This window comes from Pseudoalteromonas sp. S408 (assembly GCF_005886645.1).
Taxonomy (GTDB): Bacteria; Pseudomonadota; Gammaproteobacteria; order Enterobacterales; family Alteromonadaceae; genus Pseudoalteromonas.
The window spans coordinates 1-57,671 of the sequence record NZ_PNDY01000009.1 but is presented as its reverse complement, the minus strand read 5'-3'; the positions used below and the strand labels follow the sequence as shown (position 1 = coordinate 57,671).

General features: G+C 38.8%; 44 protein-coding genes (1 of these 44 running past the window's edge). 15 read left to right on the top strand and 29 right to left on the bottom strand.

Annotation, left to right across the window (positions count from 1 at the left end):
* The 4 genes from CWB62_RS08900 to CWB62_RS08885 all read right to left on the bottom strand — a co-directional run.
* Positions 1 to 1,217 carry the 5' portion of a S9 family peptidase gene (locus CWB62_RS08900; RefSeq protein ID WP_138529832.1) on the bottom strand. It extends 832 nt beyond the left edge of the window, so 1,217 of the gene's 2,049 nt are visible here — the first part of the coding sequence; the start codon lies at positions 1,215 to 1,217; the stop codon falls past the left edge of the window.
* Between the two features lie 146 nt (positions 1,218 to 1,363).
* The gene (locus CWB62_RS08895) at positions 1,364 to 2,590 is read right to left on the bottom strand and encodes a threonine/serine exporter family protein (protein WP_138529834.1); all 1,227 of its coding nucleotides are present in this window, start codon (positions 2,588 to 2,590) and stop codon (positions 1,364 to 1,366) included.
* 268 nt (positions 2,591 to 2,858) lie between these two features.
* Positions 2,859 to 4,088: a glycosyltransferase gene (locus CWB62_RS08890; RefSeq protein WP_138529836.1), complete on the bottom strand. Its 1,230-nt coding sequence runs from the start codon at positions 4,086 to 4,088 to the stop codon at positions 2,859 to 2,861.
* On the bottom strand, positions 4,085 to 5,089 hold the full coding sequence (locus tag CWB62_RS08885) for a LacI family DNA-binding transcriptional regulator (RefSeq protein ID WP_138529838.1): 1,005 nt from the start codon (positions 5,087 to 5,089) through the stop codon (positions 4,085 to 4,087). The genes CWB62_RS08890 and CWB62_RS08885 overlap by 4 nt, the downstream gene beginning before the upstream one ends.
* Before the next feature lie 164 nt (positions 5,090 to 5,253).
* On the opposite strand from CWB62_RS08885, the gene CWB62_RS08880 reads away from it, so the two are divergent.
* Together CWB62_RS08880 and CWB62_RS08875 are read left to right on the top strand one after the other, a co-directional pair.
* Entirely contained in the window at positions 5,254 to 7,716 is a 2,463-nt protein-coding gene (locus CWB62_RS08880; RefSeq protein WP_138529840.1) for an alpha/beta hydrolase family protein, read from the top strand.
* 71 nt (positions 7,717 to 7,787) lie between these two features.
* Positions 7,788 to 8,405 (top strand): LysE family translocator, encoded by a 618-nt coding sequence (locus CWB62_RS08875; protein WP_138529842.1) that lies wholly within the window; start codon positions 7,788 to 7,790, stop codon positions 8,403 to 8,405.
* 50 nt (positions 8,406 to 8,455) lie between these two features.
* Here the strand turns inward: CWB62_RS08875 and uvrA are convergent, their stop codons facing one another.
* Entirely contained in the window at positions 8,456 to 11,038 is a 2,583-nt protein-coding gene (uvrA, locus tag CWB62_RS08870; protein WP_138529844.1) for an excinuclease ABC subunit UvrA, read from the bottom strand.
* A 202-nt stretch (positions 11,039 to 11,240) separates the two neighbouring features.
* Here uvrA and CWB62_RS08865 point away from each other — a divergent pair, with 202 nt between their 5' ends.
* Complete coding sequence (locus CWB62_RS08865; RefSeq protein WP_138529846.1) at positions 11,241 to 11,645, top strand: hypothetical protein; 405 nt, start codon at positions 11,241 to 11,243, stop codon at positions 11,643 to 11,645.
* Between the two features lie 16 nt (positions 11,646 to 11,661).
* On the opposite strand, the gene CWB62_RS08860 is transcribed toward CWB62_RS08865, so the two are convergent.
* The 3 genes from CWB62_RS08860 to CWB62_RS08850 all read right to left on the bottom strand — a co-directional run bounded on the left by CWB62_RS08860 (position 11,662) and on the right by CWB62_RS08850 (position 15,367).
* Entirely contained in the window at positions 11,662 to 12,450 is a 789-nt protein-coding gene (locus tag CWB62_RS08860; protein ID WP_138529848.1) for a LytR/AlgR family response regulator transcription factor, read from the bottom strand.
* A complete protein-coding gene (locus tag CWB62_RS08855) occupies positions 12,447 to 13,430 on the bottom strand; it encodes a sensor histidine kinase (RefSeq protein ID WP_138529850.1) in 984 nt (327 codons plus the stop codon). Before CWB62_RS08855 ends, CWB62_RS08860 begins: the two co-directional genes overlap by 4 nt.
* A gap of 83 nt (positions 13,431 to 13,513) precedes the next feature.
* Positions 13,514 to 15,367: a CIA30 family protein gene (locus CWB62_RS08850; protein ID WP_138529852.1), complete on the bottom strand. Its 1,854-nt coding sequence runs from the start codon at positions 15,365 to 15,367 to the stop codon at positions 13,514 to 13,516.
* Positions 15,368 to 16,140: 773 nt separating this feature from the next.
* On the opposite strand from CWB62_RS08850, the gene CWB62_RS08845 reads away from it, so the two are divergent.
* The 4 genes from CWB62_RS08845 to gltS all read left to right on the top strand — a co-directional run bounded on the left by CWB62_RS08845 (position 16,141) and on the right by gltS (position 19,368).
* Positions 16,141 to 16,680 (top strand): hypothetical protein, encoded by a 540-nt coding sequence (locus tag CWB62_RS08845; protein ID WP_138529854.1) that lies wholly within the window; start codon positions 16,141 to 16,143, stop codon positions 16,678 to 16,680.
* Between the two features lie 78 nt (positions 16,681 to 16,758).
* On the top strand, positions 16,759 to 17,130 hold the full coding sequence (locus tag CWB62_RS08840; RefSeq protein ID WP_138529856.1) for a hypothetical protein: 372 nt from the start codon (positions 16,759 to 16,761) through the stop codon (positions 17,128 to 17,130).
* A 607-nt stretch (positions 17,131 to 17,737) separates the two neighbouring features.
* A complete protein-coding gene (locus tag CWB62_RS08835; RefSeq protein ID WP_058403184.1) occupies positions 17,738 to 18,172 on the top strand; it encodes a potassium channel family protein in 435 nt (144 codons plus the stop codon).
* A complete protein-coding gene (gene gltS, locus CWB62_RS08830) occupies positions 18,169 to 19,368 on the top strand; it encodes a sodium/glutamate symporter (protein ID WP_138529858.1) in 1,200 nt (399 codons plus the stop codon). Before CWB62_RS08835 ends, gltS begins: the two co-directional genes overlap by 4 nt.
* 17 nt (positions 19,369 to 19,385) lie before the next feature.
* Here the strand turns inward: gltS and CWB62_RS08825 are convergent, their stop codons facing one another.
* From CWB62_RS08825 to CWB62_RS08800, 6 genes are all read right to left on the bottom strand, one after another.
* Positions 19,386 to 20,036: a DUF3313 family protein gene (locus CWB62_RS08825; RefSeq protein WP_058403186.1), complete on the bottom strand. Its 651-nt coding sequence runs from the start codon at positions 20,034 to 20,036 to the stop codon at positions 19,386 to 19,388.
* A gap of 44 nt (positions 20,037 to 20,080) precedes the next feature.
* Positions 20,081 to 23,158 (bottom strand): efflux RND transporter permease subunit, encoded by a 3,078-nt coding sequence (locus CWB62_RS08820; RefSeq protein ID WP_138529860.1) that lies wholly within the window; start codon positions 23,156 to 23,158, stop codon positions 20,081 to 20,083.
* Between the two features lie 7 nt (positions 23,159 to 23,165).
* Positions 23,166 to 24,245: an efflux RND transporter periplasmic adaptor subunit gene (locus CWB62_RS08815; protein WP_138529862.1), complete on the bottom strand. Its 1,080-nt coding sequence runs from the start codon at positions 24,243 to 24,245 to the stop codon at positions 23,166 to 23,168.
* A gap of 29 nt (positions 24,246 to 24,274) precedes the next feature.
* Positions 24,275 to 25,246, bottom strand: coding sequence for a phospholipase A (locus CWB62_RS08810; RefSeq protein WP_081824571.1), 972 nt, complete (start codon positions 25,244 to 25,246; stop codon positions 24,275 to 24,277).
* Positions 25,247 to 25,535: 289 nt separating this feature from the next.
* Positions 25,536 to 27,134 carry a tetratricopeptide repeat-containing sulfotransferase family protein gene (locus CWB62_RS08805; RefSeq protein WP_138529864.1) on the bottom strand — a complete coding sequence of 533 codons (1,599 nt, stop codon included), beginning with the start codon at positions 27,132 to 27,134 and terminating at the stop codon, positions 25,536 to 25,538.
* 92 nt (positions 27,135 to 27,226) lie between these two features.
* Positions 27,227 to 29,641: a TonB-dependent receptor gene (locus CWB62_RS08800; RefSeq protein WP_138529866.1), complete on the bottom strand. Its 2,415-nt coding sequence runs from the start codon at positions 29,639 to 29,641 to the stop codon at positions 27,227 to 27,229.
* Positions 29,642 to 30,107: 466 nt separating this feature from the next.
* Here CWB62_RS08800 and CWB62_RS08795 point away from each other — a divergent pair, with 466 nt between their 5' ends.
* Together CWB62_RS08795 and CWB62_RS08790 are read left to right on the top strand one after the other, a co-directional pair.
* Positions 30,108 to 31,202 carry an NADH:flavin oxidoreductase/NADH oxidase gene (locus CWB62_RS08795; protein ID WP_138529868.1) on the top strand — a complete coding sequence of 365 codons (1,095 nt, stop codon included), beginning with the start codon at positions 30,108 to 30,110 and terminating at the stop codon, positions 31,200 to 31,202.
* 55 nt (positions 31,203 to 31,257) lie between these two features.
* A complete protein-coding gene (locus CWB62_RS08790; RefSeq protein WP_138529870.1) occupies positions 31,258 to 32,460 on the top strand; it encodes an MFS transporter in 1,203 nt (400 codons plus the stop codon).
* 38 nt (positions 32,461 to 32,498) lie between these two features.
* On the opposite strand, the gene CWB62_RS08785 is transcribed toward CWB62_RS08790, so the two are convergent.
* The 4 genes from CWB62_RS08785 to CWB62_RS08770 form a co-directional block, all read right to left on the bottom strand.
* The gene (locus tag CWB62_RS08785; RefSeq protein ID WP_058404588.1) at positions 32,499 to 33,356 is read right to left on the bottom strand and encodes an EamA family transporter; all 858 of its coding nucleotides are present in this window, start codon (positions 33,354 to 33,356) and stop codon (positions 32,499 to 32,501) included.
* Between the two features lie 206 nt (positions 33,357 to 33,562).
* Complete coding sequence (locus CWB62_RS08780; protein WP_058404589.1) at positions 33,563 to 34,306, bottom strand: FadR/GntR family transcriptional regulator; 744 nt, start codon at positions 34,304 to 34,306, stop codon at positions 33,563 to 33,565.
* Positions 34,307 to 34,776: 470 nt separating this feature from the next.
* A complete protein-coding gene (locus CWB62_RS08775) occupies positions 34,777 to 35,772 on the bottom strand; it encodes a Gfo/Idh/MocA family protein (protein WP_138529872.1) in 996 nt (331 codons plus the stop codon).
* A 2-nt stretch (positions 35,773 to 35,774) separates the two neighbouring features.
* Positions 35,775 to 36,806, bottom strand: a complete 1,032-nt coding sequence (locus CWB62_RS08770) for an AraC family transcriptional regulator (protein ID WP_138529874.1) — start codon at positions 36,804 to 36,806, stop codon at positions 35,775 to 35,777.
* A 96-nt stretch (positions 36,807 to 36,902) separates the two neighbouring features.
* On the opposite strand from CWB62_RS08770, the gene CWB62_RS08765 reads away from it, so the two are divergent.
* Complete coding sequence (locus CWB62_RS08765) at positions 36,903 to 38,507, top strand: GMC family oxidoreductase (protein ID WP_138529876.1); 1,605 nt, start codon at positions 36,903 to 36,905, stop codon at positions 38,505 to 38,507.
* Here CWB62_RS08765 and CWB62_RS08760 read toward each other — a convergent pair.
* The 3 genes from CWB62_RS08760 to CWB62_RS08750 all read right to left on the bottom strand — a co-directional run bounded on the left by CWB62_RS08760 (position 38,504) and on the right by CWB62_RS08750 (position 40,193).
* On the bottom strand, positions 38,504 to 39,316 hold the full coding sequence (locus tag CWB62_RS08760; protein WP_138529878.1) for a class I SAM-dependent methyltransferase: 813 nt from the start codon (positions 39,314 to 39,316) through the stop codon (positions 38,504 to 38,506). The genes CWB62_RS08765 and CWB62_RS08760 overlap by 4 nt on opposite strands.
* Positions 39,317 to 39,322: 6 nt before the next feature.
* A complete protein-coding gene (locus CWB62_RS08755; protein ID WP_138529880.1) occupies positions 39,323 to 39,706 on the bottom strand; it encodes a hypothetical protein in 384 nt (127 codons plus the stop codon).
* A gap of 67 nt (positions 39,707 to 39,773) precedes the next feature.
* Entirely contained in the window at positions 39,774 to 40,193 is a 420-nt protein-coding gene (locus tag CWB62_RS08750; RefSeq protein ID WP_138529882.1) for a DUF3429 domain-containing protein, read from the bottom strand.
* Positions 40,194 to 40,456: 263 nt separating this feature from the next.
* On the opposite strand from CWB62_RS08750, the gene ahpC reads away from it, so the two are divergent.
* Both ahpC and ahpF read left to right on the top strand, forming a co-directional pair.
* The gene (ahpC, locus tag CWB62_RS08745) at positions 40,457 to 41,026 is read left to right on the top strand and encodes an alkyl hydroperoxide reductase subunit C (protein ID WP_058404596.1); all 570 of its coding nucleotides are present in this window, start codon (positions 40,457 to 40,459) and stop codon (positions 41,024 to 41,026) included.
* Positions 41,027 to 41,180: 154 nt separating this feature from the next.
* Positions 41,181 to 42,764, top strand: a complete 1,584-nt coding sequence (ahpF, locus tag CWB62_RS08740; RefSeq protein ID WP_138529884.1) for an alkyl hydroperoxide reductase subunit F — start codon at positions 41,181 to 41,183, stop codon at positions 42,762 to 42,764.
* 117 nt (positions 42,765 to 42,881) lie between these two features.
* Here ahpF and CWB62_RS08735 read toward each other — a convergent pair whose 3' ends face one another.
* The 4 genes from CWB62_RS08735 to CWB62_RS08720 all read right to left on the bottom strand — a co-directional run bounded on the left by CWB62_RS08735 (position 42,882) and on the right by CWB62_RS08720 (position 46,483).
* Positions 42,882 to 43,115, bottom strand: a complete 234-nt coding sequence (locus CWB62_RS08735) for a hypothetical protein (protein ID WP_058404597.1) — start codon at positions 43,113 to 43,115, stop codon at positions 42,882 to 42,884.
* Between the two features lie 31 nt (positions 43,116 to 43,146).
* Positions 43,147 to 45,183: a hybrid sensor histidine kinase/response regulator gene (locus CWB62_RS08730; RefSeq protein WP_058404598.1), complete on the bottom strand. Its 2,037-nt coding sequence runs from the start codon at positions 45,181 to 45,183 to the stop codon at positions 43,147 to 43,149.
* Between the two features lie 157 nt (positions 45,184 to 45,340).
* A complete protein-coding gene (locus CWB62_RS08725) occupies positions 45,341 to 45,562 on the bottom strand; it encodes a hypothetical protein (protein WP_058553029.1) in 222 nt (73 codons plus the stop codon).
* Between the two features lie 81 nt (positions 45,563 to 45,643).
* Positions 45,644 to 46,483 (bottom strand): patatin-like phospholipase family protein, encoded by an 840-nt coding sequence (locus CWB62_RS08720; RefSeq protein WP_058404600.1) that lies wholly within the window; start codon positions 46,481 to 46,483, stop codon positions 45,644 to 45,646.
* A gap of 473 nt (positions 46,484 to 46,956) precedes the next feature.
* On the opposite strand from CWB62_RS08720, the gene CWB62_RS08715 reads away from it, so the two are divergent.
* The gene (locus CWB62_RS08715) at positions 46,957 to 47,829 is read left to right on the top strand and encodes an SMP-30/gluconolactonase/LRE family protein (protein ID WP_138529886.1); all 873 of its coding nucleotides are present in this window, start codon (positions 46,957 to 46,959) and stop codon (positions 47,827 to 47,829) included.
* Between the two features lie 15 nt (positions 47,830 to 47,844).
* On the opposite strand, the gene CWB62_RS08710 is transcribed toward CWB62_RS08715, so the two are convergent.
* From CWB62_RS08710 to CWB62_RS08700, 3 genes are all read right to left on the bottom strand, one after another.
* Entirely contained in the window at positions 47,845 to 48,300 is a 456-nt protein-coding gene (locus CWB62_RS08710) for an NfeD family protein (RefSeq protein ID WP_058404602.1), read from the bottom strand.
* A gap of 17 nt (positions 48,301 to 48,317) precedes the next feature.
* Positions 48,318 to 49,271, bottom strand: coding sequence for an SPFH domain-containing protein (locus CWB62_RS08705; protein ID WP_058404603.1), 954 nt, complete (start codon positions 49,269 to 49,271; stop codon positions 48,318 to 48,320).
* 118 nt (positions 49,272 to 49,389) lie between these two features.
* A complete protein-coding gene (locus CWB62_RS08700; protein ID WP_138529888.1) occupies positions 49,390 to 50,832 on the bottom strand; it encodes a sensor domain-containing diguanylate cyclase in 1,443 nt (480 codons plus the stop codon).
* Positions 50,833 to 51,049: 217 nt separating this feature from the next.
* On the opposite strand from CWB62_RS08700, the gene CWB62_RS08695 reads away from it, so the two are divergent.
* Entirely contained in the window at positions 51,050 to 51,943 is an 894-nt protein-coding gene (locus tag CWB62_RS08695) for a cation diffusion facilitator family transporter (RefSeq protein WP_058404605.1), read from the top strand.
* Positions 51,944 to 52,298: 355 nt separating this feature from the next.
* On the opposite strand, the gene CWB62_RS08690 is transcribed toward CWB62_RS08695, so the two are convergent.
* Positions 52,299 to 56,768: an EAL domain-containing protein gene (locus CWB62_RS08690; protein ID WP_171034615.1), complete on the bottom strand. Its 4,470-nt coding sequence runs from the start codon at positions 56,766 to 56,768 to the stop codon at positions 52,299 to 52,301.
* A 202-nt stretch (positions 56,769 to 56,970) separates the two neighbouring features.
* Here CWB62_RS08690 and CWB62_RS08685 point away from each other — a divergent pair, with 202 nt between their 5' ends.
* Entirely contained in the window at positions 56,971 to 57,522 is a 552-nt protein-coding gene (locus CWB62_RS08685; RefSeq protein ID WP_138529890.1) for an isochorismatase family protein, read from the top strand.
* Positions 57,523 to 57,671: the final 149 nt, after the last annotated feature.

The window sequence follows — 57,671 nt, the reverse complement described above, 5'->3', positions numbered from 1 at the left end:
GCTTTAAGCTTGATGGTTTCTTGTTTTGCAAAACGCTTATCGTTTAACCAGTTGTTAGAATCGGTTAAACGCTTTGCTTTTTTACTACGCACAATAAACACTTCGTTAGGATGTTTAGCGCTGTTACCACGAAGAGCTAATGTTTTATCTGAATGAGAAACACTAAGCTGCGTTGCAATGAATTGGCCTTCATCAATTAGCTTTTTGTACTTATTAGAGCCTGCTTTAATACTGGCAACAAAGCTTTGTGTACCTACATTGGCAATAAAGTTGAGTGTGCTGCGCTTATGCGACCATTCAAAATCAACTACGTGGCCCATAAAGTTAGGCAACCACTCAGTGATTTTTGCGGTTTCAGTGTCGGCAATAAATAAGCGTCCAGTAGCAGGATCATGCTGATCCTCTGCGCCCAAAATAGCCACATACTTACCATCATGCGATAGCTCTGCGTCGCCTAGTTTACCTTGTGTTTTAAACGATAAAGTTACTTTTTCGTTAGCAATATCATAAAGGTGCCACATTGATTTGGTATAGCGATCGTCAATAAGTGCAGTAGGTTGGGTTTTAACGAGTAGTTTTTCACTGTCTGCAGACCAATTTACATCACTTACGTAGCTATCTATGTTTATGGCTGTTGGCGACAATGGTTTGTCAGCTTTAGCTAAATCAACAATAAAGAGTTGTTTGTTTTTTAAACCTAGTTCGTATACTTCTGCTTTAAAACCAAGTTTTTTTAATTCTTTATCTGATTTGTCAGCAGCTGGCATGGCTAATAACGCAAGCTGTTTGTTATCAGGGCTTAGTTGATAGCTTGAAATAGAAGTCCCTTTTAACGACATAACAGCTTGTGCTTGTCCGCCATCAACTGGGATCTGGTATAGAGAAGTAAATTTGTCGTCTTTTAATTTCGCTAAAAAGTATATTGTTTTACTGTCGTTTGACCATTGAATGCTTTTTATATTAACCGAGCCGGTAATAAATGGGCGTTCAATACCTTCATCGTCTACAACATAAAGTTCGCTGTAATTACTGCCATTTTCGTCAACGTAAAGCGTGCGTGGTAACGAACGTGTAAATGCAACGCTTTCGCCATCAGGGCTTACACTTGTTTGTATTACCGATTTTACTTTTGGTATATCTTCAACTGTTATTGCTGATTGCGCAAATGCAAGTGAGCTTGAAAGCCCGATTGCCAGCGCTAAGCTAGTTTTTAGCATTGTTATATCCTTTATTTTTAAAATCCAGATTAGTATAACAAGCTAAGGTCAATAAACTAAAAAATGCGATTAATGCTCAAAAGAGGGCGTTAAATGAGGGTGATAAAATAAATGATGAGTAGCGCGGAATGACCCCGCGCTGTCTTTTATAAACTTTTTTTAGGTGGCAGGGCCACGTTTGCAAATATAAGCCCTGCTACAAGCGACATAAATATTAAAAACGTTTGCTGGCCTATGTGCTCTGCATATACAAAGTCTTGCCCTTCAATAAGCGAGTTTAAGCCAATGTAGGTTTTGCTACCTGGTACTAATACAATTAAGCCTTGCATTGCAACAATGGAAGCCGGCGCATTAGCAACACGGTTAAATAAGTTACTAAAAATACCAACCGATAACGCGCCTACAAAGGTACCCAACGTGTAGTCAAGGTACATGGCAGAACCAATACTGGTACCATAGGCTATAAAACCTGATGCAATAGACCAACCCGCATGTTTTAGCTTGGTTCTAAATATGACTATTAAGCTGCTACATAATAAAAATATAGCAAGCCAAGGCGTCCAGCTTGGTAAAGGCTCTGGTTGAACAAAGTCTGCTTGGCCAAATAGTGCAAAGCCAATGCCTATACCTATAAAACCACCAAAATATAGCTTAAACAGCAGCATAAATGAGTCCATAACGCGTGCTGTGCCCGACACTAAATGCCGCGCTGCAAGCTCAGCCAGTCCAAGTGCAAGCGCAAGGCCCGGTATAAATACAATAATGGCCGAAAGTACCACCAAGCGTATGTTTACTTCAGGGGTAATATAAACACTTACAGCGCATGCCAATATTGCTGAAGCAATAGCAACAAGAGGCTCAAGCATGTGCGCTACACGTTTAGAGCGCATAGACCACAAAACAAATAAATACACTACAAGGGTGAGCAACGCCGACCAAATTACATCGGTCCAACTGGTTCCCATAAGCATTGCAAAAGCACCCCCCGAGGTTGCAAACGCAATGCCTGTGGTCAGTTTATTATATGGGTTTGGTGCATCAAAAATGATGTCGAGCTGTTGGTCTACTTCTTGAAGTGTAAGATCACCGTTGAGCATTTTATTTACTAGGTCGTCGGTGTCGGCAAGTGAGCCTAAGTCATGATCGCCAGGATCTACTCGTGCCACATGTGTGTATTCATCTTCATGGCCGTCGGTCCAAATAACAAAAGTAACTGAAGTAGGCGACATAACAAATGACGATTTAAGGTCTAGGTATGTGGCTACTTCCATTAGATGAGCTTCTAGGCGGTAAGCAGGCGTACCGTACTTGTGAAGCATTTTACCTAATTTAACGATAAATTTGCGTTTTTCTGTAAAGGTTGCAGTTTTCAAATCTTATTTAGGCCAGTGTGTAGAACCAATCCGCAATAATACTTAATCATTTTGCGGGGCTAAACGTGTCGCTACTTGCGTTAAAAAATTCTCATTTAGAACAACTAAACGACAAATTTTTTGCCTTGCTATCAACATGTTTTTCCACCCTCAAAATAGATCACTTAATTAAGCGAGTTGGTATAAAAATTAGCTAAGAGTATAGGCTAAAACGCCCATGTGTAATGGGCGCGATTTTAAAGACTAATTGGTGAGTGTCTAGTCATTTTTAATCTAATTTTTTATTTTTTTCTGCTATCCATTGCGCCATGTATTGTGTGCTGCGCATTGTATGATGTTTGAGCATTTGTCCGGTGAAGTTTTTTTCGCGATGCGCGCTTAAATCATTGCTTATTACATCTATTTTATTAATGAGCGCCGCGCTTAATTTTACTTTGTCGTAAACTCTATTTAGTAGCGCATTACCAGCTTGTTGAGCGTGTTTAAAATCGGTTTGACTGTTGTAAAGCTCAACGGCTGCATTTGCAAAGTCTTCGGTATTATTAGCAACTTTACCTGGCCATGGTAAATCGTTGTGCATGCCCTCTGCGCCAATGTTAGTGGTAACGCTGGGAGTTTGCATTATCATGGCTTCAAGTAACTTACCTTTTATACCTGCACCAAAACGAAGAGGCGCTAAACAAACACGTGCGCTTTGCATAACATCATAGGCGTTATCGGCCCAACCTTTTATTAAAAACCCCGTTTTAGGGTTATTAAGTGCGGTGGCTTTTGGTGGCGGGTAAGAGCCATAAATGTGTAGCTCGGCTTTTGGCAGTTGCTTACGAATTAATGGCCATATTTTTTGTAAGTACAGCACTGCATCCCAGTTTGGGGCGTGTCTAAAGTTACCTATGGTCATAAAGTGCGCGCGTTCATCAAAGCTTTTTGTGGTTTTGGGCAATGCGCTTAAATCGACCATAAACGGTAAGTGGTGTAATAAGCTTGGCTCTACTTTAAACACACTGTTTAGTAAGCTCATCTCAAAGCTTGAAATAATTAAGCTTAAGTCGCAGCGCAAAATAGCCGCTATTTCGCGCTTTGCTATGTCTGAATGTAAGTCGCTGGTGGTAAATTCGCGCTCGCCTTTGTGCGCTTCGTGGCGTGCATTACGTAGGCATTGTAAATCTTCGGTATCGAGAATTTTAATAGCATTGGGACAGTGTTTATCTATGCGCCAACCAAATTGCTCTTCCATCATAAAGCGATCAAACATGACTATGTCTGGGCTGAACGCTTTAACGTATTCGTCAAAGCTTTCGCAGTTAAGGGCAATGCTTTGGCTCGTTATGCCAAAGTCATCAAGGTTTACCATATGATCTGTGCGTTGAGCAGGGGTGGCAAACTCTACTTGCCAGTTTTGTGCTTTAAATGCATTTAATAACGACATCATGTGCGTACCCGCAGCAGACGAATTGGGTTCTGGCCATACGTAGCCAATTACCAGCACTTTTTTCATTGGCTAGACTCTTTAATTTGTAAGTTCACATTTACCAGTGTTTTAACCGGTGGAGCTGTATTTTGTAGTAGTTCTTGAAGTACTAAAAGGCAACGCTTTGCAATGTCATGCGTGCTGATTGCAACACTCGTTAATGTATCGTCAAGTAAGGTGTTATTTTTTATTTGTTGGCAGCTCACTACTTTAATGCGTTGTTCAGCTGTTAAGGGCAATGTTTTTATGGCTGCTAGCACACCGTGGGCAATAATGTCATTTGCACATACAATGGCGTTAATAGCAGGGTTGTTTTTATAGGCCTGTGTAAAAGCGTTTTTGGCACTATGTGCGGTGTTTTCATCACATTCGATTGCGTTTAGTGGCAAAATGCTGTGTTGTGCACATGCGGTATTAAAGCCGTTTTGAAGTGTTAAGCAGCTACTTAATTGTAAATTGCTGCCTATAAACGCAATGTTTGTAACCCCTTGAGAAAGCAAGTGCATGCTAACTATGTGGCTTGCTTTTTTGTAGTCGGGTAACACGCAAGGGGCGTTACTAAATGTAAGCTCTTGCATTAACGTAACAACGCTATGCTGAGTATGTAATGTGTCTAACCATTGTGTGCATGTATTAGGTACGGGGCAAATTATAAACCCGGCGGCGTTGTATTCTTTTAGTTTATTAATTGCCCGTGTTTGCTGCTCAACATTGTTATTACTGCTAACAATAACGGCCTGAAAACCCTCGCCATTTAATATTTGTTCAAGCTCGGTGGCCAATTGTGCCATAACAGGATTAGTTAAATCGTTTATCACTATAGCTATTAAATTAGAGCGCTTTGAGCGCATAGCGGCTGCATCGCGGTTATAAACATAACCTAACTCGTCAATTGCTTTTAATACCTGTTGTTTGCTTTTATCACTTACTTTTTTACTTTGGGTAAGCACCAAGGACACGGTTGACTTGGAAACACCAGCAAGGTCGGCAACATCAAATATTGTGACAGATTTAGCTTTATTACGCATAGTTGTGTTTGCCGCAGTGATAAATTAAAAACGCGTTAGTGTAGCTTAAACAGGGCTGTTAAGTCATCTTTTGCATTGGTTTAAGCCACCTTAATGCTTTATGAACAAAGCAAAACGTGTTTATATACACATAATTGTGTAAAAAATAACAAAAGGATAAAAACATGAACGCTTTTAGGCTGTTAGTTGCCTTTATTTGTTGTGTTGTATTACTGCCATTTAGTCATGCAGAGCAGGGCTACCAAACTCCATCACCTGATTTGGCGGCAGTGGTAGATGCTAAATTGGCGCCCACAAGTTACTTATCAAGTGATGGTCAGTGGCTTGCGTTATTTGAACGCAGGCGTGTTGTATCGCTTGATGAGCTTGCAATTGAAGAGTTAAAACTTGCGGGTATTAAACTAAACCCGGCTAACTTTTCACGCACACGCGTTCGCGCAAATTTTAGTGCAGTAGAACTTAAGCATGTGCAAAGTGGTACCGTTATTAATATTAATAACTTACCTAATGGTATTATTCGTTCGCCTAAGTGGTCTTCAAATAGCAAATACCTAGCGTTTATTGTTGAACAAACAAACGAAGCAAATTTGTGGCTTTATAGTGTTGAAAGCAAACAAGCAAAAATGCTTTCAAGTGCAGCGTTAAACTCGGTTTTAACGGCATCGCCATACCAATGGTTACCAGACAGCACGGCCATTATTGCAAACCTAGCTGTAAATGTGGGTAAACCACGACTTGAAAACAACAGTCAAAATGTGGTGCCAGTTATTCAGCAAAGCACTGGCGAAAAAGCCCCCGCACGGACGTATCAAAATTTATTAACGAGCCCGTTCGACGAAGCACAATTTAAGTTTTTTGGCCAAGGTCAGTTGGCTTACATTACCTTTGATGGCAAGGCCCAAGCTATTGGTAGCCCAGCGTTATTTAAATCGTTTTCGGTATCGCCTGACTCAACCAATATTTTAGTGGCGGGAATTAACGAACCGTTTTCGTATCAAGTCCCTTACAGCCGTTTTGCAACAACATGGCAAATATGGGGTATGCGCGGTTTTGCATTAGCAGAGCTTGCTAAGCAATCACTTGCCGATAACATTCCACAAGGCTACGACAGCGTTCGTACAGGAAGACGTAATTTTGAATGGCGAGCAGATCAGGGGGCTGAAGTTATTTGGGCTGAAGCGCAAGATGGCGGCGACATGAAAACTGATGTACCGCACCACGATTACATTTACAGCTTACGTGCGCCATTTAAACGCGAGCCAAAGTTATTTGCAAAAGTAGAACGTCGTTATGCGGGTATGGAGTGGGCTAACAACGACATTGCTATGCTAAGCGATTGGCGCTTTAGCGACCGTCAATTACGTACGTATGTTATTCAACCACGTAATGCCGATAGCAACCGAGTGCTGTTTTCAGAGCGTAGTTATAACGATGCTTATAAAGATCCAGGTAATGCTATTTACGAGCGTAACGATTTAGGCGCTAATGTAATTAAAGTCGTTGGTGGGCGTTATATTTATCTGCGCGGCAATGGCGCATCAGAGCAAGGTAATATTCCGTTTTTAGACAGGTACGATGTAAAAACGAATAGCAGCAAGCGTTTATGGCAATCAGAAGCGCCTTATTACGAGCGCGTACGAGCTCTACTTGATGAGGAAGGCGAGCGCTTTATTACTATTCGTGAGTCTAAAACTGAGCAGCCTAACTTTTTCATTCGTGATTTAGATAACGATTCGCTAACCCAACTAACGCAATTTGAACACCCATACCCTGCTTTTAAAGGGGTAACAAAAGAACAAGTGCGTTACACGCGCGACGACGGTGTTGAGCTTTCTGGCACGTTATATTTACCACCAGGGTACGACAAAACACAAGGAACTTTGCCTGTGCTTATGTGGGCTTACCCACTTGAATACAAAGACAAAGCCGTAGCGTCGCAAGTTCGCGAGTCGCCTTACGAGTTTACGTATATTGGTTACTGGGGCCCAATGCCGTACCTTGCCAAAGGTATTGCCGTGTTTGACGACCCTAAAATGCCCATTGTTGGTATTGATGGCAGCGAGCCAAACGATAACTTTAGAACACAACTTGTAGCAAGCGCGCAAGCTGCGGTAGATGTGTTAGTTAATAAAGGGATTGCTGATAAAGACAAAATAGCCATAGCAGGGCATTCATATGGTGCATTTATGGTTGCTAACTTATTAGCGCATAGTGATTTATTTAAAACAGGTATTGCTCGCAGTGGTGCGTACAACAGAACGTTAACGCCGTTTGGTTTTCAGGGCGAAGAACGTGATTTTTGGCAAGCACAAAGTGTATACGCTAATATGTCGCCGTTTTTTCACGCTGAAAAAATAAACGAACCCATGCTAATGATACACGGTAAAGAGGACCCTAATTCGGGCACTTTCCCAATGCAAAGTGAGCGCATGTATGCCGCGCTTAAAGGCTTAGGAAAAGATGCCCGTTTAGTTATGCTGCCTTACGAAGCTCATGGCTACCGCGCACGTAAAAGCTTGTTACATGTATTGTGGGAGCAAGAGCAGTGGCTAGATAAGTATTTATTAAATGATACACCACAGCCTGTAGAGGTCGTTAGCGAACCTGCTGTTAATACCCAGCAATAACAATACACATAGGTCAGCAACAGCGCGGCTACTTATAGCCGCGTTTTTGTTTTGAATACGAGAGTAAATTAATGATTGATGTAGCAGCACTGGCAGTTTTTATTCCTACCTTCTTTTTTGTGTCGATAACGCCCGGTATGTGCATGACGCTTGCCATGACACTCGGCATGAGCATAGGTGTGCGCCGAACCTTATGGATGATGATAGGTGAGCTATTAGGGGTGGCGAGTGTTGCCGTTGCTGCGGTACTCGGTGTTGCAAGTGTAATGCTAAATTACCCAGAGGCCTTTGCTATTTTAAAATGGGTAGGCGGCGGGTATTTAATTTATATTGGCGTAAATATGTGGCGCGCCAAAGGAAAAATGTCGGTTGATACTTCAAAACCAAGTGACGTAAGTCGCCAGTCGCTTTTTACGCAAGGCTTTGTAACTGCCATTGCAAACCCTAAAGGGTGGGCGTTTATGATCTCATTACTCCCACCGTTTATTAATGTTGACCAGGCTGTTGCGCCACAGTTATTTATTTTACTTAGCGTAATTATGATAACCGAATTTGTAAGTATGTTAGCGTATGCAACAGGTGGTAAAAGCCTGCGCCTGTTTTTAAGCCGAGGCGATAATATTAAATGGATGAACCGAATTGCAGGCAGTTTAATGATGCTTGTAGGTGTTTGGTTAGCCTTAGACTAATAAAAAGAGCCTGGGGCTCTTTTTATTTTGTGCATACTGCTTTTAACCCTTTAATCAGAGCATACGTGATTTAACTGCGCTTTTAAAAATGGTGCCGTTTTACTTTTTTGAGATTCAGCGACGCTTTCAGGTTTACCTTGTGCAACTATTACCCCGCCTTCGTCGCCAGCTCCTGGGCCAATATCAATAACCCAATCACTGTTACTGGCTACTTGCATATCGTGCTCAACCATAATGACGGTATTGCCCGCATCAACTAAGCCATTTAACTGCGCCATTAGCATGGCTACATCTTTAGGGTGCAGGCCTGTGGTTGGTTCATCTAAAATATAAAGCGTATCGCCGCGCTGAGTACGCTGTAGTTCAGTGGCAAGTTTAATGCGCTGGGCTTCACCGCCCGAAAGCTCAGTAGCAGGTTGCCCTAAACGTAAATAGCCAAGGCCCACTTGTAGCAGCGCATTTAACGCACGTAAAATAGCGGGTTCATCAGCAAAAAATGTATGCGCAGACTCAACGGTTAAATTAAGTACATCGGCAATGGTTTTATCTTTATAGGTAATGTCCAGTGTTTTTTGGTTGTAGCGCTTGGCGTTACATACAGGGCAAGGCGAATACACGCTAGGTAAAAATAACAGCTCCACGCTTACAAAGCCTACGCCCTCGCAATTTTCGCAGCGACCCTTTTTAACGTTAAACGAAAAGCGACCGGCGTCGTACTTACGTGCTTTTGCCTCTTTAGTATTGGCAAACAGTTTGCGTACGTGATCAAATAAGCCCGTGTAAGTTGCAAGGTTTGAGCGAGGTGTGCGGCCAATGGCTTTTTGATCAACCGTTATTAGGCGCTTTATGTGCTCAATGCCCCCAGTTATTTGCCCGCCGGTTGTTATATCGAGCTCTTGCTCAAGTAGCTCGGCTTCATCTGTAGGTATTTGTGGCTGCGATTTTTGCCCCAGTGCATCGTAAACCAAGTCAACAAGCGCTTGGCTTACTAAGCTTGATTTACCTGAGCCAGATACCCCCGTAACACTTGTAATAACCCCAAGCGGAAATTCTACATTAAGCTTTTGTAAGTTGTTACGCTCAACATTTTTAAGCGTAAGCCATGCTTTTGCTTGGCGTTGTTTGTTTTGTACTTGAGCTTGCTGAGATTCGTTATTTTTAAATAAGTACTGGCTCGTGTGTGAGCTGCTAATTTGCTTTAAGCCCTCAACAGGGCCGCTATAAACAATATTACCGCCACGGGAGCCCGCTTTTGGCCCTACATCAACCACCCAATCGGCATGGCGAATAACACTTACGTCGTGTTCAACCACAAACACTGAGTTACCAGCGGCTATTAGCTCATCTAGTGCGGCTAATAAAGCTTGTGTGTCGGCAGGGTGTAAACCTGCAGAAGGCTCATCTAACACATACACTACGCCAAATAATTTTGAGCGAATTTGCGTTGCAAGCCTTAAGCGTTGTAATTCACCGGGCGATAACGATGGGGTGGTGCGTTCAAGCGACAAATACCCTAAACCAAGTTTGGTGAGTGCTTCAACGCGTTTAAGAATGTCGCCTGCTATACGCTTTGCAACTATGGCTTTTTCGGGATTTGCAGCGTTACTTTTAGCGGGGTTACTAGCGGCAAACTTTAACTTATCTGCCAGCTCATTGAGCGTTAATTGCGAAATTTCACCTATATCAAGGCCTGCTACTTTAACCGATAACGACTCTTTTTTAAGCTTTTTACCTTCGCACTGCGGGCACTGTGATATTTGCATATACTGCGACACGCGTTTTTTAGTGCGTGGGCTTTGAGTGCTCGCAAACGATTGTAAAACAAAGCGTTTAGCACTTGTAAATGTACCCATATAGCTAGGGCTTTCTTCATTTTTAATAGCTGCTTGTGTTTGCTCAAGTGTGTACTCAGGAAACACCGGCACCGTAGGTGTTTCGTCGGTAAATAAAATCCAATCACGGGCTTTTTTAGGCAGGGTATTCCACGGTTTATTAATATCGTAGCCTAGCGAGGTGAGAATACGGCTTAGGTTTTTACCTTGCCAAGCCGGCGGCCATGCTGCAATGGCGCGCTCTTTAATTGATTTAGTGGGATCGGGCACTAGCAGCTCTTCGGTTACGTTAAATACACGGCCAATACCGTGGCACTCTGGGCAGGCGCCTTGTGGTGTATTGGGCGAAAACGCATCGGCGTAAAGTATGCCTTGGCCTTTTGGGTATTCGCCTGCGCGTGAGTAAAGCATTCGCAGCGCGTTAGAAATAGTGGTTACACTGCCCACCGATGAGCGTACCGAGGGTGCACCACGCTGTTGCTGTAATGCTAACGCTGGTGGCAGTCCTTCAATTGAATCTACATCGGGCTCGTCTACTTGATCAATTAACCGGCGTGCATAAGGGGATACCGAATCAAGATAACGATGCTGCGATTCGGCAAATAATGTTCCAAAAGCGAGCGATGATTTACCCGAGCCCGATATACCGGTAAATACTACAAGTGAATTACGAGGCAGGTTTACATCCACATCTTTTAAGTTATGAACACGCGCGCCTCTTACTTGAATGCTGTGCTCTGGGTTTAATAAAGCCGACTGTGTTTTACTAACCTCATGTGACTTTTTAGGTGTGGTTGCCATGTAATATATACTCCTGTGTAATAACCCTGTATTAATTAGCCTATTTAGTAGACGAACTGCAAAGCCTTAATATTACAATTACCACTGTGAATGAGAGCTTATTATAGTAATAAAGTTTTTGTATGTTTACAAAATAGGTAAATACTGAGAATGTATTTTGCGCTTGCATACACAAATCGCATGTTAAATGGAGAACACAAATATGGCTAAAATATGGACTTTAATGTTGGTTATGCTTTCGTTTTCGGCATTGGCAAATAGTGAAAAAGTAATAAACGTAGACAGAGCAATACCCAATAGCTTGCATTTAGCATTTCCAAACGATGCTAATATCACACCCAAGAAAGGCGACTTTGAGGTGTTAAATTACATATTAATGAGTAATAACGAAGGCGAACGTTGGGCAGTTATCACATTAACTAATGTATCATCGGGAAATAGAGAGCTTAACGAAGATCACTTACTCGCTTTATTTGCAGATGGTACACGATTAGCTCCATTGGCGTTTACACTCAGTTTTAAGGGTAACGAAACGCAATCAGTTACCGTTTCGTTTGCGGAATATAAGTTTCCTATTTTAAGTGTGTATTCGAGCAATGATCTGTAACACATTTTTAGATAAGTTAAATGTGTAGTAATTGCTTTAGTTTATCGGCACCGGCTCTGCTGGTGCTTAGTTCAGATTTAATATCATCATTTACAATCACCATCAACTTGCCATTAAACCAACGCTGTATTTCTTTAATGTGGTCAACGTTAACCAAATAACTTCGATGAATTCGTACAAAGTTTTTTGCTACTAAGGCATGCTCAAGCTGATCGAGCGTATCGCTTAAATGATGAAATGTGTCGCCATTCCACGCCAAACTATTACCTTGTTCCGATTTAATAAATTTAATGTCAGCCGGGGAGAGTAAAAATATACGCTCACCGTTTTTACTAATTAGCTTATTTAATGTGTTTTCGGTTAATGCAAAGGTTTGCTCGTGTTCTGGGCTGTTAACTTGGCAGTGGGCACGCTGTTGCTCAAGTTGCTGCTGCGCTTTAGCGAGTGCTTTTTTTAATCGAGCAATAGGAAAAGGTTTAAGTAAATAATCAGTTGAGGCGTTCTCGAATGCTTCAATCGCAAATTGGTCGTACGCGGTTGTGTAAATAATAATGGGCTGGTAGTTAAGTAAATCAATAAGTTCTAAGCCGTTAATTTCAGGCATTTGTATATCAAGTAATACCACATCAGGTTTTAGCTCATTAATTAATGAAATGGCCTCTTTGCCATTTGTGGCCATACCCACTACATCAACATGCTCCATTAAGCTCAGTTGGTGGCTTAATTTTTCGCGGGCGGGAGGCTCGTCATCGGCAAATAATACGCGCATTTTAGCGGCTGTATTTGGCTGGTTTTTATTGTTCATATCGTTAGCTCCATCGTAACCACTGCACCATTATTGTTGCTCAGTAGTACCTTACTTTTGCCAAGTTGATTAACGCGTAGCATGATGTTTTTCATCCCTATACCACTGCCATGCCCGTGTTTTATAACATCGCTCGAAAACCCTTTACCATTATCGCTAATTTGTATTTTAACGCCGTTTGGTAGTTCACTCAGCGTTATATTAAGTATTAACGATGTTTGTTTAGCGTTATGTTTAATGGCGTTTTCAATTATGGGCTGAATAAGTAGCGGAGGTAGCGATATATTTTTAAGGGTATTGGGAATGTGGTAATTAACCTGTAGCTTATCGCCAAAGCGTGCTTTTTCAATATTTAGGTACTTTTCTATTATTGTAAGCTCTTGCTGTAAAGGTATTTGCTGTTGCTCGGCAGTATCAAGCGAGTACCTTAAAATATCAGCAAGTTCATGCAGTACTTCATCGGCTAAATCGGGGTTTGTATGAATATAAGCCGAAATTGTATTTAAGCTATTAAACATAAAATGTGGGTTTAGCTGGTAGCGTAATGTAGCAAGTTGGGCTTGTTTAAGAGCGTGTTTTTCGGCTGTTGCGCGTTTTTTGTTTTCAATAAAAATACTGGTAAAGTAAATACACGAGCCCCAAAGTAAGCCGTTAAATACAACAAAAATCCCCATTGATTTATGCCCATCAAAAAGCAGTGTCAGTAATACATCGGTAAGCACATTACCGAGTGCCATAAATACAACGGCAATTAACCATTCAAATGCTATTTTATTAATATGCTTATTGCGTAGGTAAAAAATAACCGCTGCCGCACTCCATACCGGCACCCAGTAAAAAGTAACAAACCATACGGTAGCAGCAAGTGCACTGCCGCCTGTTAAGGGCGCAGAGTTAGCAATTATGAGCCCAAGGGCATAAGCAATATCTACAATAAGTAGAATAAAAAAACTGTATTTATAAAAAGGATGTATGAGCATAGTAGGTGCTTCTTTTGTAAGTGATTAAACCATAACAAAAAACAGTCAAAACCCAAAGATTTTGTGTTTTGACTGTAACTTATTTAAAAGTAAGTTAGCTCCTTGATTTGTAATGTGTTTTTTAATGGCTCGTTGCTTGCGCCTGGCATTTTACGCCACATTAAGTTAACCCCTGTTAATTCAGTGGCCGACCACGTAACCGGGCTACCAAAGCCAAATTGTTTAAAAGTGGAAAAAGGAATATCAAGCGTTGTCCACTCATCGCGCGGTTTTAAAAGTACACTAAAGTGATCCCAATCTTTTACATCACTATGATAAACAGACATAGCAAAAGGTGTAGTTGAGCCTTTATAGGTTAACCGAATGCCTTTAAATGCTGAGGCATCAGCCGGCGATGTAAATTTAATTTCAGCGCCTGCCCACGCGCCAAAACTTGTTGGCTTTGTAATGGTTGTATCTATGGTTAAGCTATTTTTATTTGTGGTAAGCGCTGCAACAGATTGACCACCCATTACCGAGTCGCTTAAGGCTTGCCATGGTGTATCACCGGTAAAATCATCAATAACATGCTGCGCTTGGCTACTTGTTATTATTTCATTACAAGCGGGACCTTGTGGCTTTATAGCTTTGTTTTGAGCAATAAGCGCTGGGCGGTCTACTTGCGTACCTGATTTGTAAACCTCTGAGATAGTGTGAATATGGCTTATATCATCAAGCGGGTTTTGCTTTAGCAGCACAAAGCTTGCTTCAAAGCCTTTAGCAAGCTTGCCAATACTATTGGCTTTATTAATAGCCTTTGCACCGTTAACAGTGGCCGCATTAATTATTTCACCATTTGTTAAGCCCGCTTTTTTAAGTGCATCTAACTCGTTGTGCAACCCAGTACCGTGCAGCGTGTAAGGGTTGCCGGCATCAGAGCCTGTGCCAATAGTGACATTAGATTTATGTAGCTTTTGTATATTTGCATAAGCGGTTTTACGCTCATCCCACGCGTGCTCTTTCCATTTTGAAGGTGCAGGCACGTTTTCAAACAAACACCCTTGAAGCTTTTCAGGAATGGTTTTTAGCAACTCGCTTTGTGAGCTAATAGTATGGTTATGCTTTTCATCGCTATGATTGTGGTACACCGCAAGGGTAGGAATGTAGGTTACATTATGCTTTTTCATTAGCGTAATAAACTCATCGTCAATCGCTTCGCTATTAATACCGTGAGCTAAAGCAGTTGCACCGGCCTTAATAGCGCGCTTCCCGTCATTTAGTGTAGAAACATGCACAAAATACGGTAAATTAGCGGCCTTAGAGCGTTTACCTAACTCGCTTAATTGGCTATCAGTTAACGATTTACCCACACCACCAAAAGTTTCAATAACCGCTTTAGTTACATGTGAATTAGTGCTTATATGTTTTTGCCATAGCGCTTCTATGTCTTCATCTTTTGCAATTTCATAAGCTTGGCCGCCAAACTGCGTGCCATGTCCGCCAGGATTGGTAAACAAAGTACCTGCATAAAAAAGGTTAGGGGTGACTTGTGTTGCTTTTAATTGCGCGGCTTCGTTTAGGGTTTGCTCAAACGAAAACAAATCAACAATATTAGTTACGCCTAAATACAAATTAGAATTAAAGTGCGACTTAACCGGCAAATACTGAAACTCAGTAAAGTTACTGCCCGATGAGCCCAAATGAACATGTAAATCAATTAAACCGGGTATTGCATACTGGTTGTTGGCATTTACAGTATTGTCAGCGTTTTGTTGTGGGTCGGTCGCTTTAGTAATACTTACAATTTTACCCTCATCAATATAAAGCGAACTCGGCGCAGAAAAGCTTTGCGAACTACTTTGGTATAAACGAATGTTGTCGACTCGCAAGTCAATGGCGTGAGCACTAAAGTGGCTTGCTAAACTCAGTGCTATAACTGTTTTTGTAATAATGTTCATGACTGTATTCCTTATCAAAAAAATAGGTGTTTGGCGTTTTGTTGGTAAGAAATTTAGCGAGTTTTTTAACCTACATCATTAATGTTTATCTGAATCGACATTATTGGCAGTTGAACCGACATAAAAGTAAATAAGCGTTGTGGTGGGGCGGTTCAGGTTGACTAAATTAAGTGCTTTGAATGAGCAATAGGTTCCATCGACAGGGGGGCCTATTTTAAGGCAAAGCTTTAAAATTTGATCATGTTAGAATGGTTATCAAGGGCAGCTATGAGAGAGAAATAGTTAGTCAAAAGTCTTAATGTCTGAAGTCAAGGTTTGACCCTCATTGGCTTTTTATTTTAAGGCAAAGCTTTAAAATTTGATCATGTTTGAATGGTTATTAAGGACAGTGATGAGCGAGAAATAGTTAGTCAAAAATTTTAATGTCTGAAGTCAAGATTTGACCCTCGACTTAGACCCTCGACTTATTTAAAGTATTGAGCTGCAAATTACATGTAGCTATTAGTCAGCTTAGAGCGAGAAACAGCCGTTGAGATTGGCTAAATATCGTAGATAATTGATTGGTCAAACTGCGCTTTGCGCATCCATTCATGAAAATGAGCGACGCGCGCATATTGGTTAATTTAACTTTACCTAAAATAGTTAGAAAACTTAGTGATAGTAATACCTTAGGTAATTTGTTAAAACTATATAATGTAGAAAAATGAACGTAGCGTCGGCAGAAATATGCGCGATGAGCGCACTATTAAAATGTTAGTTTTCAAAGGGAGTTTATGCACGCTGAATTTATGAGAGACAAATCAAAACTGATGCCGAAGATAGAGTCGCCTGTTTTAATAAATTCTATGCGGATATGGCATTGCAACTATTCATCACTTGAACAACTAAATGCTTGCAGCAATCTAGACTCGCTAGTCATCGCTTCGTTACCCGAAGAGAATTTTAACTTTATAAGCCAATGCAAGAATTTGAGATATTTGTCCGTTTGTCACTTGCCAAAAATGCATGATCTTTCATCCTTAGCAAACTTAAGACAATTAGAAGTTTTGTCTCTCGAAACTTTACCTAGCTGGGATGGATCTGGGAAAGTGCAATTAGTGGATTCTTTAAGACCAATTGCGCTTCTTCCAAAACTGAAATATGTCGAGCTTTTTGGGGTCAGAACTGATTCAAAATCTCCAAGTGAATTAATTGAAAGTAATTCAATTATTAGCGTAAGGTTCTCTAAGTATCTAAAGAAAGAGGTCACAAAGTTCTACAAAGAGAGCGGATGTAACGACGATTTTGCGCCGGAGGTTGAATTTGAAAACTAACAAAAACATCAACCGGAAATTGGCAAGAACGGCCAACGCTGGTTATGTAAAGTGTTATACACCTAAGGAAAGTTAGGCATGAAGCTAATTGTTATTTCACTAATCATATTGTTTTTACTTGGTTGCGCTGCTGCAGGAGTTCCTTATACAAATGACCCTATGACTAAGTTAAACTATGCTTACAAATTAATGGGTACTCAAGGTAGAGGATTGGCATCTGAAAAACTTGGATTAGAGGCTCTTTCCGATTTTGAAAAATCAAAAAATATTTATGGTGTAGCAGAAGCTCATACTTTCCTTGGTTTATTTTATAAAAATAAAAGTTACCGCGAACACAAAGATTTTTATATAAAACACAATGAATATGACCCTACAGCTTCAAAATCAATTAACCACTTTAAGTTAGCAGCTGAAGCATTTGAGAAAAAAGTGAATGGGGTCAAAAAGTGAATGGGGTCAAATCTTGACTTCAGACATTAAAAAAAAGTGAATGGGGTCAAATCTTGACTTCAGACATTAAAAACCTTCGATGTCTGCTTATGGCACTTTGCAGATTAAACCTAATCTATCGAGTTAAATGAAAAAAGTGAATGGGGTCAAATCTTGACTTCAGACATTAAAAACCTCGATGTCTGCTTATGGCGCTTTGCAGATTAAACCTAATCTATCGAGTTAAATGAAAATTTAACGAAATATGAGTCAGGTGAGTTAAAGTAAGTACAGGCATAACTGTCTGTAGTTTTCTTAAATCGATGATTTACGCCAAACATTTTTTATTATTGCTTTCCCGATGATTACTTAGCGGTTTTGTGATATTTGCGTGTACTGCATTCCTTTTGGTTTTAAGTGTTTATTTCTGTTTTTATTTAGCTAAATATTGTCTTGCTTAGGTTTTGGCTGAGTTTTAGTACGTTGTTAATAGCAGTAATTAGCAGTAATAAACGGTTAAATAACGGTATTGAAAATACTTTATTATAGTTATTACAGGTGCCTACCTTGTTGTTAATTTTATGTATAATGTTATTTAAAATATTAAGATTTATACAGTGGGATTAAAATGCTCATACAGCTAATTATAGGAACGTTTGTTATCTGTGGCACGGTGCTTATACAAGCAATGTTTATTGGTGTTTTATCTAAAGTGTTGGCCAATATTAGCGACTGGTTATTAAAGGACTCTAAAACCTTAAAAATGATTTTTGTGGTAACGGCGATGGTAATTTGGCTCGTTGGAGGCTTAACGGCAAGTGCGTGGTTATGGGCTGCTATATTTTTAATTTTTGAGGTGTTTAGTGAGTTAGAGCCAGCACTTTACTTTTCGGTTGTTACCTTTACAACGCTTGGTTACGGCGATGTTGTATTGGGAACTCAATGGCGACTGCTTGGCAGTTTAACAGCTGTAAATGGGTTAATAATAGTGGGCCTAAATACCGCATTTCTCATTGAAGCTATTTCCCAGATCAGAAAAGCACAATCAAAGGACTTAAAGTGAATATTGTTAATGTAGATAGTTTTTTAACTTACACTATTGCTATTTTAATCTTTTTTGTGGGTATATATTTAACAAAAAAAATTCCCTTTTTAAGGCATTTTAATATACCTGAGCCGGTGACTGGTGGTTTGATCGCTGCGATAGCCATTACTTTTGCGTATTTTTTCTTAGAAAGTGAAATAAACTTTGATTTATCAACCCGCGATAGGTTGTTAGTTTACTTCTTTACAGCCATAGGCTTAAATGCTCGGGTGTCTGACTTAGTTAAAGGGGGTAAACCCTTATTTATATTACTTACCCTCACCTTAACATTTATTGTATTACAAAATGTAGTAGGTGTTGCTGGTGCTTATAGCCTTAATATATCAAAAGAAATAGGTATATTAGCAGGGTCGTCGTCTCTTATTGGAGGACATGGAACAGCTATAGCTTGGTCGCCCGTAATTGCAGAAAGAGGGATTGAAAGTGCGCTTGAGATTGGTATAGCATCAGCCACATTAGGTTTAGTTATTGCTAGTTTAATTGGCGGACCTATTGCTAAATATCTGATAAATAAATATAAATTATCCAGTGAGTCATCGCCTTTATCGGTAGGAATTGAATACACTAAATCTGATTCTGAAAATTTTTCTCACTTAAATTTTATGGCCGTTATTTTAGTTATTCATATCTGCATTATTGCAGGTTATATAATTAATGAATATTTGGTCAGCTTTGGTGTTAAGTTACCTTTATTTGTTTCTTGCTTAATAGTTGGGATGTTTTTATCGAATACGGTTCCTTATTTGATCCCAAAGTTAAATTGGCCTGCAAGAACAAAGTCATTAGCTATTGTATCTGATTTTTCTCTTAGCCTGTTTTTAACTATGTCGTTAATGAGTATGCAATTATGGGTAATTGCAGATTTAGCGAGTGATTTACTGCTTATTTTAGTATTTCAAACGTTAACTGCGGTGATATTTATTTTGTTTATTGTTTTTCCTTTAATGGGAAAAAATTATGAATCAGCAGTTTTAAGTGCAGGTTTTGGTGGGTTTGTACTGGGAGCGACACCAACGGCAATCGCAAACATGACGGCAGTGACAAAATCTCATGGGCCTGCACCAGTTGCGTTTATAATATTACCATTGGTTGCGGCATTTTTTGTAGATATTAGTAATTCGTTTATAATTAAATTTGCGCTGACTTTGTTTTAAGTCAGCGCATTATCGTGTTACTTAGCGTTATGGGCTGAATTAACTGCTTTAGTAAAGCCAATAGCCCAGCGGTCAAACGCTGCCTCTATGTCACTAAATGTACTCCATGGTTTATCTTTAAATAGGTAACTTCCTTGGCTACCTTCGTACACGACGGCGTTAACTTTTCTGCTTATAGAGTCTCTAAAAACTCCCTCAATAGATACTTCACCGACACTGAGTGTTACGCCTGGTACTACTAACAGTGTCGCATTCATTAGCGATGACGGAGCTTTTAAGTTAGATAAAGTAAACGAAATTCTTAAAACGTTTTTGTCTGGTTGTGTCACAACTTGATAGCCTGAATTATTCAGTTCAGTGGTCATCGCTGATAAAAAATAACTTTGCAAAGATTGGATATCCTCGGTAGATATATTTTTTATATCTGGATCTGAATAATCGATTTTGATTGGATCAAACATAAACTTTTTATAATCTGCGAGTGTGGGCGCATCAGGCCTGATGTAAACTAACGCAGGTTTCATTGACTCATCTTGAATTAAGCCCGCTAAGTCAGCATTTATATCTTCTTTTACTACATTCTTACTTATTCCTGTACAAGCACTTATAAACAGAGTGGTAGATATAATAGATCCAGAAATTAACTTTTTAATTTGTGATTGTTTCACTGAGAAAAACCTTAATTAATTTGGGGCTCAAAGAGCCCTGAGATTTATAGTTGCGAACTATTTGCTGTTTCGTTTGATGAAACTTGCAAAAATGTTGCATAAAGCACCGGTACAACAAGTAATGTGAGTAGTGTGGCAAAACTGAGACCAAATACTATAACCACAGCCATTGACTGAAAAAATGCATCAAAAAATAGCGGGATAACACCTAGCGCAGTAGTGAAAGATCCTAATAATACTGGTCTTACACGGCTAGACGCCGAGTCAACAATTGCATCAAAACGAGGTTTGCCTTCTTCTATTTCAGTGTCCATTCTGTCGACTAAAATTATACCGTTTTGGATTAACAATCCTGAAAGCGAAAGCAACCCTAAAATACCCATAAACTCTAGTGGTACACCGGTCACAACTAAACCAAACACAACACCAATTAAAGCCAATGGTACAACAGACCATATGACTAACGGCTGCTTAATTTTGCCAAATGATACAATTACAACAAGCACCATAGCTAAAAAGCCAAGGGGTATTGTTGACATTAAATCACCATTTGATTCGCTCGAATCGCCAAACTCACCACCCCACGTTAAGTTATATCCAGAGGGCAATGCAATATTTTCGATTTGTGGTTTTATTCTGGCAAGTAATTCACTCGAAAGTTCGCCAGCTATAGGATCAGACTGTGCCTTGATCATAAATATACGGTCTTCCGCTTTTATTTTACTGTCGCGCCATTTGGTCTCAAATCCATCAGTTACTTGTAAAATAGGAACAGATTTACCCGTTACCGAGCTTATAACCTGTATACTTTTTAAGTTGTCTAGCGTAGCTGAACGAGTTGTTGGTGTTTGAGATATTATAGGTATTAAATCGTTACCTTCTCTGAAAGTACCAATTTTTTCGCCGTTGTAAAAGTGAGCGATTGCTTGGGATAAATCTTTACGAGATACGCCCGAAAGCCTTGCTTTATCTTCTGAATAAATAGGCTCAATAACGGCTATTTTTTGTCGCCAGTCGTCTTTAACAGATACAGACTTACGATCAGAGGACATTATTTTTTTAGCTTGTTCAGCCAAGGAGCGAAGGACAACAGGGTCGGGGCCGCTGAACTCGGCTTCAATAGCTGAGCCGCCACCAGGCCCTAAAATAAAACGCCAAGCTTTTGATTCTGCTTCTGGGAAATTCTCCTCAACGTATTGTTGAATAACAGGAGTCATGGCATCAATTTTTTTATAGTCGTCGACTTTTACAAGAAGTTGGCCGTATGCTGTGTTAGCTGACTGTGGTGAATAGGTCAGCATGTAACGAATTGCACCGCCGCCAATCAGAGTTTGCACACTGTTAACGTTATCTAAAGATTGAACGAATGATTCTAGTTTGATCATTTCGCGCTCAGTTTTTTTGATGTTTGTTCCTTCAGGTAGCCAAAAGTCAACCACCATTTGAGGTGACGTAGAGCGAGGGAAAAAACCTTGCGTCATAAATTGCGCACCCCAAATTGAGATAGCAAACAAAACCATTACGCTTGAAATAACTAATGCACGCGACCTTAAACACCAGCGCATAAGCGCTTTATATTTTAAGAAAAAAGCACTTTCTTTTTCTGTTTTTGAATCGTCTGAATTTTTTGCGTCACTTTGCGGGAAAAGCCAGTAACAGGTCAATGGGGTAATGGTTAATGCTAATACCCAGCTGAAAAGTAATGAGATCATAACAACCCAGAAAAGTGAGCCGGTATACTCAGCTGTTTGTCCTGGTGCAAAGCCAATTGGAGCAAAAGCAATTACGCCGACTAGTGTTCCGGCTAAAAGAGGCCATTTTGTCTGCATGACAATTTCTTTTGCTATATCTAGCTTACGTCGTCCCTGTTTAACACCTACTAAAATAGCTTCTGTTATTACTACTGCGTTATCAACCATCATTCCGAGTGATATTATAAGAGCACCCAATGATATGCGGTGAAGTGGAATGCCCATAAGTTGCATAGTCGTCAGCGTTGCGCCAACAGTAACAAGCAAAATAAATGAGATAACAGCCGCTGAGCGTACCCCCATAGTGAACAATAAAGAGCACACTACAATTACCAATGCCGATATTACATTGACTAAAAAATTAGTAACTGATGCTTCAACTACTTTACCTTGGTTATAGTATTCGCTTACTTCAATACCGAATGGGCGACGGCTATCAGATTCTTTTATTTTTTCATCAACAGCTTTGCCTATTTCAACAACATTACCACCAGAGGTATTAGATACCCCCATGGCTATGGCTTTTTGACCATTAAAACGGATTAGCTTTTGCGCTGGTTGTTCGTAACCTCTGTATACATTAGCAATGTCTTTTAGATAAATTACACGGCCTTCTGTTGAGTCGGTAACAAGTAAATTTTTTATTGAATCAATGGAATTTAAGCTACCTGATGGACTAAAGCTTAAACGTAAATCGCCAACGTCAACACTACCTGAAAAAGTAATACTATTTTGTTGTTTGAGTATGTCATAAATTTTGTTAATTGAAACACCCAGACTTGCAGCGTTCTCTTGCGAAATCTCTACAAAAATAGCTTCTTGTTGGCTGCCTGCTAATTGAACTTTAGCGACGCCATTAACTTGTAAAATATCTTTTTGTAATTGCTTTGCGTAATTTTGTAATTCAGCGTAGCTATAATCATTACCTGTAATCAAATAAGAGAGGCCATATAAATCGCCAAAATCGTCATTAACAATAGGTGTTAATGCATCTGGAGGCAAAGTGCTTTTTGCATCACTAATTTTATTTCGTAACTTGGTCCATATGACTTGTAAGTCTTCCTTAGACTTTGAAAATTCATACTTTATTTCAACATTAATCTCCGAGACACCTGCGGATGAAGTAGAGCTAATAGACTTAACTTCTTGGAGTTGTTGTAAGGCGGTTTCAAGAGGATCAGTTACTTCTCTTGCTACTTCATTAGGGCTTGCTCCAGGATATTGAGTGTAAATAAGCGCATTTCTTATGGTGAACTCTGGGTCTTCAAATCTTGGCATTGTGGTGTAAGCATTGATACCGCCAACGAATACTAAAATTATTGCAATTACACACAGTAATTGATTTTTAATGGAAAATTCAGCTAAGTTCATATGTCACCTATTGCTTTTCAGACCATGCATGAACTTGTATACCTTCATATAAGCTCGCTATACCTGCTGTTACTATTACATCGCCCGAAACTAAGCCTTCTTTAATAATCGCATTTTTTGTTGCTGACTTTTCAAGTGTCACAAATTGTTTAGACACGGTGCCAGTATCGGGTGTGACTTTCCAAACGTAGGTTTTTTCGTTATCGATGCCAATAGCACTGAGAGGAACTTGGACTAGACCTTTATCGTTGAGTGTACTTGTTGGGTCTTTAAACCAAACAGTTGCGTTCATTCCTGGCAGTATGTTTAAATTTTCAGGTGATTTAAATGCAAATTTTACTTGGTAGGTTTGTGAAGTCGCATCAGCGTTTAGGTTAGCCTCTTGAAAAACTGCGGGTAATTTATTTGAAGGGTCAAATACAAAAGTAACAAACGCGGCGGTATTACTTGCACTTTGCGGTTTTGCTGTTGCAATAACACTTGCCGGTAGATTAATAGTTGCTTCCATTAACCCATCGGCAATGATATTAACGGCGGTACTACCGGCTTGAACAACTTGTTTTTCTTTAAGGTTAAGCTCAGCAATTAAACATGAAAATGGGGCTTTTAGGGTTGTATCTTCAAGCGCTTTTTTTGCGGTTTTAAGTTTTGTCTCTGCAACTTCTTTATCAGAACGACGTTTGTCTAATTCATTTTTAGCAATCGCATTTGTGCCCATTAATTTTAACATACGCTGATATTCTTTATCTGCGATGTTAAATTGCGATAGCGCTGCATTATAACTTTCTTTAATGTCTCTTGAGTCTAAAATTGCAATTACATCACCTGCGTTTACACGTTGTGATTCAGTAACAAGCACTTCTTTAACAATGCCTGATACTTCAAAGCTTAAGTCTGAGGATTTTTGGGGTTTAACGGTTGCTGGATAGCGAAGAAACTGTTCTAGGTTGCTTTCTTTTATTGTAAGTAGTTTAGCGGGCTTACTTGCAGCAAGTGTTGATTCGTTTTGGTTGTTGTTGTCACTACAGCCATTTAAAAAATAAACGCTTAATATGAATACAGTGAGCTTTAAATAATTGAAGATCATAAATAATTCCTAACTTTTAATTTTTAACTTTAAAGCCAATCTGTAAGCTTTACACCAATGCTTAAACGAGATGAGTGTTGGTTATAATAAATAAGCCCATCGCCATAGCCATTAAAGTATTCTACATAGCCTCTTAAGCGGTAAGTGAGAGGGAAAGACCAACCAAGTTGAAAGGTACTTCGGTTGTTACTTTTTAGATTATTGCGAAACATCAAATCTAAGTTATGGTCATTGTTAACTTGCCACAACACACCTAATTCACCATATCCGTAATAGTTTTCTATATTTGGGTTATCGTCGCCATCACTTAAAAAAGATGATTCTTTGTCATCTTCAGGGAGTCGCCACCAAGCTTTAAGATTCCAAACTAGGTCATCATCAACAATAGTGACAGCTCCAATTACTCTATTCCAACTGCGAGATAAAGTACCTGCTTGGCCATTAGACTGGTGATTAAACGATAAGGAGGTGTTGCTAATATCAACACCTAAAAATTGCCACGGACGACTATAGTTGAATATTAATTCTGGTTCGTAGTTAGTTTCTCTGAATGGCGCTGAAATATCGCTATTATATGATTGCCACCAGCTAACCGCTGTAAACGCTGCATAAATGTCTAAGTCGTCAAAATACGCATTTTCCATAGCTAAATATTTTAATGAAACCTGAAACTTGGTTTCGACATCATCAAGTGATTCGCCTTCTAAACGTTCTTGATAAGGCACTGAGCTTACATTGGAATAGCTAACAGGCAAAACGTAGTTGGGTTTGTGAGGTAAAATAGAAAACGGATTAGGAGATGCTTGGTTTTCTAATACCCTCCTTTTTTCGATAGAGTTTGTAAGTATATCGGAGCACTGTTTTTTTAGTTCGCCAATAGTTACATTATCATCGGCATTTATACTTTTTTCAGCTATACAGGCTGATAAATCAGCGGTTTGCGACAAGGTTGAAAAAGGTATTAATACACAAAGGGCAAATGGCAGCTTATATTTAGACATTATGTTTACCAAGGCTTTCTTGTAATTATACATGTTGTTTACTCTTTTGTAACACAGCTTTATTGCAAATTATTGAAATTATATACTAAAAGTGCATGATTCAATTTTTAATAAATACAATTGAATTAGTTTTTAGGTAGGAGTCGCTAAATAATACATTAACAGTTATGAAAAGCTGTGACCTAAATCAACTAAAACCATTTTTTGGATAGATTTAATTTGCGTGCCGTGTTCACTTTTTAATTTTATCAGAGAAGTAAACCTGATACTGAGTATATTGAAGTAAAAATTATGGCGAAGGTTCCTTTAAAAAAGGGATCCCTTGCTCTAAAAGGTATTTTTGAGCCTCATCAGTATGGGGCTTAAATGCCTTCCAACGGCCAATTGCTTTGTTGTTAAGTGGTTGGCGTACCTGCATTTTACTGGCAGTAGACACCGGTGCGGTGTTTAGGTGAAAGTCTATACACTGCTCTTGCCACTCTAAATCACAAAAGCTGACTAACTCTTTTATTTGCTGTTCGGGCTGTGCGACTAGTTCTTCGTATTTTACAATTTTAATATTGCTGTGCACGGTGCTGAAGTGCTGCATAAGTGAGTAAAAGCGGCTATAAAATTTAGCGGTGTCGAGTAAATCGAGTGAATACGCGTAGTAAGGGTTGTTAATAGTAAATAGCTGGCGGTAGTTACCAATACAGGTGTCCATTGGATCGCGCAGCATACAAATAATTTTAGCGTTTGGCAGTGCTTTAGTGATTAAGTCGATATAAAAAAAGTTAAATGGAAGTTTATCTATAAAATGTGTATGGCTGCCAGTAGTTACGCGTGTGGCGTTTAAATACGTTGAGCCAAGCTCATTAAAATCAAGCTCATACGCTTTAGTTAATGTTTGTATGTCGATCACGTTAGGTGTGGGTGTGTTGCTTAATCTTTTTACGCTTAGGCCGAAGTCTTGTAATTCACCGGCTGACTGCACGTCACTGTGGCTCGATAATATTCTTTCAACTAACGTGGTACCAGAGCGGGGCATACCTAATACAAAAATAGGCTCAGCGGTGGGGTTGCCGTTTACTTGTTGGTTTTTGTGTTCAGCACTGAGTTGTTTTATGTGTTCGAACAATGCGTTTGACGATGCGTTATCAAACGGGGTAAGCGCATGCTTTGCTGCTTTCCCTTGTTTTAACGCGGTAAAGGCGTCAGAAAATGCCCCAATGTCTTGGTATTCTTTTGCCAGTGCATGACCTATGTGTAATTTAGCATCAGGGTGTGAAACCTGCTCAAATACCTGTTTTAACCTTGTAATATTGTTTTTTTGCTTTGTTACTTTAGTTAAATCACTGAGTGCAAAGTGGCTTTGATGATGAAGCGGATTAATAGCAATGGCATGTTCAAACGCGGTGTGTGCTTTTTCAAATAAGCCCAAAAACTTGGCGCTAACGGCAAAGTTATAATAAAACTGGGGCTGTGGTTGCTGTTTGGCACTGGCTAAAGTCAGTGCGCAGTCAAAATAATTGAGTGCATGTTCGTGAAGGCCTGCTTGCGTAAGTGCAACGCCTAAGGTGTCGGCGTCGAGTGCTTTTTTTATTTTTGCTATCGGTACCGATAGCGCTACAGTTTTTGCTTTTTTTAACTCACCCGTAAGTGCATAACATTTTGCCAGTTGTGCGGTATATTCAATACTTGAGCCCAGCGTTAAGGCTTTTTCGATTAGCTTTATGGCTTTATAAATTTGCCCAACTTGCAAGTTAACCATTGCCAGTAAAAAATAGCCGTCGGCAAAGTCAGGTTTTTGCGAAACCAGTTCTACTAAGTTTTTGTGGGCAAGCTGTACTTTGCCTTCGTTTAAAAATTTAATGGCGCTTTGATGGAGTTGTTTTAAATTTGGCTGCATTTTTTAATTTGTATTGTTTGGTTACGCGTTAATAAAGAAAAAAGGCTCAAATAAATTTGAGCCTTTTGATTGTACTTAAACTTAGCGGTTAATTATATTTCAAACTTATAATTAAATTTAATACCTACCGTTAATGGGCGGTTGATAAAGTAACCATAGTTACGTTGTATGTCAGTTCTATTTGCTGAGGTAATATCAGCGTCTGAACGGCGAACAGACGTAACGGCGTATTTATTAAATACGTTGTCTACGTAAACGGTCGCAGACCACTCATCGGCCGTTAGTTTAGCCGATATGTTGCTTAAGCTATAACCCGGTAAAGTTTCACCATTATCGCGTAAGCCAACACGAGAAATCACATCGCTTTGAGCGGTAATACCGTAGTTAATATCAAGCGTTTTGTCGTTAAACACGTCGGTTTGATAGTTTACACCCATTGAAAACTGGTGCTCAGACGAGCCAGGTAAACGGTCGCCATCTTCTGCGCCATCTGTGCCATCTGAATTAAATAAGAACGGTGCGTCTGATGTTAACTCTGCTTTTGTGTATGCATATGTAGAATACACAGAGAATGAGTCAGATAAAATTGCACGCGATGATATCTCTATACCTTTTGCATTGGCTGAACCGGCATTAGATAAGTACGGTAGTTGGCCTACCTCGGTTGCACCGGCAACTTGTGCGTCGTCCCAATCTATATTAAATAATGCGGCGTTAAAGTGTAAACGGCTTCTTAACCATGTGCTTTTAAAACCAAGCTCGTAGTTAGTTGTTGTATCTGCATCGTAAAGCATTTCACTTGGGTTACCACAACCCGCTTGGTTAGCTGGTAGTGGATCAGGACAAGGTGCTAAGCCATTTGAACCACCAATTCTGAAGCCTTCACTTATTGTTGCATAACCCATTACAGAGTTAGTGAATTGATACTTGGCATTAAATTTAAATAGGCTGCCGTTGTCGCTTGCTTCATTTTGTTCAAAGTTAAGTGTTACGTCGTCTGGGCCTGCGCCGCCAAATAAGGTATTAAATAATGGAAAGTCGACCGCTGACTCAGACTCAACATCGTACTTGTAAAAACGAGCGCCTACAGTAATATCGAGTTTGTCGGTAACTTGGTAACCAATTTCACCAAATAAAGCTGACTCTGTTATTTCAACGCGATCAACTGAGTAGTATTCAAGTTGGTCTGGACGAGATTGATCTGCGCCAAAATTTTCTACTGCAAAGTCACCAAAGCCTGGTGTGTACTCTTGACTAGACGCATCGCTTTCAATTTTGTTGTAAAAGCCACCTACAATCCAGTTAATGTCACTGTCGTTTTGTGATACTAAACGTATTTCTTGTGTGAACGTGTCTTGCTCTTCAAGCTCACGTGTGAACGATGAAAACGCAGGAAATTCTTCGTAGCCGTAATCAAGACGAATAAGTAAATCGGTTTGGTCACGTTGGCCGTCGGCATCAAAGTTTGAAATACCAGTTGCCGATACTAATTCAGCAAAACCTAGGTCTGCTTTTAGCTCTAAACTTAGTAATTGGTTTTCTTTTTCACGCGATTCTTCGTAGCGGTACGCTGATTCGTATTTACCAATGATGTTGCTAAGGCCGTTATCAGCACTTAATGTGTTGTAATGAACAATTGAACGACCTTCGCTGTCTTGGTTTTGGTAAAAGTAGTTAAGTGTGCCTTCAAGTGTTTCGCTTGGTTTAAAGCGAACAGAAATACGCCCTGTTGTGGTGGTTTCACCGTTAGCGTCTTCTACATTTTTAAGGTTGTTGTTAATTGCTGCGCTGTCGGTCCAATCTGGATCGGGTAACGATACGCCTGGCTCACGTACTACGTAGCCGTAGTCAATAAACCCTGGGTCTTCGTAAACGTTTAAGCTCGCACGAACGGCAAGTTTATCTTCAATTAATGGTAGGTTGAAGATGAATCCACCTTCGCCGCCAATAGAGTCGCTTTCTTGTGTTTGCGATACATTGCCAAATACTTCAAGTGATGTGAAATCAAGTTCAGGCTCTTTAAGCATGTAACGAATGGCACCTCCTAATGTGCCCGCACCATAAAGTGTACCTTGTGGCCCAATAAGGACCTCTACGCGCTCAACGTCGACTAGGCGCATATCAATAGCAACTGGGATTTCATTAATATAAGTAGCTACTGTGCCACCGTCTGACGATGGGCCAGATGAGTTTGTGTTTAAACCACGTACAATAATAGGTGATCCAGAGCGACCACCTTGATCGGTAATTGTTAAACCAGGTACCCAACGTGCTACGTCGGCAAGCTCGCTGATGTTTTGATCTTTCATTATGTCGGCATCAAGCGCTGTAATGTTAAGCGGTGCGTTTTGCACTGAGCCGCTACGTCGTGTTGCAGTTACTTCAATAACTTCAAGTGATTTGTCTTTTGCGGTTTCTTGCTCTTGAGCAAGTGCTGTATTTGGAAGTAAAAAAGCGCTAGTAAGCGCGCCCGACATAGCCAAGGTCAACAGGCTTGGTTTAAACATAAAAATGATCCCCAGTTCAAAGATTTAACATAAGTAAAGTACATGGAATATATTATCAGTCACAATTAGATCTGGGAATGAATAAATTGAATTAAAATTCAGTTTTTTAGAATAAAAAAGGGTTAAAGTTGTGTTTTTTAGTTAATGAGTGATGATTTAAGCTCTTTCCTCATAATGCATACCTACTACAGGTACGTTTTTTGAACTGTTTTACTTGTATTGAGTGTGTGAATAGCTATTCATGCTTGTTAGATTTGCGTGTTTTTAATGATGTTAATTTTTTTGTTTTTTTTGGTTTTTTAAGTTGTGAATCTTAATTTTTGTGTGTTTTGGTTATTTAAAAATTATTGTTACTCCCCATAATCTACTTTTAAACAAAGGTTTTTATTGAGTTTAATGGGCGAATAGGGGGGCTTGTTCGTACATTCAATTTGATTTTTTACTGTGCATCCATCAAGGACTTGTTATGAGCCAACTTTTTTCACCGTTAACTATTGGTGAACTTACCCTCCCTAATCGCATTATTATTGCGCCTATGTGTCAATATTCAGCAATTAATGGAGAAGCCACAGATTGGCATACTATTCATTTAGGGCAAATGAGTTTAAGTGGTGCAGGGCTACTAATTTTAGAGGCGACCGCTGTTAGCCCCGAGGGGCGAATAAGTTATGGCGATTTAGGGCTTTGGAACACAGATACTCAGTGTGCACTTGGCAAAAGTTTAAACGCGGTTAGGCAATACAGCGATATGCCCATAGGAATACAGCTGGCTCATGCCGGACGCAAAGCGTCAACCGGTAAACCGTGGGACGACGTAGGTGCTATTTCACCTAGCGATAAAAATGGGTGGCAAACTATTGCGCCATCTGCATTGGCTTACGATGAGCATTCGTTTGAACCTGTTGCAATGAGTAAAGCGGATATAGCCCAATTAATTGCTGATTTTGCAAGTGCAGCCAAACGCGCCGACGAGCTAGGCCTAGATCTAATTGAATTACATGGTGCACATGGGTATTTGCTACACCAGTTTTTGTCGCCAATTACAAATAAGCGTGACGATGAATATGGCGGTAGCCTCGCCAATAGAATGCGAATTGTAATGGAGGTATTTAACGCCGTGCGCACTGAGTTTAACCCTAGTAAACCAGTCGGTATTCGCATCTCAGCGACTGATTGGGTTGAGGGTGGTTGGGATCTACAGCAAAGTATTACACTTGCTCAAGCGTTAGATGACGCAGGGTGCGATTTTATTCATGTAAGCACCGCAGGTTTAAGCCCTTTACAGCAAATTCCTGTTGAGCCTGGCTTTCAAATTCCTTTTGGTACGGCAATAAAAAAAGCGGTTAGTATGCCGGTTATTGCGGTGGGTTTAATTACCGAAGCGCAACAGGCAGAAAATATTTTAAAAGAGCAACAAGCCGATGCAGTCGCATTAGCGAGAGGTATTTTATACAACCCACACTGGCCATGGCATGCTGCCGCTGAACTTGGTGCCACAGTAAGTGCGCCTAAACAATATTTACGCTCAAGCCCATATGGAAAGCCGTCGCCCATAAAGTGACTTAATAGCCAACCTCAGTTGCTTGAGGTTTTATTTCATTTATTTTGAGAATGCCATGTCTAAATTAAGCGCCGAGCCTGTGCAAATAAGCAGAGCTCTTGTGAGCGTTGTTGCGCTGTGTTGTGGGTTAATTGTTGCCAATATTTACTATGCGCAGCCTATTATAGAATTGTTAGCCCCCGATGTTGGATTAAGTGCACACAGTGCTAGTTTTATTGTGTCATTAACCCAAATTGGCTATGCCATTGGATTATTTTTTTTAGTGCCGCTAGCTGACTTAGTTGAAAATAAACGGTTAATGTTGATTACCCTGTCTGTTACATTTTTTAGCTTAATTGGAGTGGGGGTTGTTCAAACACCAAACGCCATGTTGGTTTTGTGTTTGCTGGTGGGGGCAAGCTCGGTATCGGTGCAGGTACTTATTCCGTTAGCGGCACATTTATCGTCAGATGAAAAGCGTGGGCAAGTTTTGGGCAATATTATGGCGGGGCTTTTGCTAGGTATATTGCTAGCAAGACCTGTGGCCAGCCTAATTGCTGATCATTTTGGCTGGCGTGCCGTGTTCTTTTTTGCTGCGGGGTGTATGGTGTTTATCTCCTTGGTTATCTACTTTGTTATACCCACAAGGTTGCCAACGCATAAAACAAGCTACTTTGCGTTATTGAGGTCACTGAAGTCGTTGTTATTGAGCCAACCTGTGCTTCGTCAACGCGCGTTTTATCAAGGGTTAATGTTTGCGTCGTTTAGCGTGTTTTGGACCACAGTGCCCGTTGTACTAGCCCGAGAATATGGTTTTTCGCAAACGCAAATAGCATTGTTTGCTTTAGTTGGTGCCGCGGGGGCCGTTGCAGCGCCTATTGTTGGGCGCTTAGCTGACAAAGGCTATACCTACGAAATGTCGTTATTAGCTAAAGTTATCGCGGTGGTGTGCTTTTTACCTAGCTTATTTGATTTACCAAACGGCATTATTATATTGGCGCTAACGGGTGTATTTATTGATTTTGCAGTGCAAGCTAATATGGTACTTGGTCAACGGGTAATATACTCACTTGAACCACAAAGCCGCGCTCGGCTAAACGCCATTTATATGACCAGTATATTTTTGGGCGGGGCTATTGGTTCGTTAATTGCTAGCCCATTATATGAATTTGGTGGGTGGGAAAGTATTGCCTTATTTGCAGCTGCTATGCCGCTTATTGCGTTATTAGGTTTTATTTTTTCTGCTAAAAGGGCAAAACAAAAAGCACATTTAGTTTAACAAAAAAGCCATCTTAGTTGATGGCTTTTCGGCTTAGGCTACTTTTTTGACTCGCCAGAGAAGGAGCTTCCTGCTGAGGCAATAATAACTAATAAAATTGCTAACCACTGCCATATTGTTAGTAGCTCGCCCAAAATAACAAAGGCAGCGAGTGATGCAATGGCAGGTTCAAGGCTCATCATGATGCTAAAGCCTTGTGAAGGCATATTACGAAGTGCAACCATTTCTAACGTGTAGGGTAACGCGCTAGATAAAACTGCAATACCAATTCCCAGTGGAATAATTTCCCATGTGAATGCGCTTGCTTGCATCATGCCTCCGTAGGGCACAAGTACTATGGCTGCGACTGTCATACCTAGGGCAACCGTTGCACCACCTGAGCTTTGCATTCCGGTTTTTTTTCCAAACAATATATAGCCTGCCCAACAGGCACCCGCTGCTAAGGCTAAAATAACACCAACAGGATCTAGGCTGTCTTTACCGCTCATATCGGGTAGTAAAAGTAAAATACCGGCAATGGCACACGCAACCCAAAATAAATCGCGTTTACGGCGTGAAGAAAACAAGGCAACGGCGAGGGGGCCTGTGAATTCTAGTGCGACACCAATGCCTAAGGGGATACGCTCAATTGCGTAGTAAAATAAAATGTTCATTCCACCTAAGCTTAAACCATAAACCACAATAGCTAAGCGGTTTCCTCTGGCGGGTATATGTTTCCATGGTTTAAACACTAAACATAATATAAGTGCAGAAAAACCAAGCCTAAGCGCGGTTGTCCCTTCGGGTCCAACAATAGGGAATAGTTGCTTTGCAAACGACGCACCCGATTGAATGGTCATCATGGCAATTAATAAGCAAACAATTGCTAATATGAAATCTTTGGTACTTGATTGCATTGTCGTCCCTAATGTAAAGCACTGTTAATAGGGATTAGTAAACTTACCCTGTTTGAGATGCTATAGCTGTATTTTGTGGCGGGATAATATCTGCTTTTAGTCCGATTGGTAAGTGTTTGCGATTAAAAAATAAGTGTGGCTGTTTAGAGTAGGATTTAATGAAAGGCAACATACTAGCAAACAGGCATTTGCTAGTATGTTTAAACTTAATGAGCGTTTTTGTTAACTAAGCCGTCTAACGAGTACAGGCCGCGTTTTTCGTCATTTTTACGCTTTATTTCTTCAAGTGCGCGGGCTTCTACTGCATCAAATAATGCATTAATTAAGCGGTTAAAGTGTTTATGCATGGCAGTACGAGCGGCACTGGCGTCATGCGCTTTTAGTGCAGTATAAATCGCGGTGTGCTCATCCATTACACATTCGTTATTGTTAGTACAAACGCTGCTGTAATCGGCAACAATTTGCGGGTTTTTTAATCGTAAATCCCACAAGTTAGAAACAGCAAACTCAAGTGCTTTATTACGTGTTGCTTTGGCGATAATCTCATGAAATTCGCGGTCAGCCTGTTCTACGTAGAGGCCTTTTTCCATTGCTATTAGCGTTTGATTTAGCTGCTCGAGTTCTTCTTCTGTAATGCTTTGAGCCGCCAGTGCTGCAATTTCGCCTTCAATAAGTGCACGGGCTTGTGTTAGTTCAAATGCGCTGATCTCTTTTGATTTTATAGAGGCATTTTTTTGCTCAACAACATACACACCTGAACCGGTTTTAACCTCAACCCGGCCACGTACTTCTAATGCAATAATTGCTTCTCGAATTGTTGGGCGACTTACGTCAAACATTTCTGCAAGTTCACGCTCAGGGGGTAAACGACTCCCAGCAGTAAATTCGCCTTGATTTATTAAAGACTCTATTTTATCAACAATGCGCCAAAATAAGCGACGATTACCCATATTGTACCTTCATACCCTAAGGAATATTGACCATTTAGGTCTAAAAATTTATAACATTTGTTAACCAACAAGGTTACCCCAAACCCCACTAATTTGTCAAAATTCTAGCACCATCATTTGGTTATAAAACAACATTGTCGGTTGGTTTAATTTGTGTAATACCAATTTAGTTTAAAATTACACAATTGGCCAGCTTGATTGGTTATGTTTTTTTATGTTAGTTTAGATTTATGCTGTTAAGATTGTAATGGCTGTTTTCTGATTAGGATTAAGTAGTCGATCTATTATCAGTTAGGAATTGGTAAATACTTTAGGTCATTATATCAAATTGATTGCCCACGGATGGGGATCGTTACTTAAATGTGCGTAGGTAACAAGTGTGCAGTTGGTATAGTGATTTGCATTTCCCCATGGGCGTTAACTGTCGTTGGTTAACGCCCATATACAACTTCTCCCAGTCGAGGTCTAAATTAATCTGTTTTATCGTTAGGGTAAATCACGCCTAACTGTTTGCGAGCTTCGTCAAGTACATTCATAACATCTAGTGACAGCGCGAATGTGTTTACATTAGACTCCCACTGATTTTTTGCTACTAACTGCATAAAATGAGCAACTTCAAATTTCATGAAATGCTCATCAAATTCTTCCGATAAGGTTTCTGATTCGCCATAGTTAGCAATAAACTCTACTTTTTTGAGTTGCGATACGGCTTCAATACGAATTCTGCCCAGTTCACCCTGTATTTCGGTTATGTTGTCACCTTGCGAAATTTTTGAGTAGCTAATAACAGCTTGCTTGTCTGAATAATTAAGCAGCACATCGCCAGCCCCGTCAACCCCAGTATCGAGTAACACGCCACTGGCATTTACATTTTGCGGTGCGCCCCAAAGCGCTATTAATAAGTAAAGCGGGTATATGCCTAAATCGACCAAGGCACCGTTAGCAAATTCAGGTAAAAAGGTGTTTGGGCGTTCGCCATTTTTATATTTATCGTAGCGCGAAGAGTACTGGCTATATTGCCCTATAAATTTTCTGGGAGTGCCTATTTTAGAAAGTGCATTTTTTAATAATGTAAAGTTAGGCAAGTGCGTGGTCATCATGGCTTCCATGTACAAGCACTGGTTTAGCTTAGCGGCGGCGATGATATTTTTTAGTTCTTGGCTATTAGCTGCGGATGGCTTTTCACCAAGTACATGTTTACCAGCGTTTAAGCACATAACCGCATATTGTTTGTGTAAGCTATTGGGGGCGGCTATGTAAACTGCATCAACCTGTTCGTCTTGGCAAACTTGTTCAATATGGGTAAATATTTTTGCTTGGCTACTTTTTGGGTGTTTTGCTAAAAAAGCTTCACCGCTTGAAAGCGCGCGTGAACAAACGCCATATAAATTAAAATCGGCTAGGGTATTTGCGGCGTCAAGTAATGTGTCGCTTATAAAATTAGTACCTACAATTACAAAGTTCATACTCACTCCTTAGAATAATGTTTATTTAAGTTTATCATTTTTTTAGCTCTGTATGCTCGCGGAGAATACCCAAACCAACGTTTTACACTGGCGCTAAGAGTCGCTTGTTCTTGATAGCCTAATAGCTCTGAGATGGTTGAAATACTGTAATGGTTTTGCGCCAAATAGTGCGCAGCTAATGAACGTCGGGTTGAGTCTTTTAGTTTTACAAAGCTTGTATTGTGTTTACTCAGTTCTCTGTGCAATGTTCTAGGGTGCATACCCAGCGCTTTAGCTATGGTCTCGTTGGTGCATTGGTATATTGGCAGCATAGGCCTAATTAAGGCGCTTACTTGGGTGGGAAGGGATTGATTATGCTGTTTACTTTGAGCTAAAAATTGCAGTGCGGCAGGTACTTTATCGTATTGATGTTGTGCAACCGTTAACGCTAAATCGGTTTTTAGAATAACAATACCGGCACTATTTCTATTTTGTGTGACTTTGCAACCAAAGTAAGTGTTATATGCGCGGGTATTAGTGGGCTGTTTTTGGGGCAAGAATACGGCTTGTGGTTTACAGGCGTTATTACTTAATTTTTTTATTACGCCCATGGCAAGGCCGATAGTTAGTTCGAGCACTTGAGTTGTTTTAGGTAATGGGTTTAAGCTTATTTGAAACGATAAAAAGAGCGTTTTATCAGCTTCTAACGGATGAATAGTTAAACTTAAAGCTGGGGTGTGTAGGTGCAAATATTTAATAACCCAGTTAAGGGCATCACCTAAATTAGTGCTACTTTTTGCTGCAATAGCAATAGGGCCAAGTATTTCAAAGCTTTGCTTATTGGCCAGTTGCAGCCCAAAGCTTGGGCAGTTGAGCGTATGTGCACAATGCTCAAGTAGTTCGGCGTAAGTGCTATAGGGCAAGTATTGTTGCTCTAAGTTATTAAAGCAAATGTTAAGGCCAAACTGCGTCATTATTTGTGTTATGTCACCGCCTAGGTGCGTAACAAGTGAGTCCATTCCTTGTAGTGATGTGGCCTTAATAAAATTATTCATGTAATGCTCCAATAACTTGGTTGTCTAAAAATATCAAGTTTTGGTGTGTTTTTCTATGCAGTATTAATAAGGTATTAATTTTTCATAAGAGCTCACATGCAGAGCACAACATTTGATTACATTGTTATAGGGGCTGGTAGTGCTGGGTGTGTTATTGCTTCGCGTTTATCTGAAGATAAAAATGTGAGTGTATGTTTAATTGAATCTGGCGGAAGCGATAAAAGCGCTTTTGTTCAAATGCCAGCTGGAATTGCTGCGAGCGTTCCTTATGGTATTAACAGTTGGCATTACAATACGGTACCTCAGAAAGCACTTAATAATCGGTGTGGTTTTGTGCCAAGAGGCAAAGTACTGGGTGGCTCAAGTTCAATCAATGCAATGGTTTACATTCGTGGTAATAAATACGACTACGACCAATGGGAGAGTTTGGGCAACACGGGTTGGGGTTTTAAAAATATGCTGCCTTACTTTATAAAAGCTGAAAACAACAAAGCATTTAATAATCACCCATTGCATGGTGATGATGGGCCGCTTCATGTGCAAGACCTCAATGCGCCAAGTTTTGTTAATCAATATTTTTTAAATGCCTGTGTAGAACAAGGAGTATCATTAAGCAATGATATTAACGCAGAAGAGCAAAGTGGCGCACGTTTGTCGCAGGTTACGCAGCATAATGGAGAACGCTGTAGTGCCGCAAAAGCGTATTTAACACCTAATTTAAATAGGCATAATTTAACAGTACTCACACATTGCCATGTTAATAAAATAAAGATAAAAAATAAAACCGCGCAAGGGGTGCAAATAGAGCAGAATAAAAAGCAAATAGAGTTAACAGCTAAAAAAGAGGTGATTTTAAGTGCGGGCGCAATTAATTCGCCTCAGATATTAATGCTTTCGGGAGTTGGCCCAACAGACCACTTAAAATTACATAACATTGATGTAAAGGTTGCGTTAGAGGGAGTCGGCCAAAACTTACAAGACCACCTTACAGTTGTTCCACTTTTTAAAGCTAATAATAGCGCGGGCACCTTTGGTATTAGCCCAAAAGGTGCCCTTAAAGTTGCCAAAGGGGTTGTAGATTGGTTTAGTAATCGAAACGGGTGTTTAACAAGTAACTTTGCGGAGTCTCATGCGTTTATTAAGTTATTTAAAGATTCACCTGCGCCCGATGTTCAACTCGAATTTGTAATTGGTTTGGTAGACGATCATAGCCGCAAGTTACATTATGGCCATGGGTACAGTATTCATAGCAGTATTATGCGACCTAAAAGTAGAGGGACTATTAAGCTTGCAAACAATGACCCACACGCAGCACCGCTTATTGATCCTAATTATTTGAGCCATCCGGATGACTTAAATATAATGTTGTTAGGTTTGAAAAAAACACTCGCAATAATGAATAGCCCAGCCTTTGATGAAATACGTGCAGATATGGTTTATCCACTGGATATAAATAATGATCAGCAGTTAATAGAGTTTATTCGTGAAACAGCTGACACTGAATATCATCCCGTTGGGACGTGTAAAATGGGTAATGATGCTATGTCGGTTGTCGATAGCACATTGAAAGTGCATGGCGTTAATAATTTACGCGTTGTTGACGCGTCAATAATGCCCACAATTGTCACAGGTAACACTAATGCACCCGTTATAGCGATTGCAGAAAAAGCGGCTGACTTAATAAAGGCAGCCAATAGTTAGCTATAAAAAGTGTTTAGCCAATGCTGCCAATCAGATTCTAGGCGTAACATTTGCAGGTGCTTTTTAGCTTTAAAATGTTTGATTTGGTCTTCGTCAGCTATAAAAGGCCCTACTCGGCAAAGGGGGCAATGGTTTGGTGATAAGTAGCTTGGCTTAACTAATTGTTTGGCTAATTGTGGCTCTATAAAGCTACTTTTTGGGCTAAATACATACGTGATCCCGCTGGTGTCTTTAACGTGTTTGTCGCGGTCAACATTACGAATTTTATAACCCGAAAAACGTGATATATCAAATGGCATTTGGCCGCAGTACTCGCTGCTCAAACGTTCGTTTAAACTGCCTTCTATGTTCCATTCACGATAAGGTTTTACATCTTTAGAGGTAATAAAGCACAGCATTGGGCCATTTGGATTTAGTGCAAACTCAGTGGCGTATTTAATAAATTGATGTAATAAGGCTCTATTTAAAACATTCATACTTGATTGACGAGTATTAGCTTCATATTCCTTTTTACCTACAAATGCAGGAATAAGTGGAAACTGAAAAATAACAACGTCAAAGCATTGATTATTACTTTTTAACGCTTGCCAACACGCTTTGTTTGTCACATCAAAACGATTAAGAACTTCAACACTGCATTCACGCAATTTATTTAAAGCGTTATCAGGGTACTTTTGTTCTAAGGTTTGCGCGCTATCGTAAGTTGAGGCTACCAACGTGTTTGGTTTTACGTGCTCATAAATTGCATGAGAAAACGATAAGTCGCCATCGCCAACGGTAAGTATTCGCCAATTAGAGTTTAAATACATACTGTGCTAAGTGTCTTGCTTATGAACGTTTTGAGATTGTTTATTCGCCGCATTTAAACGTTCAAAGGCAAGTCTTGTTTTTAGGCCTTCGATGGCTATTTGTTTAATAAGTAGGTTAAAGGTGATCACAATTGCAAACGCAAAGTGCAATGGGCCGTCTGTAAATCCGCCCTCTGCTTTATATAGCGTTACGCCAAATAATATGAGTAACACAACTAAAAATATCTCAATAAGTTGGTTTGAATAAAAGTTGAGGCGATTTTCATTTTTGTGATCTTTTTTTATGCTAATAGCGCAAAAAAATGGAATGACCTTTATTTTAAAAGCGGCATTTTTTTCTACGTAATTTTCGCCAAGTTCGTTAAGCTGCTGGCGTAATTGGTCAATCATGGTGAGTCCTCAAATAGCTGTGCGCGGATGGTACATTATTACCGCGCAATATTTAAGGTAATAGCTGCTATTTTGGGTAAATACTCATACCAATAATAAATATGTGGCACACAAACACGACCGACGTGAGCACAAAGCGCATTTTTTGATAGTCTTTATGGTAGGTTTGCCACTGTGGTGTAGATTTTTCAAAAAGTAAAACCAGCCAGAAACTCAGCGATAACCATCCTAAAACCCATTCAATAGGTAAAAATGCTAAAAAGGGTACTGGAATAACAGGTAGTACCGCTTTTATTGCATCTGCATAGCTTTGCACCCCGGCATGCCAAAGGTTACCAGCCATAAAGGCAAGTATAGCAATGCTATAAAAGGTAAAAAACTCTAAGTTTACACTGTTACTACCGAGCATTAGCGGCCAAGCTAAACAGGCTAAAAACGGGATTAGGCCAAGGTAGCCTAATTGAATGTGATTGATAAAATTGTTCATAACAGTGTGCCCTGAATATTTTAATAGTAAGCGAGGCAATTGTATCAGCCTTGCGTGTGCAAACCGATATGTTGCAATAAATTAAATACGAATCTATCTATAATTTAGTTTCATCTTAAAAATCGATTGTTTTAATCTAAACAATCAATTTTATTTAGTTTATCAATAGGCTTATTGTATTAATCAAGCCAGCAAGGTTAGCCAACAAATCTAGCCTTGCTTGGTAACTTAAATTAATACATTAAATACAAATGAGGAATACTATGAGCACTTCATTAATCAACACAAAAATTCAACCTTTCAACGCAACTGCATACCACAATGGTGATTTTGTAGAAGTATCTGAAAAAGATGTACTTGGTAAGTGGTCAATCTTCTTCTTTTACCCAGCAGATTTCACATTTGTATGTCCTACAGAGCTAGGCGACCTTGCAGATTACTACGCACAGCTTCAAGAAATGGGCGTAGAAGTTTACTCAGTATCAACTGATACTCATTTCACTCATAAAGCATGGCACGATACGTCAGACACAATCGGTAAAATTACTTACCCAATGATTGGCGACCCAACTGGCCGTATTACTCGTAGCTTCGGTGTAATGATTGAAGAAGAAGGTCTAGCACTTCGTGGTACTTTTGTAATGAACCCTGAGGGCGAAATCAAAGTAATCGAAACTCACGATTTAGGTATTGGTCGTAGCGCTAAAGAGTTAGTACGTAAAGTACAAGCTGCACAATACATTGCAACTCACGACGGTGAAGTTTGTCCTGCATCTTGGCAGCCAGGTGAAGACACACTTGCTCCTTCACTAGACCTAGTTGGTAAAATCTAAGTATAGATTTATCCCTACTATAAGGGCAGGCAACTGCCCTTAAACCAATAAATATTCGTTTATTGGTGCCTCCTATCTCAATTTGATAATTAAGCACATGCGTTTATTGGCATGGGAGGCTTGCTGTTTAAATTTTCCTAAAAAGGGTTAAGCCATGTTAGATAACAACATTAAAAATCAATTAAAAAGCCATTTTGAATCGCTTACTCAACCTGTTGAGCTGCTTATTGCCTTGGATGACAGCAAAAAATCAGCAGAAGTTGAAAGCTTAGCAAACGACTTAGCATCATTAAGCGATAAGTTTACGGTAGTTACCAACCCTGATACCAGCGCACGACGCCCGTCTATGGTTGTACATTCACCGGTTAAAAACACCCACATTACGTTTGCAGGCGTACCGATGGGACACGAATTTACAAGTTTAGTGTTGGCGCTTTTACATACTGGCGGACATGCAAGTAAAGCAAAAAGCGAAGACATTGAACAAATACAATCACTTGATCAAGAACTTAATTTTGAAATCTATATTAGCTTGAGTTGCCAAACGTGCCCACAAGTAGTGCAGGCGCTAAACACAATGGCTGCGACTAATAGCAAAATTAAAGCAACAATGATTGACGGCGCACTATTTCAAGAGGAAGTAGAAGAGCGCAACATTTTAGCAGTACCGGCTGTTTATTTAAATGGCGAACCATTTAGCCAAGGTGCATTAAGCCTAACTGACATATTAAACAAAGTAGATAGTAAAGGTGCAGCACGCCAAGCTGCGGCACTTAGCGAAAAAGACGAATTTGACGTATTAGTAGTAGGTGGCGGACCTGCCGGTGCATCAGCTGCTATTTATTCTGCACGTAAAGGGCTAAATACCGGTATTGTTGCAGAGCGATTTGGTGGGCAAGTTGCTGACACATTAGCTATTGAAAACTTTATTTCGGTTAAAGCCACTGAAGGCCCTAAGCTTGTTGCACAGCTTGAAGAGCATGTGAAAGAGTACGATGTTGACGTAATGCATAACCAACGTGCAGCAGGGCTTGAACGCGTTAATAACAAGTACGAAATCACGCTTGAAAACGGGGCTACTTTAAAAGCTAAATCGCTAGTTTTAGCAACCGGTGCACGCTGGCGCGAAATGAACGTTCCCGGTGAGCAAGAGTACCGCGGACACGGTGTAGCATACTGCCCGCATTGTGACGGTCCTTTATTTAAAGGCAAGCCCGTAGCTGTAATTGGTGGTGGTAACTCTGGTATTGAAGCCGCAATCGATTTAGCAAACATTGTTGAGCATGTAACAGTACTTGAGTTTGCAGATTCATTACGTGCCGATGAAGTACTTATTCGCAAAGCAAACAGCTTAAGTAATATTACTATTATTAAAAATGCCCAAACTACAGAAGTACTTGGCGATGGTAAAAAGGTGACAGGACTTACTTACACAGACCGAGTAACAGGTGATAGTAAGGCACTTACTTTAGCGGGTATTTTTGTTCAAATAGGCTTAATCCCTAACACTGAGTGGTTAAAAATTAGTGACTTAGAGCTAAGTAAATTTGGTGAAATATTAATTGATGCAAAAGGTGCTACGTCATTACCAGGTGTTTATGGCGCAGGTGATGCAACAAATACCCCATTTAAACAAATTATTATTGCGATGGGCAGCGGCGCAACAGCAAGTTTAGGTGCTTTTGATTACTTAATTCGCAACAGCGAAGAAAGCGAGCAAGACAAAACAGCTGCTTAAACTGTAAAACCCTCTCTTGATATAACAGCAAGGTACACCCAAAGCTGTTTGTTAACCCAAGCCGCCCTCTCCAAAGGCGGCTTTTTTATGATGCAAATAACCTTTTTAAAAAATAGGCTAATCGCCACCACAGCTAGAATCTGAGCCGCTGCAACTATTATTAGAGTAACTTGCGCCGCCACTGTAGCCTGTTGTGCCGCTATTTGACTTTGAAGTTATGAAACTGAGCAATAGTAAAAAGCCGCTGATAATCAACACAACCATGACTGATTGCCAATCATCTGATGAGTAACCGGCAAAAAAAGCAATACTAAAAATAGTAATTAATAGCGTTCGAGCTATTAGCTTCATTGTTATCTCCTTTTACCTATTTTTTAATTAATTATCTAATTAAGCTTAAATTTGGTTTAACAGTTTTTATTGCTGATGCTATGGCTGATTCTAACGAATACATTTTAAATGGCTTTGATATAAATAAATCCATACCCGCTTGTTTACACGCAAGTTTGTCTTGAGACGATGTATTAGCGGTTAAAGCAACAATATAGGTCTTATTAGTAGGGCAAATATTTTGCTCTCTTAACTGTTTAGTGGCCTCAAACCCGTCCAATATAGGCATGATACAATCCATGAAAATAAGGTCATACGGCTTTTGCTTACATTTTAAAACAGCGTCTTGCCCGTCCACAGCAAAGTCGGGGTTTATATCAAGCTTATTTAAGGATGCGTTAAGCACTAATCTATTGATGTCGTTATCATCAACAACAAGTACAGATAACTCATTTGTATCAATATTAATATTAGCGAGGGGTTTGTCTTCAAGTATTTGCTCCTCGCCTCGGGTTATTGGAATATAAACTGAAAATGTAGAGCCTTTATTAATTTCGCTACTGACTTCAATTTGACCGCCCATGTATTGCACAAGCTCTTTTACAATTGCTAGGCCTAGGCCAGTGCCACCTTTAGTATTTTTAGAATCGACTTCTTGCGTAAATGGCGAAAATAGCGATTTAAGAAATTCAGGAGTCATTCCTCTGCCTGAGTCGGTTACGGTAATAGTGAGTGACAAATCACCGTCAGTATTGGTTAAAAACGTGTCCAGCTTTACAATACCTTGTTCTGTAAACTTTAATGCGTTGCTGAGTAAATTAGAGGTGATTTGACTTAGGCGTGTGTTGTCGAAAAAGGCCCAGCAATCGTCATTAATTTCATTTTTTACTTCAAGTGCAACACGCTTTTCAGTAAATAAAGGGGTATAAAGTGAAACAAGGTCAGTAAAAACAGTTTTTAATAAAACATTATTCGGTTCTAATTTAAGCTCACCATGATTAATTTTTGAAAAATCAAGAACCTCATTAATAATATTCAATAATATATCTGAGCTGCGTAGCGCAACTTTGATTTTTTCTGTTCTATTTTCTGGGTCATGCTCATCTATCAAGTTGGTGAGCATGCCTGTGATACCATTAAGCGGTGTTCTGAGTTCATGGCTTATTTTTGCAAAAAGCATGCTTCTGTCAAAAAGTAAGCGTTCAGCCTCTGCTTTTTTACTTTTAAGCTCTTCGCGTAATCTCATCGACTCAGTAATATCTTGAAATGTACCAAATAGCCTTACGCAGGTGTCGCCTTCAAATTCAGCTTCACCGAATGTAGAAACCCAGATGTTGTTATTATTTGCGGTAACAATTTCTAGTTCTAAATTCCATTTTTCGCCTTTTCCAACGGCTAATTCTACTGCTTTAGTAATATTTTCTCGGCTAGATCCTTCTTTGTAGAAGTTGATTGCTGTTTCCATCATTGGTTGATAGTTTTCATCAACTTCGTGAATAAGCTTGGTTTGTTTGCTCCAATAAATTTTATTGTGAGCAATATCAACTTCCCATGTGCCAATATTTGCGACGCTTTCTAGCTTTAATAGGCTATTACTGTTTTTTGTTAGGCGGTCTTTAGTTTGGTTTCTGGCAAACTCAGCGCCTAACCACTGCGCAAATAACTCTATATAGTCATAGGCCTGATCGGTAAATACCGGAGATTGATTGGCTGAGGAAAAGTTAACTGTGCCAAAAACCTCGTTTCCAACTTTAATTGGAGCACCAATGTAAGACTCTAGCTGAAAATTAGTAAAGCATGGGTGATCGGCTATTTCGCTTTGCGATACATTATGAAACGCAAGTGCGGAGCCTGCATTGAGCGTATGAACGCAGTAGGTATCATTTAAATTAAATTGTGTGCCGATGGCAAGCCCGTTGTCAGGAGTCACTGCATATAGAACAGTGTAAATACGTTCTTGTACTTCACTGATAATAGCTAAATCGAGGCCAAAGACTTTAAGCCCAAAATTTAATAATTTTTGCGTTTTATCATCAAAAGCCAAATTTTGGTCAGAGACTATGTCGTGAAATTGCCTAAGAAAATTCAATAGAAAAAGATCCTTTAGAAATAATTTTTCAAACTCAATTTTAACTAGCAGCTAATACAGATAGAACAAAATTGAAACAGTGATGATTTATTGCTCACAAACTAAATAATATTAAGACGCTTTTTATATAAACCATAATTAAAAAAATATTAGTTATTTAATAAGTTGAGTTAGGTGTGTATTCAGGGTTAATATCGCCATCAACTTCTTCTGGGTCAACATCGTTTATAAGCAGTGTTTCTCTTACCGCTTCAATATGACTCAGTACTGTTTGATAACGTTCACCGTATTCGTATTTAGTTACTTCAATAGCTTTTGGCATATACGTAAATGCTATTTTAAGAGCATGAAGGGCATCTTCGTTCATTTTTTCACTCATCAATTTCTCCTAACCAAATACAATTAACAAATCAAGGTTACTATCGGCAGCTAATGTTTTTTCTTTAATTATTTCTATAGCTTAACATGACAATAAATAAGTACGGGCTTCTTCTAAACCTATGTTATAGCCATTATTTAAAACATCAAACGATTTAGTTGTTCTGCCTACCTTAAATTGTTTTGGTGGTGCAATAATATTAATTTTGCAATCACTGGGCGGGCTTAATATGAAGTCGATACTTTTATTATAAACTTCGGCTCTGTTTAAAGTTGCATTAATTAATGCAGGGTAGCCTTTATATATTTTTTTTGTTAGCCAAGGTGCTTTTGTTAATTTTTTACGATAACCAAGCGAGCGAGACAGTATAACGGTTATTTCGCGTGCTCCCATTTCGTATGCTTTAATCACAGGTATAGAGTCTGAAACACCCCCATCGGTCATTTGTATTTTATTGAGTATTGGATAATCACGATATGCAATGGGAATAGCACAGGATGCTTTTAGCTGCTCAACCATGCTATTGCTTGTTGCTTCTAAGTAGAGGGCTTTGCCTGAATCGACTGCCGTGGTAACAATGTAAAATGATTGTGGGTTTTGTTCAAAGACTTCTGTTTGCAAGGGAATATCACGAATTGTTTGCTCCCATAGCCAATCGAGGTCAAACAAATGCCCGCCTTTAACAAATCTTGCTAGATTAATAAACTCAGGCCTGCAAGAATAATCGGTTATTACTTTGTGGTTTCGCATAGGTTGATTACATAAAAACGCGGCGACATTTGTTGCCCCTGCTGACACTCCAAAATAACAATCAAAGGGTTGATAACTTTGCGTTAAAAATTCATCAAGCACGCCCGCCGCAAATATACCGCGCATTGCGCCGCCTTCGACTACAAGCGCATGTTTTATATTTTTGGCCATAATTATAACTCCTTTTAATCTGTTTTTATGCTAGCAATTAAGTTTGAGTAGAGCGAGTAAAAAATTCATATAATCAATACGTTATTTTACTAATGGTTGAGTGTCTTACACAGGTTAATAGTTTATATATTAATTTATTTACACACTAGTTTAGTGATATTTATGAATATTTGTACATCTAAACAGTGATAACCTTTGTTGTGCAAGTTTATGTTAATAGGAAAGAATATTTAATACTAATTCGTTTAATTGAGTCTTAGTGTGAATTGGTATACGAGTTCTTTCTATGCGGCTACTTAAAACGATGTTGCTGTGATCAAAAGCAGCAGTTTGAGGAAGTGCTATATATTTTTTACTAAATCGATGTTATCTATAGGGATTACCAAAAAGTTGCTATTTAGGCAATTTAGTTTGTTGCCTTAAAAATGCCCATTTATACATAATTTTAATTCTGAAAGGTCACAGGCTTTAGTATGGCTGATTTTAAGACAATCCTATTTAGTAAAGTACAAAACCAGCTTGGAGAAAGCCCTCTTTGGCATCCAATACTTGATATGCTTTTTTGGGTTGATATCAATAAAAAACTGTTATTTTGTTGCTCATTCGATGAACCAGAAAAAATATACTCGGTTGAAATGCCTTTTATAGTGACCGCTATAGCTTGGCATGATGCAGAACATTTGATTTTAGGAACTGAGTTAGGTATCTATCGCTATAACATAAACAGTCAATTCACTGAATTAATTATAGAACTTGAAAGTAATGAGCTTAATAGACGCTCAAACGATGGGAGAGCCGATCCGTGGGGTGGCTTTTGGTTAAGTACCATGGATAAGAGTGCCGAAAAAGGGCAGGGGAAAGTATACCGCTATTACAATAAAAAGCTTGAGTGCATTATTACTGATTTAACTATTCCAAATGGTTTGTGCTTTGATAAAAACCGCTCACGTGGTTACTATTGTGACTCTTTTACAAGCTGTATCTACCAGCTTGACCTTGATGATATTACAGGCGAAGTTGTTGGTACTGAAAAGGTATTTTATCAATTTAGTAATACAGACATAGACCCAGATGGATGCGTAATCGACAGTAAAGGTAACTTGTGGCTAGCGGTATGGGGAATGGGGTGCGTTATGTGCTTATCGCCTGATGCCGAATTACTCCACACAATAAAAGTAAACATCCTTAATCCTACATGTACAGCATTTGGTGGAAAACAAGGTGAGCTGCTATTTGTAACTTCAGCACTGTGCGAATCTAATAATGATTTACAAAATGTACAAGGGACGACATTGCAAATAACCGGAATAAAAAACGGGCAGCTAGAGCCACCCGTTATTTTATAATTAGCTTACAGATTACTAGGCTACGGGTTTGACCCACATAACGCCAACATCTTTTTTTATAACGTATACGCGAGTGCCTGCACTAATTAGCTGCTCACTTTTTAATTTCCAGCTAATACCTGAATAATTATACGTAGTTAACCCTTGATCGGTAACGTCGTCATCAAGAGTAAACGTAAGCTCTGCAAAGTCGTTTGTTACGGGTTTGGTATCTACTCGATTTTGCATTTTTTTTAGTGGTTTCCACAAACCAATGGCTAAAATAGCCGTTACCACAGTATTACTCCAAAGTGCTGTTGTTAATGAGTCAGGTAAAATACCAATGCTCATTGAAAAACCCGTTATCAGCAGCGATAAGCCAAAAAACAATAGAATAATAGTAGAGAGACCAAGCACTGCTACCTCCACTATCAAAGCAAGTATACCCAGTACCATGAGTGCTTGCGGTAGGTTTTGCAAAATAAAGTCCATACTAGCCTCTCTAATTCTTAGCTTTTGTTTTGTTTATTTAAGCTATTAATAATAGCCATACCTTGAGCAACCATTGAACTTGCATCTGTTGCGTTATCAGGTAGTAAAACAACCGATGATTCGCGTGCGATTGCTTCTTTAGCTGATATGGCTTTAGTTGCTAAATCAAGTTGAATTGCTTTTTGACCTTGTTCGGTATCTGCAGCTTCACCAACTTTTAGTAAGGCATTTGCTTGTGCTTCTGCAACGGTTGTAATTGCAGTTGCTTCACCTTCTGCACGTAAAATTTGTTCAGCTTTATCCGCTTCTGCTGCAAGAACTTGTGCTTGCTTTTTACCTTCGGCCACATTTATGTTTGCTTGGCGGTCGCCTTCAGACTCTAAAATTTGGGCACGTTTTACTCGCTCAGCTTTCATTTGTGCTTCCATAGCTTCCATAATAGAGTTTGGTGGCACAATATCTTTAATTTCGTAACGTAATACTTGAATACCCCAAGGCTCAGATGCTTGGTTGATTGCAGCTACTATATTGGTATTAAGTAAATCACGTTCTTCAAACGTTTTATCTAGCTCCATTTTACCGAGCTCAGAACGCATTGTTGTTTGTGACAGTTGCACAACCGCAAATGTGTAATCGTCAACACCATAGGTTGCTTTATATGGATCGAGTACTCTAAAGTAAAGTACGCCGTCTACAATTAATGAAATATTATCTTTGGTTATAGCCGATTGAGATGGAACATCTTGCGCTTGCTCTTTTAAACTGCGATCAGCTGAAATTCTGTCAATAAACGGAATAATAAAGTTTAGTCCGGCTTCTTTGGTTGATTGGTATTTACCAAAACGTTCAATTAGCCAAGCTCTATTTTGAGGGACAAATTTAACACTGCTTTTTAGAAGCACAATAACAAATATGAGTAAAAATGCCTCGACGGTAAACACGATATCGAGTATTTGAGATACTGGATCCATTTAAATATTCCTTTTAATAGTTAGTCATAAAATGGTGTATTGTTTTAATTTTAAACGGTTTAAGATTAACACTCATCAGGGCAATTACCTACAAAAACAACATTGTAAGCAACATATATTATTTATGAGAATACTCTGAGATTTTATTTCGGCCTGATTCTTTGGCATGATAAAGAGCAGCATCGGCTTTTGAAATTATATCTTTAGCTATTGTTTTAGTATTAGGGATAACACTATAAAAACCAATACTTAAAGTAAGCTGTTTGCTTACATCTGATTGATTATGTTCAATGTTTAGTCGCGCTATGTCATTTTGAATTAAGGTAGAGAAACAATTTGCATTCTCTGAGTCTGTGCAGGGTAAAATAATTGCAAATTCTTCACCGCCATATCGAGCTGCCAGGTCGCCGGGGCGTTTACATAAATTTTGAAGTGTTTCTGCAACGTATTTTAAAGCCTCATCTCCTTTTAGATGACCATAGCTATCATTGTATTTTTTAAAAAAGTCAATATCGCAAATAATTAAACTAATGGGTTGCTGATAACGAACGCAGCGTTGTATTTCATCTTCAAAGGTTTTGTCAAAACACCGACGATTGGCAATTGTTGTTAAACCGTCAGTGTTTACTAATTCGCTTAATTTTTGATTGGCGGTAATGAGTTGCTGCTGCGCTAGTTCTAGCTTTTGTTTGTAGTTTATATTTTTGAATGCATTAGTGAGTATTTCACCAACGAGTTTAATTCGTATTAAATCAAGGTTCGTCCACTCACGTTTTTCAGCTACGCAGTCGCAACCGATAAAACCAACCAGCTCTTTTTCGTAGCTTAAGCCAATACACAATACAGATTTAATTTTTTGTAGTTCAAACTCTTTTTTTTCACCTCCCGCAGAGGCTGGTAGATCCGAAACATCATTAACTTTAAATAAGTATGTGTCGTTCATTAATTTAAAAAAATAAGGTAGTTCGCTTTTAGGTACATCTTGCAACGAATCCTTAAAAGGCACTATACCTTTATTTACCCACTCATGCGTATTACTCATTTGAGAGTTTTCGTCGTTAAATTTAAAAAGGTAACTACGGTCTGCATGGCATACTGTACCAATTGCTTTAAGTGCATAATTTATATGACCATCTACATTATCGTTTTGAATATCAATGAGGTCTGCAGATATATTCGATATAACAACATCAAAATTATACTGTTCATCGATTTTGTGTTTTTCTATTTCAAAAGTAATCATTGAAACGGTCTCGTTAATATAGGCAAATTTAATATTTAATAAAAAGGCTGTTTCATTAATTTCAAGTACAACGTTATTTAACACATTAGGTATGAGGTAAACATCAAACAGGTTTTGCAGTAATAAAGGTTTTTTACTTAATGGGCTTATAAGCTTAATGTGGCCAAAATGGTTTGCGCACAGTTCATCGCCCTGTTCTAATTTAAACAATTTTAAGGCTTGATTATTTGCTTTGTAATTGCGTGTTTTTGAATCATGTACTAAAACAGCAAAAGGGAGGCACTTTAATGTTCTCCATATGTCTTTTATTGAATTCAAGGCTTATGATTACCTCTTGTTAGTTCGAAGCTTGGTTGCGTTCGTTTATTATTATTCTTATATAATATGTTTTAGTACACTTTTGTTGATATTACTAACTTTTTAGTGCGTTTAAGTGAACGACGTATTATAATTGATACTGTATATCATTACTCCTTTCTCCAGTGAGCCTCAAATGGCTCATTTGCATTTTAAGTATAGGTAATTCAAGTATTTCATGACAGAAATCACAACACATCAAGCTTCTCGCCGACGCTTACTTATTGCGCTTGCCATTACATGTTCATTTATGGTTATACAAGTTATTGGTGCTTACTACGCTAATTCATTAGCGGTATTAGCGGATGCAGGGCACTTATTTGTTCACAATAGTTCGCTTTTTATAGCATTAATCGCATCAAGTTTTGCAATTCATTTAGCAAAAACATATAACGATGGATATCAACGTGCTGAGTTAGTGGGGGGGCTTGTTAATGGTATATTATACCTTGCGATTAGTTTAGTCATTTTATATGAAGGTGGTGAGCGTTTTATTCATCAACACGAGGGTAATGAGCTTGAAATTAATAGTTATTTAATGTCAGTTATAGCTGGTTTAGGCTTTTTGTTTCATGGTGCAGCTGCTTGGGTTTTGTACAAGGGGCGTAAAGCAAGCATTAATGTATACGCTGTGTTTTTACACTCATTTTTTGATTTAATTTCAACAGTATCTACATTCGTTGCTGGTGTATTAATATATTTAACAGGCTTTGCAATTATCGATATTTTATCGAGTATGCTCATTGCGTCATTTGTATTGTTTACGGGTATTAAAGTCATTATTAGTTGCATTAAAGGCTTACGTTTAAATAAAGCTAAGCTTCCTAAAGTAACTGATATTGAAAGCGAAATCACAGGTATGGAACACGTGCATAACGTACATAATGTGACTGTAACACGTAACTACGATGGTTTAGTAGTGGGGGCTCACGTGGTACTTAAAAAGCATTGTACTATTGAAAAACACGATGAAGCATGTCGCTTAAAGGTGGAAAATCTGCTTGCTGAAAGGTTTAAAGTAACCAGTAGCGTACTGCAAATTGAAAGCCATGAGTGTCATCATATTCACTAGGATTTATTAATCTTTCAAAGTTCAATCTTTAGTATTTTGTATGGCATTTAGGCAAGGTAACGCCTATGAAGTGTGTAACTCTCTCAAATAAACTTTAGCGCAGCATCGGTGCCTAATAGACATGTCCCCGAAGGGGCTTCCTCAGAGCAATTTACTGCTTGTTGCTTGGTATTGGCTTATTTTTATATGGATGTAATTCAGTAGAGTGATGCAGGAGCAGTTATCAAGCCCATGATGTTATAAAACCTCGCGCTGCGATTAAATCGCTCCTAGCTTTAACTAGTTTTAGTCCACAAGGCCAATTGGCCCTAACATTAATTAAGTACCAAGGTTTTAAATCCTCTTTTTAGATATTTTAAATAAGCTCAATAATTTTGCTAAAACAACTACTTTCTTTAAGAGCCTCAGCACTCATCGGCCTTGCAAAGTAATAACCTTGAAGCACATGACACCCCGCATTAGCTAAAAACTCCATTTGCTCACGATTTTCAACGCCTTCGGCAATACAATATAAGTTTAGGTTTTCAGCTAAAGAAAGAATAGTTTTAATAATTGACTCGTCTCCTTTATCCTCACCAATACTATTTACAAAGCTCTGATCTATTTTTATAACGTTAATCGGAAATTGGCTTAAATAAGTTAATGATGAATAACCTGTGCCAAAGTCATCAAGCAATAATTTAAACCCTGCTGTTTTCAACGCTTGTAATTGCTTTGCAGCTTTGTATTTATCTTCGAGCAAAATACTTTCTGTAATTTCGAGCCTTAGCTGCCTGGTTTGAACATTAAATTCTTTTAAAATATGCTCCAACCGATCAGTTATGTTTGCTTTTAAAATGTGTTTAGGCGACAAGTTTAAAGAAATATAAAATAAAGGGTTCTCATTAAGCAATGGGGCTAATTCAATAAGCGCACGTTTTAGTGCAAGCTCAGTTAGGTGTTCTATTAACCCTGTTTCTTCTGATATAGGAATAAACACCGCAGGTGAAACAAATTGTCCTTTGTTTTTCCAACGCATGAGTAACTCCACGCCGTTAATCGTTTTTGCTTCTATATCAATAATGGGTTGGTAATGATTAAACAAAAGGTCGGCTTTTACTGCATCTTTTAAATCATTTTCGAGCAGCAGTTTTTGTTTTATTTGTTCATTCATTTCATCGCTAAAGAAACTGAAGTCATTGCGACCATTTTGCTTAGCTTGCATCATTGCAACATCGGCATTGCGAATTAAAATGTCGGTTGTGATGGCATCAAAGGGATAAAGAGCTACCCCTATACTGGCTGAAATATTAATGGCAAAGTCTTCAATCATTACCTTATTTGCTAATTCTTTACTAATTAGCTTAACGGTTTCCTTCAACGAGTCTTGCGATTCTACATTTTTAATAAGGACTAAAAATTCATCCCCGCTTTGTCTGCCAAGCTGTGAATTTGCGTCAAGTATATTACTGACCCGCTCAGTAATATTGCAAAGAAGCTTATCACCTACAGCATGACCAAAAGAGTCATTCACTGGTTTAAACTTATCTAAATCTATAAACAGGAGTGCGCAATGTGTATTTGAGCTTTCAGCTTGCTTAATGGCTTCCTCAATGTTTTGGTACATTAAACTACGGTTTGGTAGTTTTGTCAGTGCGTCATAATTAGCTAAATAACGCAGCTCATTTTCAGCTCTCTTTTGCTCAGTTAAGTCAGAAATAACAATTACATAGTAGCTTACTTCTGTTGTGCTTTTAGCTACTGCAGTCACATTAATATGCACTGGGTGCTTATTATTTTTAGCTGTTTTTATTAAGGTATCGATATGCCAGTTTTCAGTTGGCTGCAATGCCTTCAATCTTTTTGCAAATTCTTTGCACTTTTCTATACCAAGCGATTTTATAAATAGTTTAGGGCTAATATTTGTAGATGTTTGTGTATCTGAAAACGTTCCTATGAAACTATTATTCGCGGAAAAAGGCAGTAAATGGTCGTCTAAAATCAGCAACCAATCGTTTATTTGGCCAAATGCTTCACCTAATATTTTAGCTTGCTCTTCATTAACACGCTGCTCAGTAATATTGGTATAAATACCTGATACATATAAAGGTTTGCCTGTTTGAGTATCAAAAATTATTTGGCCGGTGTCTTGGTACCATAACCAATGGCCATTTTTATGGCGAAGACGAAATGTTAATTGCCAATTTTTATTTTTACTTTTATTACTTATATAATTTTGCCATTTGGTTTCAAAGCGGCGCTTATCGTCAGGATGTATAATAGAAAAAAACTGCTCTATAGCTACCCGTTCTTCTAAGTTTTCGTAACCCAGTTCTGTGCCACGTAAAGTATTTACTGAACGGTCTAAAAATTGATAATCCCATACGCCACTTTTATTGTTTCTAAGGGCGAGTTCTGTTTGTTTTTTCGAGTTTATGGTGTCTGTATGCGCTTGTTGAATGACATTTTGACGGTTTCTGTACTGCCAAAAAAATAAAGCGAAAAGGGTGAGCGTAATGATAATATATGTGAATAGTGCAAAGGGCGACTTCCAGGGAGCATGGGCTACATTTATGCTGAGCTTCACGGGTTGGGTTTTAATTACACCATCTTTAAAATGCGCGTTTATAGTGAGAGAGTAGTCGCCTGGTTGAAGTTTAGTAAAAAACACCTGGTTTGCTTTTAAGTTCTCATAGGTAAGGGATGTTGGACCATCAAGAACCACATAATAAAACGTTTTATTTGTATCTGGGTAGGAAAAATCAGAAAAGCTTACCGTTAACCCCATATCATCATGGTTTAGTTTGAGCGGTTGATTACTGTATTTAATGGGGGAAAAAGGCAATTCCCTCGTTAATAAACTGACATCTGTAATTGCTAGTTTATGTTTTTTGGTTGTTTTTTTTGTTTTGAAGTCAGCAGGGTTAAAAAGTATGGCGCCTGCATTACTGCCAATTATTATTTGCCCATTATTCAATTTCTTTTGTGTGTAATCTGTGAATTTATTAGTGTTTAAACCATCTTTAACCGAGAAACTTATAACACTAAGTGTGTTGAGATTTATTTTGTAGAGTCCATTTTCAGAGCTTGCCCACAGGTAATCTTTTTCGTCAGGCACTAAAGACAAAATTGAATTAGAATTTAACGAGTTTTTAAGGCTTAGATAATGCTTTTTTTCGTAGCTTTGTGGGTCTATGCCAATTAAACCTTCATGAGTCGTTGCAAGCCATAAAATATTTCTTTTTAAGTCAAGGTAGTAATTATCTACCGTATAATAAATGTTACCTTTTGTATTTGATGACTGAAATATTGAGGTTAAGTTTTGTGTTTCTTCGTTATACCTAACCAAGCTATTACTCATACTAATTAAAAGTTCATTAGGATGAGTTTCCAATGGCGGAAGAAACACATAGGCATTTATCGGATCTAGTAGGTTTTTAAGTCCTTTAATAACCCTTATATCACCCGTTTTTTCGTTAAACAGGTAAAAGTTTTTGTCGTTTGCAAACGCATATTTATGGGTGTCAATTTTGGCAAAGCCAAAAATAGTCGGTTGAGTAAGTAAATCGTTATTACTACTTAAATTTGACACTAATTGTTTACTGTTTTTATCAAATAATTCAAACCCATTGTATGTATACAGCCATAAATATTGGCTGTTTCCTAGGAAAGAAGCAAAAATGTCATAAACTGCTGATGAGCCAAACACTGCTTTAGTGTCTGTTGAGTTTAAAAAAGTACGCGTGGTTTCTGTTTTAGGGTTGTATTGAGCTAGGCCATCGTTTGTGCCAAACCAAATAATATTATCGTCGTCTTCGAGTATTTTGTTTATTGTATTATTGACGGGCAAATTAATATTTTTAAATCGCCTAGTGTTAATAGGCCATGTGAATACCCCCTGGCTTCTTGAAGATAACCATAGCACTCCGGTTTGGCTTATTGTTAAATCGCTAATCGTGTTATCGTTTATATTAAATTTACTCTTTGCATAATTTAATATGAGCTCTATTTCGCCGTTTATTCGGCTAAAACTAAATAACCCTTTTTCGGTTGCTACAAAATCACCATCATCAGAAGTAATGTAATCCCAAATATTAAGGTCGGAAATAAGCGTTGTTATTTTAGAACTGAGGAATTGGTTATCATTTGAAAATGCGAATCTATAAAGTCCTTCTACCGTACCGACTAGAAGACCAAGCTCTTTATCTACCTGCAAAAACTTTACATTAATGTTGTCTATTGTTATTTGTTCGGCAGGGTGAAGCGGTACTTCTGCAAGTTGATTACTAACAAGGTTAAATGCATATAGCCCATCATTGGCACCAATATAAAGTGTATTATTATTATGTAGTGTTAGAGCACGTATATATGAGGTTTTATTAGCTAAAGCCGCTGTTTGTGTAAAAGCACCCGTGGTCTTATTGTAAGTGAGTATTTGGTTATCAACAGCTAAATAGTAAAGCTCGTTCTGTCCCGCCATTGCTGAAACAGGAGAATAAATTTGTGTCTCTTTATCTAGCTGGCCAGAGTAGATTTTTTCTGTTTTGAGAGTTTTTGGGTCTATTAGGTATGCACCAGCTATATCAGTGGAAACAAGTAACTTACCATCGTTTGTTTTTAACAGTGTAGAGATGTAGTGTTTGTCTAGCTCAAAACCACCGTCGAATGTTTCAACAGTATAGCCATCAAACCTGTTTAATCCTTGTTGTGTTGCAATCCAAATGTATCCAATCTCATCTTCTTGTATTTTTTCAACATAATTTTGCGAGAGCCCTTCATCGGTAGAAAGGCGCTGTAATTGTTGGGCATAATTTTGCGATGCAACTGCATTAGTAATACATAACATGAAAATTAAAATAAAAAGGCAACGTTTACTAAATGGCACTGATGACCGATCTCCACAACAGGTAATGCATTATTCAGCTAAGTGTTAAATATAGCACAAGTTTTATTTTTTAATTACAAATAATAAACAGAAAATATCAATGCTAATTTAATGTATTAAGCTAATATTTAAGGCTATTAAATAGTTATAGAGAGGTCCTTAAATGGTTTTAACAAACATACAAGCTAAAGATAGCCTTTTATTGATTATAGACATTCAAGAGCGACTTTCCCCTATGATCAGTGATATTCAGAATCTTTTAAAAAACACCCTAAAATTAGCCCAGGCGTCATGCGTGCACGACATACCGACACTGATCTCAGAGCAGTACGTACATGGATTGGGAGAAACTGATAAGAAAATTAAATCGGTTTTACCGCGGGCTACGTTTTTTAGTAAAGTTCATTTTAGTGCATGCGAAGAAGCCGGCTTTTTGGAAAAATTAACTAGTTTTAATAAAAAAACTATTGTTGTGGCGGGCACTGAGGCGCATGTATGTGTTCTACAAACATGTATCGATTTATTAAAAAGTGGATTTGAGGTGGTTTTAGTAACCGACGCAATTGGATCTCGTAATAGCGAGCATAAAAGTATCGCAATAGAACAACTAAAGCATGGCGGAGCGGTAATTTCATGTGCAGAAATTGTTATTTTCCAATGGACAAAAGCTGCAGCTACGCCTACGTTTAAAAAAATACTACCTATAATTAAATAGGTTATTCGCATATAATGTAAATTAAATGTTTACTGTTTACTGTTTACTGTTTACTGTTTACTGTTTACTGTTTACTGTTTACTGTTTACTGTTTACTGTTTACTGTTTACTGTTTAATTGTTTATTGACAAATTTTTTAGTATTTATGT

Excerpts from the sequence above, each read along its gene's own strand:
- CWB62_RS08790 (WP_138529870.1), top strand. The coding sequence starts at position 31,258 with ATGTCTAAATTAAGCGCCGAGCCTGTGCAAATAAGCAGAGCTCTTGTG.
- CWB62_RS08860 (WP_138529848.1), bottom strand. The coding sequence starts at position 12,450 with ATGAACAATAAAAACCAGCCAAATACAGCCGCTAAAATGCGCGTATTA.
- CWB62_RS08855 (WP_138529850.1), bottom strand. The coding sequence starts at position 13,430 with ATGCTCATACATCCTTTTTATAAATACAGTTTTTTTATTCTACTTATT.
- CWB62_RS08800 (WP_138529866.1), bottom strand. The coding sequence starts at position 29,641 with ATGTTTAAACCAAGCCTGTTGACCTTGGCTATGTCGGGCGCGCTTACT.
- CWB62_RS08890 (WP_138529836.1), bottom strand. The coding sequence starts at position 4,088 with ATGAAAAAAGTGCTGGTAATTGGCTACGTATGGCCAGAACCCAATTCG.
- CWB62_RS08760 (WP_138529878.1), bottom strand. The coding sequence starts at position 39,316 with ATGTATTTAAACTCTAATTGGCGAATACTTACCGTTGGCGATGGCGAC.
- CWB62_RS08695 (WP_058404605.1), top strand. The coding sequence starts at position 51,050 with ATGACAGAAATCACAACACATCAAGCTTCTCGCCGACGCTTACTTATT.
- CWB62_RS08755 (WP_138529880.1), bottom strand. The coding sequence starts at position 39,706 with ATGATTGACCAATTACGCCAGCAGCTTAACGAACTTGGCGAAAATTAC.
- CWB62_RS08810 (WP_081824571.1), bottom strand. The coding sequence starts at position 25,246 with ATGTCTAAATATAAGCTGCCATTTGCCCTTTGTGTATTAATACCTTTT.
- CWB62_RS08770 (WP_138529874.1), bottom strand. The coding sequence starts at position 36,806 with ATGAATAATTTTATTAAGGCCACATCACTACAAGGAATGGACTCACTT.
- CWB62_RS08875 (WP_138529842.1), top strand. The coding sequence starts at position 7,788 with ATGATTGATGTAGCAGCACTGGCAGTTTTTATTCCTACCTTCTTTTTT.
- CWB62_RS08780 (WP_058404589.1), bottom strand. The coding sequence starts at position 34,306 with ATGGGTAATCGTCGCTTATTTTGGCGCATTGTTGATAAAATAGAGTCT.
- CWB62_RS08725 (WP_058553029.1), bottom strand. The coding sequence starts at position 45,562 with ATGAGTGAAAAAATGAACGAAGATGCCCTTCATGCTCTTAAAATAGCA.
- CWB62_RS08885 (WP_138529838.1), bottom strand. The coding sequence starts at position 5,089 with ATGCGTAATAAAGCTAAATCTGTCACAATATTTGATGTTGCCGACCTT.
- CWB62_RS08845 (WP_138529854.1), top strand. The coding sequence starts at position 16,141 with ATGCACGCTGAATTTATGAGAGACAAATCAAAACTGATGCCGAAGATA.
- CWB62_RS08835 (WP_058403184.1), top strand. The coding sequence starts at position 17,738 with ATGCTCATACAGCTAATTATAGGAACGTTTGTTATCTGTGGCACGGTG.
- CWB62_RS08720 (WP_058404600.1), bottom strand. The coding sequence starts at position 46,483 with ATGGCCAAAAATATAAAACATGCGCTTGTAGTCGAAGGCGGCGCAATG.
- CWB62_RS08880 (WP_138529840.1), top strand. The coding sequence starts at position 5,254 with ATGAACGCTTTTAGGCTGTTAGTTGCCTTTATTTGTTGTGTTGTATTA.
- CWB62_RS08820 (WP_138529860.1), bottom strand. The coding sequence starts at position 23,158 with ATGAACTTAGCTGAATTTTCCATTAAAAATCAATTACTGTGTGTAATT.
- CWB62_RS08795 (WP_138529868.1), top strand. The coding sequence starts at position 30,108 with ATGAGCCAACTTTTTTCACCGTTAACTATTGGTGAACTTACCCTCCCT.
- CWB62_RS08750 (WP_138529882.1), bottom strand. The coding sequence starts at position 40,193 with ATGAACAATTTTATCAATCACATTCAATTAGGCTACCTTGGCCTAATC.
- CWB62_RS08785 (WP_058404588.1), bottom strand. The coding sequence starts at position 33,356 with ATGCAATCAAGTACCAAAGATTTCATATTAGCAATTGTTTGCTTATTA.
- CWB62_RS08685 (WP_138529890.1), top strand. The coding sequence starts at position 56,971 with ATGGTTTTAACAAACATACAAGCTAAAGATAGCCTTTTATTGATTATA.
- CWB62_RS08805 (WP_138529864.1), bottom strand. The coding sequence starts at position 27,134 with ATGCAGCCAAATTTAAAACAACTCCATCAAAGCGCCATTAAATTTTTA.
- ahpF (WP_138529884.1), top strand. The coding sequence starts at position 41,181 with ATGTTAGATAACAACATTAAAAATCAATTAAAAAGCCATTTTGAATCG.
- CWB62_RS08765 (WP_138529876.1), top strand. The coding sequence starts at position 36,903 with ATGCAGAGCACAACATTTGATTACATTGTTATAGGGGCTGGTAGTGCT.
- CWB62_RS08710 (WP_058404602.1), bottom strand. The coding sequence starts at position 48,300 with ATGGACTTTATTTTGCAAAACCTACCGCAAGCACTCATGGTACTGGGT.
- CWB62_RS08690 (WP_171034615.1), bottom strand. The coding sequence starts at position 56,768 with ATGTTATGTATTACTAATGCAGTTGCATCGCAAAATTATGCCCAACAA.
- CWB62_RS08715 (WP_138529886.1), top strand. The coding sequence starts at position 46,957 with ATGGCTGATTTTAAGACAATCCTATTTAGTAAAGTACAAAACCAGCTT.
- CWB62_RS08815 (WP_138529862.1), bottom strand. The coding sequence starts at position 24,245 with ATGATCTTCAATTATTTAAAGCTCACTGTATTCATATTAAGCGTTTAT.
- CWB62_RS08840 (WP_138529856.1), top strand. The coding sequence starts at position 16,759 with ATGAAGCTAATTGTTATTTCACTAATCATATTGTTTTTACTTGGTTGC.
- CWB62_RS08775 (WP_138529872.1), bottom strand. The coding sequence starts at position 35,772 with ATGAACTTTGTAATTGTAGGTACTAATTTTATAAGCGACACATTACTT.
- CWB62_RS08865 (WP_138529846.1), top strand. The coding sequence starts at position 11,241 with ATGGCTAAAATATGGACTTTAATGTTGGTTATGCTTTCGTTTTCGGCA.
- CWB62_RS08850 (WP_138529852.1), bottom strand. The coding sequence starts at position 15,367 with ATGAACATTATTACAAAAACAGTTATAGCACTGAGTTTAGCAAGCCAC.
- ahpC (WP_058404596.1), top strand. The coding sequence starts at position 40,457 with ATGAGCACTTCATTAATCAACACAAAAATTCAACCTTTCAACGCAACT.
- uvrA (WP_138529844.1), bottom strand. The coding sequence starts at position 11,038 with ATGGCAACCACACCTAAAAAGTCACATGAGGTTAGTAAAACACAGTCG.
- CWB62_RS08705 (WP_058404603.1), bottom strand. The coding sequence starts at position 49,271 with ATGGATCCAGTATCTCAAATACTCGATATCGTGTTTACCGTCGAGGCA.
- CWB62_RS08735 (WP_058404597.1), bottom strand. The coding sequence starts at position 43,115 with ATGAAGCTAATAGCTCGAACGCTATTAATTACTATTTTTAGTATTGCT.